Annotated in this window: 60 protein-coding genes (1 of these 60 cut by a window edge); 32 read left to right on the top strand and 28 right to left on the bottom strand. The window is 64.5% G+C overall.

Features of this window, described 5'->3' with window-relative positions; translation table 11 throughout:
- The 4 genes from KO516_RS17400 to KO516_RS17385 form a co-directional block, all read right to left on the bottom strand.
- Positions 1-1,785: the 5' portion of a heavy metal translocating P-type ATPase gene (locus KO516_RS17400; RefSeq protein ID WP_216005060.1), read on the bottom strand. Its footprint begins 396 nt before the window's first position; only the first 1,785 of its 2,181 coding nucleotides appear in the window; the start codon lies at positions 1,783-1,785; its stop codon lies off the left edge, out of view.
- A 6-nt stretch (positions 1,786-1,791) separates the two neighbouring features.
- Positions 1,792-2,250, bottom strand: a complete 459-nt coding sequence (locus tag KO516_RS17395; protein ID WP_216005059.1) for a FixH family protein — start codon at positions 2,248-2,250, stop codon at positions 1,792-1,794.
- Positions 2,250-3,683 (bottom strand): cytochrome c oxidase accessory protein CcoG, encoded by a 1,434-nt coding sequence (gene ccoG, locus KO516_RS17390; protein WP_216005058.1) that lies wholly within the window; start codon positions 3,681-3,683, stop codon positions 2,250-2,252. The genes KO516_RS17395 and ccoG overlap by 1 nt, the downstream gene beginning before the upstream one ends.
- An 83-nt stretch (positions 3,684-3,766) precedes the next feature.
- Complete coding sequence (locus tag KO516_RS17385) at positions 3,767-4,651, bottom strand: LysR family transcriptional regulator (protein ID WP_216005057.1); 885 nt, start codon at positions 4,649-4,651, stop codon at positions 3,767-3,769.
- A gap of 98 nt (positions 4,652-4,749) precedes the next feature.
- Here KO516_RS17385 and KO516_RS24590 point away from each other — a divergent pair, with 98 nt between their 5' ends.
- Positions 4,750-4,884 (top strand): hypothetical protein, encoded by a 135-nt coding sequence (locus KO516_RS24590; RefSeq protein ID WP_256444187.1) that lies wholly within the window; start codon positions 4,750-4,752, stop codon positions 4,882-4,884.
- A gap of 227 nt (positions 4,885-5,111) precedes the next feature.
- Here KO516_RS24590 and ccoP read toward each other — a convergent pair whose 3' ends face one another.
- From ccoP to ccoN, 4 genes are read right to left on the bottom strand one after another with little or no spacing between them, the layout of a single operon-like run.
- Positions 5,112-5,999: a cytochrome-c oxidase, cbb3-type subunit III gene (gene ccoP / locus KO516_RS17380; protein ID WP_216005056.1), complete on the bottom strand. Its 888-nt coding sequence runs from the start codon at positions 5,997-5,999 to the stop codon at positions 5,112-5,114.
- Positions 5,996-6,199 (bottom strand): cbb3-type cytochrome c oxidase subunit 3, encoded by a 204-nt coding sequence (locus KO516_RS17375; RefSeq protein WP_216005055.1) that lies wholly within the window; start codon positions 6,197-6,199, stop codon positions 5,996-5,998. The genes ccoP and KO516_RS17375 overlap by 4 nt, the downstream gene beginning before the upstream one ends.
- Positions 6,200-6,207: 8 nt before the next feature.
- A complete protein-coding gene (ccoO, locus tag KO516_RS17370; protein ID WP_216005054.1) occupies positions 6,208-6,936 on the bottom strand; it encodes a cytochrome-c oxidase, cbb3-type subunit II in 729 nt (242 codons plus the stop codon).
- 14 nt (positions 6,937-6,950) lie between these two features.
- Positions 6,951-8,564 (bottom strand): cytochrome-c oxidase, cbb3-type subunit I, encoded by a 1,614-nt coding sequence (ccoN, locus tag KO516_RS17365; protein WP_216005053.1) that lies wholly within the window; start codon positions 8,562-8,564, stop codon positions 6,951-6,953.
- 197 nt (positions 8,565-8,761) lie between these two features.
- On the opposite strand from ccoN, the gene KO516_RS17360 reads away from it, so the two are divergent.
- Positions 8,762-9,601, top strand: coding sequence for a universal stress protein (locus KO516_RS17360; protein WP_216005052.1), 840 nt, complete (start codon positions 8,762-8,764; stop codon positions 9,599-9,601).
- Between the two features lie 52 nt (positions 9,602-9,653).
- On the opposite strand, the gene KO516_RS17355 is transcribed toward KO516_RS17360, so the two are convergent.
- Together KO516_RS17355 and fnrL are read right to left on the bottom strand one after the other, a co-directional pair.
- Positions 9,654-10,091, bottom strand: coding sequence for a MarR family winged helix-turn-helix transcriptional regulator (locus tag KO516_RS17355; RefSeq protein WP_216005051.1), 438 nt, complete (start codon positions 10,089-10,091; stop codon positions 9,654-9,656).
- 82 nt (positions 10,092-10,173) lie between these two features.
- Positions 10,174-10,920: a transcriptional regulator FnrL gene (fnrL, locus tag KO516_RS17350; RefSeq protein WP_216005050.1), complete on the bottom strand. Its 747-nt coding sequence runs from the start codon at positions 10,918-10,920 to the stop codon at positions 10,174-10,176.
- A gap of 97 nt (positions 10,921-11,017) precedes the next feature.
- Between fnrL and hemN the strand changes: the two genes are divergently transcribed.
- Positions 11,018-12,373 (top strand): oxygen-independent coproporphyrinogen III oxidase, encoded by a 1,356-nt coding sequence (hemN, locus tag KO516_RS17345; RefSeq protein WP_216005049.1) that lies wholly within the window; start codon positions 11,018-11,020, stop codon positions 12,371-12,373.
- Between the two features lie 28 nt (positions 12,374-12,401).
- On the opposite strand, the gene KO516_RS17340 is transcribed toward hemN, so the two are convergent.
- The 5 genes from KO516_RS17340 to KO516_RS17320 all read right to left on the bottom strand — a co-directional run bounded on the left by KO516_RS17340 (position 12,402) and on the right by KO516_RS17320 (position 18,886).
- A complete protein-coding gene (locus tag KO516_RS17340) occupies positions 12,402-13,991 on the bottom strand; it encodes an ABC transporter ATP-binding protein (protein ID WP_216005048.1) in 1,590 nt (529 codons plus the stop codon).
- Positions 13,988-15,169 (bottom strand): ABC transporter permease, encoded by a 1,182-nt coding sequence (locus KO516_RS17335; RefSeq protein ID WP_252737677.1) that lies wholly within the window; start codon positions 15,167-15,169, stop codon positions 13,988-13,990. The genes KO516_RS17340 and KO516_RS17335 overlap by 4 nt, the downstream gene beginning before the upstream one ends.
- Position 15,170: 1 nt before the next feature.
- Positions 15,171-16,256 (bottom strand): microcin C ABC transporter permease YejB, encoded by a 1,086-nt coding sequence (locus tag KO516_RS17330; RefSeq protein WP_216005047.1) that lies wholly within the window; start codon positions 16,254-16,256, stop codon positions 15,171-15,173.
- Between the two features lie 6 nt (positions 16,257-16,262).
- Positions 16,263-18,155: an extracellular solute-binding protein gene (locus KO516_RS17325; RefSeq protein ID WP_216005046.1), complete on the bottom strand. Its 1,893-nt coding sequence runs from the start codon at positions 18,153-18,155 to the stop codon at positions 16,263-16,265.
- A gap of 218 nt (positions 18,156-18,373) precedes the next feature.
- Positions 18,374-18,886: a cytochrome c family protein gene (locus KO516_RS17320; RefSeq protein ID WP_216005045.1), complete on the bottom strand. Its 513-nt coding sequence runs from the start codon at positions 18,884-18,886 to the stop codon at positions 18,374-18,376.
- Positions 18,887-19,019: 133 nt separating this feature from the next.
- Between KO516_RS17320 and KO516_RS17315 the strand changes: the two genes are divergently transcribed.
- Entirely contained in the window at positions 19,020-19,853 is an 834-nt protein-coding gene (locus tag KO516_RS17315; protein WP_216005044.1) for a prephenate dehydratase, read from the top strand.
- Positions 19,854-19,870: 17 nt separating this feature from the next.
- Complete coding sequence (locus KO516_RS17310) at positions 19,871-20,350, top strand: hypothetical protein (protein WP_216005043.1); 480 nt, start codon at positions 19,871-19,873, stop codon at positions 20,348-20,350.
- A gap of 75 nt (positions 20,351-20,425) precedes the next feature.
- On the opposite strand, the gene KO516_RS17305 is transcribed toward KO516_RS17310, so the two are convergent.
- The 3 genes from KO516_RS17305 to KO516_RS17295 are packed head-to-tail and all read right to left on the bottom strand — an operon-like array spanning position 20,426 to position 23,296.
- Positions 20,426-21,232, bottom strand: coding sequence for a TadE/TadG family type IV pilus assembly protein (locus KO516_RS17305; protein ID WP_216005042.1), 807 nt, complete (start codon positions 21,230-21,232; stop codon positions 20,426-20,428).
- A gap of 10 nt (positions 21,233-21,242) precedes the next feature.
- Entirely contained in the window at positions 21,243-21,827 is a 585-nt protein-coding gene (locus KO516_RS17300; RefSeq protein ID WP_216005041.1) for a TadE/TadG family type IV pilus assembly protein, read from the bottom strand.
- Positions 21,824-23,296, bottom strand: coding sequence for a TadE/TadG family type IV pilus assembly protein (locus tag KO516_RS17295; protein ID WP_216005040.1), 1,473 nt, complete (start codon positions 23,294-23,296; stop codon positions 21,824-21,826). Before KO516_RS17295 ends, KO516_RS17300 begins: the two co-directional genes overlap by 4 nt.
- 354 nt (positions 23,297-23,650) lie before the next feature.
- Here KO516_RS17295 and KO516_RS17290 point away from each other — a divergent pair, with 354 nt between their 5' ends.
- The 9 genes from KO516_RS17290 (at position 23,651) to ribD (ending at position 32,802) form a co-directional block, all read left to right on the top strand.
- Positions 23,651-25,087, top strand: a complete 1,437-nt coding sequence (locus KO516_RS17290) for a Glu/Leu/Phe/Val dehydrogenase (RefSeq protein ID WP_216005039.1) — start codon at positions 23,651-23,653, stop codon at positions 25,085-25,087.
- Between the two features lie 293 nt (positions 25,088-25,380).
- Positions 25,381-25,707 carry a hypothetical protein gene (locus KO516_RS17285; protein ID WP_216005038.1) on the top strand — a complete coding sequence of 109 codons (327 nt, stop codon included), beginning with the start codon at positions 25,381-25,383 and terminating at the stop codon, positions 25,705-25,707.
- Between the two features lie 78 nt (positions 25,708-25,785).
- Positions 25,786-27,768, top strand: a complete 1,983-nt coding sequence (dnaG, locus tag KO516_RS17280) for a DNA primase (protein ID WP_216005037.1) — start codon at positions 25,786-25,788, stop codon at positions 27,766-27,768.
- Between the two features lie 148 nt (positions 27,769-27,916).
- Positions 27,917-29,911, top strand: coding sequence for an RNA polymerase sigma factor RpoD (rpoD, locus tag KO516_RS17275; protein ID WP_216005036.1), 1,995 nt, complete (start codon positions 27,917-27,919; stop codon positions 29,909-29,911).
- Positions 29,912-29,914: 3 nt separating this feature from the next.
- A complete protein-coding gene (locus tag KO516_RS17270) occupies positions 29,915-30,193 on the top strand; it encodes an HlyU family transcriptional regulator (RefSeq protein ID WP_216005035.1) in 279 nt (92 codons plus the stop codon).
- 219 nt (positions 30,194-30,412) lie between these two features.
- Complete coding sequence (locus KO516_RS17265; RefSeq protein WP_216005034.1) at positions 30,413-30,670, top strand: hypothetical protein; 258 nt, start codon at positions 30,413-30,415, stop codon at positions 30,668-30,670.
- 44 nt (positions 30,671-30,714) lie between these two features.
- Positions 30,715-31,122 carry a secondary thiamine-phosphate synthase enzyme YjbQ gene (locus KO516_RS17260; protein WP_216005033.1) on the top strand — a complete coding sequence of 136 codons (408 nt, stop codon included), beginning with the start codon at positions 30,715-30,717 and terminating at the stop codon, positions 31,120-31,122.
- 124 nt (positions 31,123-31,246) lie between these two features.
- Positions 31,247-31,714: a transcriptional regulator NrdR gene (nrdR, locus tag KO516_RS17255; protein WP_216005032.1), complete on the top strand. Its 468-nt coding sequence runs from the start codon at positions 31,247-31,249 to the stop codon at positions 31,712-31,714.
- Between the two features lie 17 nt (positions 31,715-31,731).
- On the top strand, positions 31,732-32,802 hold the full coding sequence (ribD, locus tag KO516_RS17250) for a bifunctional diaminohydroxyphosphoribosylaminopyrimidine deaminase/5-amino-6-(5-phosphoribosylamino)uracil reductase RibD (RefSeq protein ID WP_216005031.1): 1,071 nt from the start codon (positions 31,732-31,734) through the stop codon (positions 32,800-32,802).
- 21 nt (positions 32,803-32,823) lie between these two features.
- Here the strand turns inward: ribD and KO516_RS17245 are convergent, their stop codons facing one another.
- Positions 32,824-33,051, bottom strand: a complete 228-nt coding sequence (locus tag KO516_RS17245) for a DUF1150 family protein (protein ID WP_216005030.1) — start codon at positions 33,049-33,051, stop codon at positions 32,824-32,826.
- A gap of 3 nt (positions 33,052-33,054) precedes the next feature.
- Positions 33,055-33,465: an Hsp20 family protein gene (locus KO516_RS17240; protein WP_216005029.1), complete on the bottom strand. Its 411-nt coding sequence runs from the start codon at positions 33,463-33,465 to the stop codon at positions 33,055-33,057.
- Positions 33,466-33,634: 169 nt separating this feature from the next.
- Between KO516_RS17240 and KO516_RS17235 the strand changes: the two genes are divergently transcribed.
- Complete coding sequence (locus KO516_RS17235) at positions 33,635-33,859, top strand: YdcH family protein (protein ID WP_009502421.1); 225 nt, start codon at positions 33,635-33,637, stop codon at positions 33,857-33,859.
- Here KO516_RS17235 and KO516_RS17230 read toward each other — a convergent pair.
- The 4 genes from KO516_RS17230 to KO516_RS17215 form a co-directional block, all read right to left on the bottom strand.
- On the bottom strand, positions 33,856-34,782 hold the full coding sequence (locus tag KO516_RS17230; RefSeq protein ID WP_216005028.1) for an L-lactate dehydrogenase: 927 nt from the start codon (positions 34,780-34,782) through the stop codon (positions 33,856-33,858). The two genes, KO516_RS17235 and KO516_RS17230, sit on opposite strands and share 4 nt — an antisense overlap.
- Positions 34,783-34,954: 172 nt before the next feature.
- Positions 34,955-35,479, bottom strand: a complete 525-nt coding sequence (locus KO516_RS17225) for a tetratricopeptide repeat protein (RefSeq protein ID WP_216005027.1) — start codon at positions 35,477-35,479, stop codon at positions 34,955-34,957.
- Positions 35,480-35,527: 48 nt separating this feature from the next.
- Complete coding sequence (locus KO516_RS17220) at positions 35,528-36,490, bottom strand: YVTN family beta-propeller repeat protein (protein WP_216005026.1); 963 nt, start codon at positions 36,488-36,490, stop codon at positions 35,528-35,530.
- Between the two features lie 8 nt (positions 36,491-36,498).
- Positions 36,499-37,662, bottom strand: coding sequence for an ABC transporter substrate-binding protein (locus tag KO516_RS17215; protein WP_216005025.1), 1,164 nt, complete (start codon positions 37,660-37,662; stop codon positions 36,499-36,501).
- 158 nt (positions 37,663-37,820) lie between these two features.
- Here KO516_RS17215 and pedF point away from each other — a divergent pair, with 158 nt between their 5' ends.
- Positions 37,821-38,495, top strand: coding sequence for a cytochrome c-550 PedF (gene pedF, locus KO516_RS17210; RefSeq protein ID WP_371742099.1), 675 nt, complete (start codon positions 37,821-37,823; stop codon positions 38,493-38,495).
- Positions 38,495-39,385, top strand: a complete 891-nt coding sequence (locus KO516_RS17205; RefSeq protein WP_216005024.1) for an ABC transporter substrate-binding protein — start codon at positions 38,495-38,497, stop codon at positions 39,383-39,385. The genes pedF and KO516_RS17205 overlap by 1 nt, the downstream gene beginning before the upstream one ends.
- A 3-nt stretch (positions 39,386-39,388) precedes the next feature.
- On the opposite strand, the gene KO516_RS17200 is transcribed toward KO516_RS17205, so the two are convergent.
- The 3 genes from KO516_RS17200 to adh all read right to left on the bottom strand — a co-directional run bounded on the left by KO516_RS17200 (position 39,389) and on the right by adh (position 44,105).
- Entirely contained in the window at positions 39,389-40,258 is an 870-nt protein-coding gene (locus tag KO516_RS17200) for an FAD:protein FMN transferase (RefSeq protein WP_216005023.1), read from the bottom strand.
- Positions 40,255-42,336, bottom strand: a complete 2,082-nt coding sequence (locus KO516_RS17195; RefSeq protein ID WP_216005022.1) for a 4Fe-4S binding protein — start codon at positions 42,334-42,336, stop codon at positions 40,255-40,257. Before KO516_RS17195 ends, KO516_RS17200 begins: the two co-directional genes overlap by 4 nt.
- A 248-nt stretch (positions 42,337-42,584) precedes the next feature.
- Entirely contained in the window at positions 42,585-44,105 is a 1,521-nt protein-coding gene (gene adh / locus KO516_RS17190) for an aldehyde dehydrogenase (protein ID WP_216005021.1), read from the bottom strand.
- Positions 44,106-44,304: 199 nt separating this feature from the next.
- On the opposite strand from adh, the gene KO516_RS17185 reads away from it, so the two are divergent.
- From KO516_RS17185 to ureG, 15 genes are all read left to right on the top strand, one after another.
- Positions 44,305-45,294 (top strand): hypothetical protein, encoded by a 990-nt coding sequence (locus KO516_RS17185; RefSeq protein WP_216005020.1) that lies wholly within the window; start codon positions 44,305-44,307, stop codon positions 45,292-45,294.
- Between the two features lie 67 nt (positions 45,295-45,361).
- Positions 45,362-46,117 (top strand): sulfite exporter TauE/SafE family protein, encoded by a 756-nt coding sequence (locus KO516_RS17180; RefSeq protein ID WP_216005019.1) that lies wholly within the window; start codon positions 45,362-45,364, stop codon positions 46,115-46,117.
- Positions 46,118-46,171: 54 nt separating this feature from the next.
- Complete coding sequence (locus KO516_RS17175; RefSeq protein ID WP_216005018.1) at positions 46,172-46,960, top strand: 2-dehydro-3-deoxygalactonokinase; 789 nt, start codon at positions 46,172-46,174, stop codon at positions 46,958-46,960.
- Positions 46,957-47,793 carry an urease accessory protein UreD gene (locus KO516_RS17170; RefSeq protein ID WP_371742098.1) on the top strand — a complete coding sequence of 279 codons (837 nt, stop codon included), beginning with the start codon at positions 46,957-46,959 and terminating at the stop codon, positions 47,791-47,793. Before KO516_RS17175 ends, KO516_RS17170 begins: the two co-directional genes overlap by 4 nt.
- Positions 47,794-47,796: 3 nt before the next feature.
- Entirely contained in the window at positions 47,797-48,099 is a 303-nt protein-coding gene (locus tag KO516_RS17165) for an urease subunit gamma (protein WP_216005017.1), read from the top strand.
- Between the two features lie 20 nt (positions 48,100-48,119).
- A complete protein-coding gene (locus tag KO516_RS17160) occupies positions 48,120-48,293 on the top strand; it encodes a hypothetical protein (protein WP_216005016.1) in 174 nt (57 codons plus the stop codon).
- Positions 48,290-48,595 carry an urease subunit beta gene (locus KO516_RS17155; protein ID WP_216005015.1) on the top strand — a complete coding sequence of 102 codons (306 nt, stop codon included), beginning with the start codon at positions 48,290-48,292 and terminating at the stop codon, positions 48,593-48,595. The genes KO516_RS17160 and KO516_RS17155 overlap by 4 nt, the downstream gene beginning before the upstream one ends.
- Positions 48,592-48,903, top strand: coding sequence for an antifreeze protein (locus tag KO516_RS17150; protein ID WP_252737676.1), 312 nt, complete (start codon positions 48,592-48,594; stop codon positions 48,901-48,903). Before KO516_RS17155 ends, KO516_RS17150 begins: the two co-directional genes overlap by 4 nt.
- 43 nt (positions 48,904-48,946) lie before the next feature.
- Complete coding sequence (locus tag KO516_RS17145; RefSeq protein WP_216005014.1) at positions 48,947-49,261, top strand: hypothetical protein; 315 nt, start codon at positions 48,947-48,949, stop codon at positions 49,259-49,261.
- A 9-nt stretch (positions 49,262-49,270) separates the two neighbouring features.
- Positions 49,271-49,666 (top strand): carboxymuconolactone decarboxylase family protein, encoded by a 396-nt coding sequence (locus KO516_RS17140; protein ID WP_216005013.1) that lies wholly within the window; start codon positions 49,271-49,273, stop codon positions 49,664-49,666.
- A gap of 65 nt (positions 49,667-49,731) precedes the next feature.
- On the top strand, positions 49,732-51,480 hold the full coding sequence (gene ureC, locus KO516_RS17135; protein ID WP_216005012.1) for an urease subunit alpha: 1,749 nt from the start codon (positions 49,732-49,734) through the stop codon (positions 51,478-51,480).
- 241 nt (positions 51,481-51,721) lie between these two features.
- The gene (locus KO516_RS17130; RefSeq protein WP_216005011.1) at positions 51,722-51,940 is read left to right on the top strand and encodes a DUF1127 domain-containing protein; all 219 of its coding nucleotides are present in this window, start codon (positions 51,722-51,724) and stop codon (positions 51,938-51,940) included.
- A 147-nt stretch (positions 51,941-52,087) separates the two neighbouring features.
- Positions 52,088-52,594 carry an urease accessory protein UreE gene (gene ureE / locus KO516_RS17125; protein ID WP_216005010.1) on the top strand — a complete coding sequence of 169 codons (507 nt, stop codon included), beginning with the start codon at positions 52,088-52,090 and terminating at the stop codon, positions 52,592-52,594.
- Positions 52,581-53,213 carry an urease accessory protein UreF gene (locus KO516_RS17120; RefSeq protein ID WP_216005009.1) on the top strand — a complete coding sequence of 211 codons (633 nt, stop codon included), beginning with the start codon at positions 52,581-52,583 and terminating at the stop codon, positions 53,211-53,213. The genes ureE and KO516_RS17120 overlap by 14 nt, the downstream gene beginning before the upstream one ends.
- Positions 53,214-53,223: 10 nt before the next feature.
- Entirely contained in the window at positions 53,224-53,856 is a 633-nt protein-coding gene (gene ureG, locus KO516_RS17115) for an urease accessory protein UreG (RefSeq protein ID WP_216005008.1), read from the top strand.
- A gap of 3 nt (positions 53,857-53,859) precedes the next feature.
- On the opposite strand, the gene thyX is transcribed toward ureG, so the two are convergent.
- A complete protein-coding gene (gene thyX / locus KO516_RS17110) occupies positions 53,860-54,774 on the bottom strand; it encodes an FAD-dependent thymidylate synthase (RefSeq protein ID WP_216005007.1) in 915 nt (304 codons plus the stop codon).
- Positions 54,775-54,898 lie beyond the last annotated feature (124 nt).

Genomic DNA, 54,898 nt, shown 5'->3' with positions numbered 1-54,898 from the left:
CGGGATGGCAAGGCGCAGGGCCATCGCTTCGACCGCCGCCGCCGTGTCGCCCGACAACAGGATCACCTGCTTGCCGCTGGCGATCAGCTCGCGGATTGCCGTTTCGGCCCCGTCGCGCAGCGTGTCGGCAAAGGTGAACAGCTGCGCCGGCCCGTCGCCAACCCGCAGCCATGCCGAAGTCAGCGCCGATTGCCCCCCACCAACCCAGGACGAGCGGCCCAGCCGTACCCTCTGCCCCTGCCACATGCCTTGCGTGCCATGGCCCGGCACTTCGCACAGATCACTCAGTGCTGCGGGCGTGACGCCCTGCGCTCGCAGCGCGGCATTCAACGACAGCGACAAGGGGTGCGAGGACCCTTCGGCCAGCGCCAGCGCGATCTGCAGATCGCGCGCAGAGAAATCGCCCAGATTGGTCGCCTCGGGTGTTCCCGTAGTCAGCGTGCCGGTCTTGTCAAAGATCACCGTATCGACCTCGGCCAGCCGTTCCAGCGCGGTGCCGTCCTTGATCAGCAGGCCCTGCCTGAACAGCCGCCCCGACGCGGCCGTGGTCACCGCAGGCACCGCGAGACCCAGCGCGCAGGGGCAGGTGATGATGAGAACCGCCGCCGCGATGTTCAGCGCCACGCGGAAGTCCTGCGCCCAGAGCAACCAGCCGACAAAGGCCAGCGCGGACAGGATATGCACCCCCGGCGCATAGAGCTTTGCCGCCTTGTCGGCGAGCGGCGTGTAATTGGCCCGCCCCGATTCCGCCACCGCGACCAGATCCGCCATGCGGTGCAGCGAGGTTTCCCGCCCGACCGCTGTAGCACACACCACCAGCGGGCCGGTCAGATTGACCTCGCCGGCGCTGACCTGCGTGCCGGGCGCGGCAAACACCGGCAGCGTCTCGCCGGTCAGCAGGGATCGGTCCAGTTCGGACTGGCCTTCGGTGATCTCTCCGTCCACCGGCATCCGTCCGCCGGGGCGCACCCGCAGCAGATCGCCCACCGCCAGATCGGCGACGGAAACCTGTTCTTCGCCATCCGCCGTCAGCCGCCACGCGCGCGGCACCTCGAGCGCGGCCAGCTCTTCGGCGGCAGAGCGGGCGATCGAGCGGGTGCGATGGTCAAGGTAACGCCCGGTCAGCAGAAAGAAGGTCAGCGCGATCGCCGCGTCGAAATAGGCGTGTTCGCCCGACAGCGAGGTTTCCCAGAGCGATGTCACCACCGCCAGCAGGATCGCCAGCGAGATCGGCACGTCCATGTTCAGCCGCCCGGCCTTCAGCGCGCCCCAGGCGCTGCGAAAGAATACCTGCCCGGAAAAGGCGATGGTCGGCAGCGTGATCGCCGCCGAAATCCAGTGGAACATGTCGCGCGTCGGCCCGTCCGCACCGGACCAGACCGAGACCGACAGCAGCATGACATTCATCATGGCAAAGCCCGCCACCGCCAACCGCATCAGCAAATCGCGCCCGGCCTTGTCGGTCTGCGTGGCGAACAGGGCACTGGCATCCAGTTCATGCGCCTCATAGCCCGCGGCGGTGACCACCGGGATCAGCTCTTCGGCGCTCAGCCCGGCGTCGGCGTCGATGGCAACGCGTTTCAGGGTCAGGTTGACGCGGGCAGAGCGCACACCGGGATGCGCCGTCAGCGCCTCTTCGACGCCGCGCATGCAGTTGGCGCAATGGATGGTGGGCAGTGACAGCACCACGCGGGCCTTTGTTGCAACCTCGGCCAGCGTGGTGGCGGCAGGGGCGGCAGAGCAGGCAGGGCAGGCCGAGACCGGCGGGCGCATGGCGGTGGTCATGGCAGCTTACCGGACGCGCAGCGACAGGCGTTGCTGGAACTGGGTGCCGTCGAAGGCCTCGGCGCTCAGCCAGACGTTCCAGTAACCGGGGGCCAGCGGGTCGCTGGCGCTATAGGCGCGCCCGTCAAAGGTGAACTCGGGTGTGCGGTCATCCTTGGCGCTGGTGGTGCGCCCGACCTTGGCGTTCAGCGTTTTTGGCTGCACCGGGTAGCCCTTGGCATCGGTGATGGCGAGCACGATCTGCCCATCTGCCGCAGTTGCCTCGACCGTCCAGCCAAGCGCCTCTTGTGCGGAGCGGCGGGCGTCGAAGGTCTGGCTGGCAACGTAGGAGTTGGCGACCTCGAGGCCGGGGAAGGTGGCGACGGCGTTCCACGCCAGCGCAAGGTTCACCCCGATGATCACGCCAAAGGCCCCGACGAAGATCGCCAGAACATGCCAGCCGTTCAGTCTGAAGTCGCGTGCCATCAGTTGTCCCGTCCGTTGAAGACCGTTTCCTTGGTCGCCATGTCACCTGTGGTGGTGTCTTCGAGCCGCAACACGAATTCTGTACGCTCGTTCTGCGCCTCGGGCGTGCCGCGGGCGGCGGTCACATAGACGCGTTGAAGATACGTCTCGTTGGCGCGCACGTCCACGGTGGTGTCATCCTCGCCCTCAAGCGTGATTGTCAGCGCCGGAGCATCATCGATCGACAGCGCAAACAGGCGATCCTCGCCGTGCTTGTTGCGCAGGCGCACATCGTAGGTGTTGCGGATCGATCCGTCGGACAGCATCACGAAGGTCGGGTTGCGCACCGGGGCCACGGTCATCTCGACCGGTGGGCGCAGCACAAGCGCGACCACAAGCCCGACGCCCACCAGCGTCCAGAGCGCAGTGTACAAAAGGACGCGCGGGCGAAACACATGGGTCCACACCGGGCGCGGCGCGTTGCCGGCGCGCTCGCGGGTTTCATCCGACAGCGCGAGATAATCGATCAGCCCGCGCGGCTTGCCGATCTTTGCCATCACGTCGTCGCAGGCATCGATGCACAGCGCGCAGGTGATGCAGGCCATCTGCTGCCCGTCGCGAATGTCGATTCCGGTCGGGCAAACGTTGACGCAGGCGCGGCAGTCGATGCAATCGCCAAGGGTCTCGGCGCCCTCCGCCTTGCGATGCTTGCCGCGCGGCTCGCCGCGCCAGTCACGATAGCCGACGGTCAGGGTGTCTTCGTCCATCATCGCGGCCTGAATGCGCGGCCATGGGCAGGCGTAGATGCAGATCTGTTCGCGGGCAAAGCCGCCAAAGGCAAAGGTGGTGGCGGTCAGCACCAAGATGGTCGTCCACGCAACAGGATGGGCCTGCAGCGTCAGCAGATCCCGCAGCAGCGTCGGCGCATCGGTGAAATAGAACACCCAGGCCCCGCCTGTCGCCATGGCGATCAGAAACCACGCCACCCATTTGGTCACCCGCAGCCGGGCCTTGCGCAGATCCCATTGCTTTTGCCGATGCAGGCGCAGGCGGGCGTTGCGGTCGCCCTCGATCCAGCGTTCCACGAGGATGAACAGGTCGGTCCAGACCGTCTGCGGGCAGGCATAGCCGCACCACACCCGCCCGAGCGCCGAGGTGAACAGGAACAGCCCCAGCCCGGCCATCACCAGCAGCCCGGCGACGAAATAGAATTCATGCGGCCAGATTTCGATCCAGAAGAAGAAAAAGCGCCGGTTCGCCATGTCCAGCAGCACCGCCTGATCGGGCAGCGCCGGGCCGCGGTCCCAGCGGATCCACGGGGTGATGTAATAGATCCCCAGCATCACCGCCAGCAGCGCCCATTTCAGGTTGCGGAACGGGCCGCTGACCCGGCGCGGAAAGATCGGCTCGCGCGATTCATAAAGGGAGGGGGCAGAAGGAGGGGTATCGGCCACGGGGATTCGCCTTCGCGTCGGTTGCCTGTTTGCGGGCGGTTCTGGACCGGACGCGCGCGGCAGGCTTTGACATGCATCAATTACTATATCGGCGATGAAGCTTTTGCCGCCTCCCGGCGCAGCCACGATACGAAGTGTCGCAGGGGCGGGCGCGGGATGCCGGGGCGGGTGACCATCCAATAGCCCTTTTGCCGCGCGTCCTGAAACAGCAGGCGCAGACGCCCGGCCACGAGATCCTGTTCGACGAAGAGCCGTGCGGTGATGGCGATGCCCTGACCTTGCCGGGCGGCCTCGATCATCAGGTTGCCGGGCAGGCCGGTCATGCCATGGGCGGTGTCCGGGGTCACGCCGTATTCTGCCAGCCAGTCGGTCGCCTCGGAGGTGCCTAGTTCCTGAAGCCATGGATAGGCGCGCAGCTCGGCCGGATCGGTGATCGGGCGCGGCACCAGCGCCGGGGCGGCCACCACCACGATGGGCGACAGGAACAGGCGTTCGGCCTCCAGCCCCGGCCAGTTGCCATCACCATAGCGGATCGCCACGTCCAGCCCGCCGGGCTGGAGGCTGCGCAGCTGCGACGATGGGTCGATGGCAAGGCTGAGCGAGGGGTGGCGTTCCCGAAATCCCGGCAGGCGCGGCATCAGCCATGTTGCGGCAAACCCCGGCGTGGCCGAGATTTCCAGCGCCCGCCCGGCATCGCGCCCGGTCATCTCGGCCAGCGTGCGGGCGATGCCGCCAAACCCGTCGAGCAGTGCTTCGGCTAGGCGCTCTCCGTCAGGGGTCAGCGTCATGCGGCGGCCATGCCGGTCGAGCAGCGCAAAGCCAAGATGAGTTTCGAGATTGCGGATCTGCTGGCTGATCGCGGCGTGACTGACATTGAGCGCATTGCCGGCCTGTTCGACCGAGCGGTGCTCGGCATAGGCGGCAAAGGCGCGCAGCGCGGAAAGCGGCGGGATCGCGGTCCAGTCCATGTCAGCTCAGCTTACATCATGTCAGGCTTCCTGACTGGCCTGAATCGGCGGTTCAGTCAATATGAATGGCATGGATGTGCCAGACAGGAGAAAAGACGATGCTTGGAATTTTCGCCAGAACTTTCATGACCGCCAGCCGCACCGAGCCGCAGGCAGATCGTTGGCGCCCGGCGCCGCGCGCCGAGGTCGAAGCCCGGCTGGAGCGTTTTCGCAAGGATGAGAGGCTGCGGTAACCGCCGGTGGTAGGGCTCGATTTGTGTAAAAAGATGTGCCAAGGGCCAGAGTTTTGCGCAATCTGCCTTGATTGATGCGCGACCACCGCCATACTCAGAAAACACCTCATGTGACCGGTGTGCGAGCCGGGCACGAAAAACGCCGGTGCCCCTGAAAACGCGCGAACAGGAGGGGGCGCCGGCGTTTGCCTTCAGACCCGAAGGCCTGAAGGTGTCTTTTTGGGGGGTTACTCGGCCGCTTCGCCGCCCCCCAGTCCGTGGACATAGGTTGTCACGGCGCGGATTTCGGCTTCGGACAACTGGGCGCCGCCCATCGGGGGCATGACGCCGAAGCGGGCGTTCACCACGGTTTCGTGGATGGCGTCGTAATCGCCGCCATAGAGCCAGATCGCATCGGTCAGGTTGGGCGCGCCCTGAAAGCGGTCGCCCGCGCCGTCTTCGCCGTGGCAGGACGCGCAGTTGATGTCGAACACCTCGGCGCCAGCGGCCACCAGATCGGGCGCGGGCGGGGTTTCGCCTGACAGCGTCATGACGAAATTTGCCACCTGCGCGATTTCTTCTTTCGGCAGCAGATCGTCGCGGCCAAAGGCGGGCATTTCTGAATAGCGCGCATCGAGGTCCTGTTCGTTGCGGATGCCGTGGGTGACGGTGTAGTGGATGTCTTCCATCGTGCCGCCCCAGAGCCAATCATCATCGAGCAGGTTGGGGTAGCCGACGTTCCCCGCCGCGCCCGAGCCATGGCACTGCGCGCACCATGTGCGGAACACCGCCGCGCCGGCGTTCTGGGCATAGGTGTTCAGCTCGGGGTCTGCCGCGATATCCTCGAGATCGACAGAGGCCAGCTGGGCGTTGATCGGTGCCAGTTCATTGGCGTGATCGACGATGGCCTGCTCCACGTCGCCGCGCGTCGACCAGCCAAGGATGCCCGCGGTGGCCGATTTCACGCCGGGCCATGCCGGGTACATGATGCTGTACCCGATGCCCCAGACGATGCTGGCGTAGAAGATCATCAGCCACCACTTGGGAAGCGGCTTGTTGTATTCCTCGATGCCGTCCCACGAGTGGCCGGTGGTTTCGTAGTCGTGGTCCTGGTCGTTTTTCTTGTGGTCACTCATTTGTCGTGTCCCTCGGTCTCGTCCGCCGGCGGCGCCGGTTTGTCCTCGTTGCGGAACACCACCGTGGCCGCGTCCTGATGCGCCTTGCGGCTGCCGGGGCGCAGGGCCCAGACGATCACGCCGACAAAAAAGACGAACATCGCCAGCAGGCCCCAGCTGTCCGCAAAATGGCGCAGGGCGTTATAGGTTTCGTGTCCCATATTGCCCCCTAGCGGCTTGCGTCCGGCTCGAAGGTCGAGAAATCGACCAGCGTGCCGAGCATCTGAAGATAGGCGATCAGCGCGTCGAGCTCCGAGATCCCCGGCTGGCTGTCGAAGTTGCGCACGTTGGTTGCCTCGCCGTAGCGCTCGAGCAGGCCGTCGTAGTCACGGTCGGGGTTGGATTGGGCAAGGAAATCCTGATACCCGGCCTCGATCATCTCGTCGGTGTAGGGCACGCCGACAAAGCGATGGGTGCTCATCAGATCCTGAATGTGCTCGCCGTCGATCAGCGTCGCCTCGAGGAAACCGTATTTCGGCATCACCGATTCCGGCACCACCGATTGCGGGTCACGCAGGTGATCGACATGCCAGTTGTCGGAATAGCGCCCCCCGACGCGGGCCAGATCCGGCCCGGTACGCTTGGACCCCCATTGGAACGGATGGTCATACTGCGATTCCGCCGCGAGGCTGTAATGGCCGTAGCGTTCGACCTCATCGCGCATCGGGCGGATCATCTGGCTGTGGCAGACGTAGCAGCCCTCGCGGATGTAGATGTCGCGCCCAGCCAGTTCCAGCGGCGTGTAGGGGCGCATGCCTTCGACATCCTCGATGGTGTTTTCGAGGTAGAACAGCGGCACGATCTGCACCAGCCCGCCAATGGTCACCACAAGGAAGGCAAAGATCGCCAGCAGCGTGACGTTCTTTTCAAGCACGCCGTGTTTTTCGAGAATTCCCATGATCCTGGCTCTCCTTATTCGGCCGGATTCGCATGAGCCGCGGCGGCGGTGGCTTCGACAGCCGGTGCCTTTTTCACGGTCATCCAGAGGTTGTAGCACATGATCACCCCACCAGCGACGTAGAGCAGGCCACCAATGGAACGCACCACATACATCGGGAATTTGGCGGACACGGTGTCGGCAAAGCTGTTGACGAGGAAGCCGTTGGCGTCGACTTCGCGCCACATCAGGCCTTCCATGATGCCGGTCACCCACATCGAAGCGGCGTACAGAACGATGCCGATGGTGGCGAGCCAGAAGTGCCAGCTGACGAGGCTGAGGCTATAGAGCCGCTCGCGGTTCCACAGGCGCGGCGTCAGGAAATACAGCGCGCCAAAGGTGATCATGCCGTTCCAGCCAAGCGCGCCAGAATGCACGTGGCCGATGGTCCAGTCGGTGTAATGGCTCAGCGAGTTGACGGCGCGGATCGACATCATCGGGCCCTCAAAGGTCGACATGCCGTAAAAGCCGATCGAGATCACCAGCATCCGCATGATCGGATCGGTGCGCAGCTTGTCCCATGCGCCGCTCAGCGTCATCAGGCCGTTGATCATCCCGCCCCAGGACGGCATCCACAGCACGATCGAGAACACCATGCCAAGGGTCGAGGCCCAGTCGGGCAGGGCGGTGTAATGCAAATGGTGCGGACCGGCCCAGATGTAGATGAAGATCAGCGCCCAGAAGTGCACGATCGACAGCTTGTAGCTGAACACCGGGCGCTCGGCCTGCTTGGGCACGAAGTAATACATCATGCCAAGGAAACCGGCGGTCAGGAAGAAGCCCACGGCGTTGTGGCCGTACCACCATTGCGTCATGGCATCCTGCACGCCGCTGAACACCTGCACCGATTTGCTGCCCCAGATCGACACCGGGATCGACAGGTTGTTGAACACGTGCAGCATGGCGACGGTGATGATGAAGGACAGGTAGAACCAGTTGGCCACGTAGATATGCGGCTCGCGGCGCTTGACGATGGTGCCGACAAAGACCGCAAGGTAGCACAGCCAGACCACGGTCAGCCACAGATCGATGTACCATTCCGGCTCGGCGTATTCCTTGGACTGGGTGCCGCCGAGGATATAGCCGGTGGCCGCCAGTACGATGAACAGGTTGTAGCCCCAGAACACGAACCACGCGAGATTGCCGCCCCAGAGCCGCGCGGCGCTGGTGCGCTGGACAACGTAAAAGGACGTACAGATCAGCGCGTTGCCCCCAAAGGCGAAGATCACCGCCGAGGTGTGCAGCGGGCGCAACCGTCCAAAGTTCAGGTAGCCGTTGGCCCAGTCGAAATTCAGCGCCGGAAAGGCAAGCTGGCTGGCGATGAACGTTCCGGCAAGAAAGCCGACAACGCCCCAGAAGGCGGTGGCGATCACACCGGCGCGGATGACGTCATCCATGTAAGAGGTCTGCAGCACCGCGGCTGGCACCGGTTCGTCGGTGCTGCGCAAGGTCCACAGGAACATCCCCGCCGCCACCAGAAAAATCAGGATGGCGTGCACCTGATAAGCCAGATCGCGTGCGTAGTTGGAGGCGATCAGCGCGAAAACCGCGATCACCCCCAGCACGATCAGCTTGAAGTAATTGATCATTTTTCGTCCCTTCGTCTCTCTCGCACGATTCGGCGCCGCACGAGCGGTTTTAGGCTTACCGCTTAATGGGCATTCCCCCGTCACGTATCTTTGATCTGTATCAAGGCATTTCTGCCCAAGCATTGCGCATGGTCAAAGTGCGTCCCATTTTTCGGACGTAACATCCGCTGACAGACATATGCCGAGGAGAGCATCGCATGGGCTACAAAACCATCCTGACGGTCGTCACGGACGAGGCACTTGCCCAATCGACCATTGAACACGCCGCCGCCATCGCCAAGGATTGCGATGCGCATCTGGACGTCCTTTGCTTTGGCGTCGATCGGACGCAGACCGGGTATTACTATGCCGGTGCCAACGCGATGATCCTGCAAGAAAGCATCAGCCGTGCCACCGCCGACGCCGAGGCGCTGGCGGCAAGCTGCCGGAAGATCCTTACCGGGTACGATTGCCGCTGGGCCGTCGAAGAAAGCGTTGCGCAGCTGGCTGACATCGGTCGCCATGTGGCAGGCCGGGCGCGGTTTTCCGATCTCGTGGTGCTGCCCAAGCCCTATGGCAAGGATCATGGCGTCGAGCTGGAGCCAGTCACCGAGGGCGCGCTGTTCGAAGGCCAGACCCCGGTGTTGATCGTGCCCGAAGGCACGGCCCCGACCGCGACGCCAAAATGCGTGGTGATCGGCTGGAACGAAAGCAGCGAGGCATTGCGCTCTGTCCGCGCGGCGCTGCCAATGCTCAGCTCGGCAGAGAAGGTACATGTCTTGGTCATCGACCCGCCGCAGCATGGGCCGAACCGGTCCGATCCGGGCGGCGCGCTGTCGCAGTTTCTTGCCCGGCACGGCGTGAAAGCCGAGATCGACGTGCTGTCAAAGACCATGCCGCGGGTATCGGATTTGCTGACACGCCACGTGCAGGACGTGAACGCCGATATGGTGGTGATGGGGGCCTATGGGCACTCGCGCTTCCGCGAGGCGATCCTTGGTGGGGCGACGCGGAACATGCTGGAACAGGCCCAAGTGCCGGTGTTCCTGGCACACTGACCCGAAGGAGAGCGGATCAGTGCAGGGCGGTGCCTTCGGGCGCCGCCCTTATTTATCGGACCGTGTCCAGCAGCGCCTTCAGCGTCGCGGGATCCGCGCCGAGATCGTCGTCCAGCGCATCATGTTCGGCGCGCCACGCCGGCAGCGCAGACTTGAGCAGCTCGCGCCCCTCGGTGGACAAGGTCAGCTGGCGGTTGCGCCGGTCCGCCGGGTCGGGGGCGCTGGCCACCAGCCCGCGCCGTTCCAGCACCTTGAGCGCAGCGGTCAGCGTGGTGCGATCCATCGCAAGGAATGGCGACAGGTCCGAGATCCGCGGCGGCTCTGGCCGGTTCAGCGACATCAGGATCGAAAACTGGCCGTTGGTCAGCCCGAATGGCTTGAGCGCCGCATCAAAGCGCCGCGCCAGCACCCGCGCGGCACGCTGCGCCGACAGGCACAGGCATCGTTCGCGCACTTCAAGAGTTGCTGTCAGGGGGAGGTCGGGATCCATATTGCGCCTGCGTTGATATCAACGCAGCATCGCCGCGCAAACACCCGGATGCAACTGACACATATGCTTAATCACGAAGGTATCAGGCGAAAACGCCGCCATCGGCGTCGTCGCCCGCTTCTTCCAGCAGACGCGTCATGTCGGGCACGGTGACGTGGCGCTTGCCTTCCAGCGCGATCACCCCGTCCTTTCGCAGCGCAGAGATCTGCCGCGACACGGTTTCCAGCGTCAGGCCAAGGTAATCGGCCATCGCCTCGCGGGTGAGCGGCAGGTCGAACACGACATCGCCAGTGGCGCTGCGCAGGTTGATCGACGCATCGCGGCGGGCGATGATCGACAGCAACGAGGCGATCTTTTCCCGCGCGGTCTTGCGGCCCAGCACCAGCATCCATTCGCGGGCGGCGTCAAGCTCGTCCAGCGTCATTTCCAGCAGGCGCTGCGCGATGTGGGGCGTGCGGTTCATCAGGTCTTCGAACGGCGTCTTGCGGAAACAGCACATCACCAGATCGGTGGTGGCGGTCACGTCATAGGCCGCCGCGTTGCGGCCCGGCCGCCCGACGAAATCCGACGGCAGCAACAGGCCGACCATCTGTGTGCGCCCGTCTTCCATAGTCTGCGTCAGCGTGGCGATGCCCGACACCACCGAGCCGACGAAATCCATCCGATCGCCTGACCAGATCACCGTCTGGCCCGCCTCGAACCTGCGATAGTACTTGATCTCGTCCAGGCGTGCGAGCTCGTCCGTTTCGCAACGGGCACAGACCGCCCTGTGGCGAATTGGGCATTCGTTACAATCCTGAGAAAATGCAGGGCTGCGGTCGTTGAGCATGGTGTTCACAGTCCTGTTGACGATCAGGCCCCATGGCAGCAGGGGCTCTTGATCTGGGTCAAAGTATGGGCTTGCGCGCACTTCTAAGTGTAGGCGCATGATCACGCGAACACAACTCTCCCACCTGGGGCTTTTCGACGCGAAAGTGCCCCGGTACACCAGCTATCCGACGGCGCCGCATTTCTCGAATTCGGTGTCTGCGCAGGATTTTACCTCGTGGATCGAGGCGATCCCGGCCAACGGTACAGTGTCGCTGTATCTGCACGTGCCGTTCTGTCGCAGGCTCTGCTGGTTCTGCGCCTGCCGCACCCAAGGCACCACGACCCTGTCGCCGGTGGCGGGGTATGTCGAAACGCTGATGGACGAACTGGAACTGCTCAAGGCGCATCTGCCGCGCGGGGTAAAGCTGTCGCGTCTGCATTGGGGCGGCGGCACGCCGACGCTGCTGACGCCGGACATGATGCGCGCGCTGCTCGACAAGGTCCGGGAGGTGGCGGATTTCGCCGAGAATGCCGAATTCTCGGTCGAGATCGATCCCAACGAGATCGACGGCGCGCGGCTCGATGTGCTGGCGGCGGGCGGGATGAACCGGGCCTCGATCGGGGTGCAGGATTTCAACGCGCAGATCCAAGAGACCATCGGCCGCCCGCAAAGTTTCGAGATCACCCGCAACGCGGTCGAGATGATCCGCGCGCGCGGTGTGGCGAGCCTGAATGCCGACATCCTCTTTGGCCTGCCGCATCAGACCCGCGAGCGCATCACCGAAACCGTGCAGAAGCTGCTGAGCTTCGCGCCAGACCGGGTGGCGCTATATGGCTATGCGCATGTGCCGTGGATGGCCAAGCGCCAGCAGATGATCCCGTCTGACGCGCTGCCCAGCCCGGAAGACCGGCTTGCGCTGTTCGAGACCGCGCGCCGGCTGTTCGCCTGGGATGGGTATGCGGAAATCGGCATCGACCATTTCGCCGCGCCCGACGACGGGCTGGCCATCGCGCAGAAGACCGGCAAGCTGCGGCGCAATTTCCAAGGCTATACCGATGATACCTCCGAGGTGTTGATCGGGCTTGGGGCGTCTTCGATTTCGCGTTTCCCGCAAGGCTATGCGCAGAACGTCTCGTCGACCTCGGCCTATCAGGGCGCAGTGCGCGACGGTGGTTTTGCCACGGCCAGAGGCCATGCCTTTCGCGGCGACGACCGGCTGCGCGCCCGCATGATCGAAATGCTGATGTGTGACTTCCACACGCGCAACGACGAGCTGGTGCGCTCTTACGGCGCCGAGCGCGAAGCGCTTGCTGCAATCTATGCAAAGGTGAATGACGCGTTCGACGGGCTGCTCAGGGTGAGCAGCGAGGGGCTGTTCATCCCCCAAGACGCCCGCCCGCTGACCCGCCTCGTCGCGCGCGCCTTCGACAGCTACGATACGGCCAAGGCAAAGCACAGTTCGGCGATCTGAGCGCCGTCGAAATCAGCCGCGCGCGGGGCTACCCCGCCAGATCAAAGGCCGCCGCGAACAGCTTGCGGGTATAGGCCGTCTGCGGATTGGAAAAGATCGCTGCCGCCTCGCCGGTTTCGACCACGTCGCCCTGTTTCATCACGATGATCTTGTGCGACATCGCCTGCACCACCTTCAGGTCGTGCGAGATGAACAGGTAGGCCAGATCATACTTGCGCTGCAATTCGCGCAGCAGCTCAACGATCTGCACCTGCACCGTCATGTCCAGCGCCGAGGTCGGCTCGTCCAGCACCACCAGCCGGGGCCGCAGTACCATGGCCCGCGCGATGGCGATGCGCTGGCGCTGCCCGCCCGAGAATTCATGCGGGTAGCGGTGCTTTGTCGCCGGATCGAGCCCAACCTCGCGCATCACCTCTTCGACCGCCTGCGCCGCCGGTTTGCCATCGGGCGAGCCATGCACGCCCAGCCCCTCGGCGATGATCTGCTCGCAGGTCATGCGCGGCGAGAGCGAGCCGAACGGGTCCTGAAACACGATCTGCATTTCGCTGCGCAGGCGGCGCAATTCGCGGGTCGACCAGCCGCGCACGTCGCGGCCGCGATAAGTGATGCCGCCCTCTGATGCGATCAGCCGCATCACCGCCAGCGCCAGCGTGGTCTTGCCCGAGCCAGATTCACCGACGATGCCGACGGTTTCACCGGCGCGCACGGCAAAGCTGGCCTCGTTCACCGCCTTGACATGGCCAACCGTCTTTTTCAGAAAGCCGCGCTGGATCGGGAACCAGATCTTCAACTTGTCGGTGCGCGCCACCTCTTCGGCATCGGGCGCAACCGGGTTCGGCTGGCCGCTGCTTTCGGCGGAAATCAACATCTGCGTATAGGGGTGCTGCGGGTTGGCGAAGAGCTCGCCCGTTGGGCCCTGCTCGACGATCTCGCCCTGTTTCATCACGCAAACCCGGTCGGCGATCTTGCGCACGATGTTCAGGTCATGGGTGATGAACAGCATCGACAGCCCCATCGAGCGCTTCAGCTCAGCCAGCAACTCTAAGATCTGCGCCTGAATGGTCACGTCCAGCGCCGTTGTCGGCTCGTCAGCGATCAGCAGATCCGGCCCATTGGCCAGCGCCATGGCGATCATCACCCGCTGACGCTGCCCGCCCGAAAGCTGGTGCGGATAGGCCGACAGCCGGCTTTCCGGCTCGCGGATGCCGACCTTGGTCAGCAGCTCCAGAATGCGTGCCCGCGCCGCATCGCCCACCAGCCCCTGATGCAGCGCAAGGCTTTCGCCGAGCTGCTTTTCCAGCGTGTGCAGCGGGTTGAGCGAGGTCATCGGTTCCTGAAAGATGAAGCTGATGTCATTGCCGCGCACCGCGCGCAGCTTGGCTGGCGAGGCACCGATCATCTCGGCCCCCTTGTACTGCACCGAGCCTTCGACCTGCGCGGAATCCCCCAGCAGCGACACCGTCGACAGCGCCGTCACCGATTTGCCAGAGCCGCTTTCGCCGACCAGCGCCACCGTCTCGCCTTTGGCGAGCGAAAACGACACGCCCTTGACCGCTTGCGAGGTCTTGCCATCCTGCCGGAAGCTCACCTTCAGGTCGCGCACATCGAGCAGGGTCATGAAAAGGTCTTCCTTGGGTCGAACGCATCGCGCACGCCTTCAAAGATGAAGACCAGCAGCGAGAGCATCAGCGCGAACACGGTAAAGGCGGTAAAGGCAAGCCACGGCGCTTGCAGGTTCTGTTTCGCCTGAAGCGTCAGCTCGCCCAGCGACGGCGCCGAAGACGGCAGCCCGAAGCCAAGGAAATCCAGCCCCGCCAGCGTGGAAATCGTGCCGGTGACGATGAACGGCAGCATGGTCAGGGTGGCGACCATGGCGTTGGGCAGCATATGGCGGAACATGATGACGGTGTTGCTGACCCCCAGCGCCTTGGCCGCGCGCACGTATTCAAGGTTGCGCGCGCGCAGGAATTCGGCGCGCACCACGCCCACCAGCGCCGTCCAGCCAAAGGCGATGGTCAGGAATACCAGAAGCCAGAAACTGCGGCCCAGAATGGCGAAGAGGATGATGATGATGTAGAGCGACGGGGTCGATGACCAGATCTCGATCACCCGCTGAAAGATCAGGTCGAGCCAGCCGCCGAAATAGCCCTGAAGCGCCCCGGCGATGATGCCGATCAGCGAGGCGCAGACCGTCACGATCAAAGTAAACAGGATCGACAGGCGAAACCCGTACAGCACCCGCGCCGCGACATCGCGCTTGGTGTCATCGGTGCCCAGCCAGTTCTGCGCGTTCGGGGGCAGGGGGGCGGCGCCCGGGCGATCCACCGGGGTGTTGAAGCTGTAGGGGATCACCGGCCAGAGCATCCAGCCGGGCTGGGCATCAATGCCAAGATCCTCGCCCGCGTCGACCTTTGCGATCAGCCCGTCGGGGTCATCGAAACAGGCCTCGAGCCCGCCGGTGCGGATCAGGCATTTGACTTCGGGGTCCTGATAGGCGGCCTCGGTGCGGAAATCGCCGCCAAAGTCGGTCTCGGCGTAAAAGCTGAAGATCGGCATCCGGTACTCGCCGCGATAGTTCACGAGGATCGGCTTGTCGTTGGCGATGAACTCGGCGAACAGCGACAGGGTGAACAGGATGGTGAAGATCACCAGCGACCAGAACGCCCGCCCGTTGCGGCGGAAATTGCGCCAGCGCCGCGCGTTCAGCGGCGACAGGGCAAAGCGCGCCCGGCTCTGCGGGATCGGGCCTGCGCCCGGTTCGGGGTTGGGGCGCAGCGGAGAGGATTCGTAGCTCATCTCAGCCCTCGCGCTTTTCGAAGTCGATGCGCGGATCGACGAGGACATACATCAGGTCCGACAGGATGCCGACCACAAGGCCAATGAGGCCGAATATGAACAGCGTGCCGAAGATCACCGGGTAATCGCGCGCCACCGCGGCCTCAAAGCCCAGCCGGCCAAGCCCGTCGAGCGAAAAGATCGTCTCGATGATCAGGCTGCCGGAAAAGAACACCCCGATGAACACCGCCGGAAAGCCTGCGATGACGATCAGCATGGCGTTGCGGAAGACATGGCCGTACAGCACCCGGCGTTCGGTCAGCCCCTTGGCGCGGGCGGTCATCACGTAGTGTTTCTTGATCTCGTCGAGAAAGCTGTTCTTGGTCAGCAGCGTCAGCGTGGCAAAGGCCGAGATGGTCGAGGCCAGCACCGGCAGCGTGATGTGCCAGAAGTAATCGGCGATCCTGGCGGGCCAGCTCAGCGCCTCCCAGTTGTCGGAGGTCAGGCCGCGAATGGGGAAAATCTGCCAGTAAGAGCCGCCCGCGAACAGCACCAGCAGCAGGATGGCGAACAGGAAGCCGGGGATCGCATAGGCGACGATGATCGCGCCGGATGTCCATGTATCAAAAGCGGTGCCATCCTTGACCGCCTTGCGGATGCCCAGCGGGATCGAGATGATATAGGCGATCAGCGTCGACCACAGGCCCAGCGAGATCGACACCGGCATCTTTTCCATCACCAGATCGATCACCGAGATCGAGCGGAAGTAACTCTCGCCGAAATCGAAACGCATGTAATTCCACAGCATGGTCAGGAAACGTTCGATTGGGGGCTTGTCGAAGCCGAATTCCTTTTCCAGATCGGCGATGAAATCGGCAGGCAAGCCGCGGGCCCCGGCGTATTGATCCGCGCCGCCACCGCCACCGGCCGCCACCTCGCCGCCGCCGCCCGAGAAGCCCTCGAACACGTCGCCGCCGCCCTGAACCTGCGCAATGATCTGCTCGATCGGCCCGCCGGGCACGAATTGAACCAGCGTGAAGTTGATGATCATGATCCCCAGAAGAGTCGGGATGATCAGCAGCAGTCGTCTGAGAATATAGGCGCCCATAGGGGGTTACAGCTTTCCTGCAGCGCGCAGCGCGTCGGCCTTGGCCGTATCCCACCACCAGATCGACATCTCGCCCAGCCCTTGCGGGGGCGGCGTGTCGGAGGGGCGGTCATAAACATCCAGATAGGCGATGTTGTGCACGCCCTTGTACCATTGCGGCACCCAGATGTGCAGCGCCCGCAGCACCCGGTCTAGCGCATGCACCGCCACGGTCATGTCTTCGCGGCTTTCGGCATCGGCGATGATGCGGATCAGCCGGTCGACCGCCTCGTTCTTGAGCCCCGCGGTGTTCATCGAGCCGGGCACATCGGCGGTTTCCGAGCCAAAGACCGAGCGCAGCTCGTCGCCGGGGGTCTGGCTCATGGCAAAGCGCTGGGTGACGATATCGAAGTTGAAGTTCTTTTCGCGCTCCTGCGCTTCGGCGGAATCGACGCGGTTGGCTGTCGCTTCGATCCCCAGCCGCCCGAGGTTGTCGATCATCGGGTTGATGATGCGGTCGAACGAGGGGCTGTCGTTGAGCACCTCGAGGGTCAGCCGCTGGCCGTCCTTGTAACGGAAGCCGTCATCGCCGACGATCCAGCCCGCATCTTCAAGCAGCTTGCCGGCCGCGCGCAGGCTGCGGCGGTCGGCAAGGTCTTCGGCGCTGGACACCGGGGGCACATAGGCCGGTTCGCTGAACACGGTTTCGGGGATGTACTCGCGCAGCGGTTCAAGCAATTCCAGTTCCTCGGGCGAGGGCATCCCCGTCGCCTGAAGCGTCTGCGAGTTTTCCCAGAAGCTGTCGGTGCGCTCGTAAAGCCCGTAGAACAGGCTTTCATTGGACCATTCGAAATTGAACGCCATGCCGATTGCCTCGCGCACGCGCGGATCGGCAAACTTGTCGCGGCGCAGGTTGAAAAAGAACCCCTGCGTGCCCGCCGGGCGACCATCGGGCAGGGTGTCGACCTTGATCGTGCCGTCCTGCGTGGCAGGGAAATCATAGCCGGTGGCCCAGAGCTTCGACAGGAATTCCTCGCGGTAGGTATAGGCGCCGCCCTTGAACGCCTCGAAGGCGGTGGTGTAATCGGCGAAATATTCGACGCGCAGCACGTCGAAATTGTTCTGCCCGACATTCACCGGCAGATCCTTGCCCCAGTAATCGTCGCGCCGCTTGTAGGCGACCGAGCGCCCCGGGTCGACCGACAGCAATTCGTACTGGCCCGATCCCATCGGCGGCTCGAGGCTGCTTTCGGCAAAGTCGCGATCCGCGTACCAGTCTTTCGAGAATACCGGCAGCCCGCCCGCCGTCATCAGCAATTCGCGCAGCGGCCCGTCGGGGTTGAAGGTGAATTTCACCGTATGGGCGTCCAGCGCCTCGGCGCCGAGGATGTCCTTGAACTGCACCCTGAAGCTGGGCAGGCCCTTGTCGACCAGCGTCTCGAAGCTGAACACCACGTCCTGCGCGGTGACAGGCGAGCCGTCGCGGAATCTGGCCTCGGGGCGCATGTGAAAGATGATCCACTCGCGGCTTTCGGGGTATTCCACGCTGCTTGCCAGCAGGCCGTACATGCTGTCGGGTTCGTCCAGTGTGCCGGTCAGCAGGCTGTCGTAGAACACCGAAGACAGCGCCGCAGCGTTACCCTTGAGGATGAACGGCGTCAGGCTGTCGAAGGTGCCGAAGGCCCATGTCGACATCTCGCCGCCCTTGGGGGCGTCCGGGTTGACGTAATCGAAATGCGCGAAGCCTTCGGGGTATTTCAGCTCGCCAAAGGACGACACGCCATGGGCGTGAATGACGGTGTCATCCTGTGCCAGCGCCGGGGTGGCAAGGGCCAGAGCAAGCGCAAGGCCAAACTTGGGGATCGAAGATCCAAAGAAACGGGCGGGTCGGGTGGCTGCGGCGCGCGTCGTCCGGATCATGAGATCTCCCTGTCTGTGGCTGTTGTGGCGAGTCCGTTCGGCGGCAGTCTGCCGCCTGTGCAAGCTACGAGAGCCACAGGGCCATGTTCAAGCGATCATTGCTAGAGTTTGCGTGATCGCCCCGCGATGTGCCGGGCGATCTTGCAGCTGGGCGGTCCGGTATCGCAAGGGCCGAGACGATCCGCGGCCCCCTGTCCCCTGCCTTGTGCCGGTGTCGATCAGCCGTCGAGACCGTCGAGATAGGCGATCAGGTTCACCCGGTCTTCGGGCTTTCTCAGCCCGGCAAAGCTCATGGTGGTGCCCGGAGCAGCCGCCTTGGGGCTTTCGAGGAAGTTGAACAGGTTCTCGGGCGTCCATGTGTCGCCAACCTGCAGCAGCGCGCCGGAATAGTTGAAGCCGTCGACCGCGTTGACCGGGCGGCTCACCACGCCGTCAAGATGCGGGCCGGTGGCATTGCTGCCGTCAACCTTGTGGCAGGCGCGGCACTTGCCGAACACTTTCTCGCCCGCGCCGGCATCGGCGCTGGCCATGAGGGTGGCGAAATCGACCGGGGCTTCCTCTTCGGCGCCGCCGCCCTCGCTGCCGGTGTCGATCACATAGGCCGCCGCGTGTTCTTCGCCATGGCCACCCATGCTGTACAGGGATTCACCAACCCAGCTGCCCAGCAGGTAGACCAGAAGCGCGCCACATGCGCCGCCAACGGCCTTGGTCATCGTCATCGTGTCGAACATGATCGCGTATCCCTAAGTTCTCCTCGCGGTTTTCTACGGGTTCCCATGGTTTCTGGCAAGGTATATGAGGCGCGACCAAATGTGCACCAACCGCATTGCGTGTGCAAAACATCACTGACCGGATGAGTATGACATGAGCAACCGTATCGCTTTTCAGGGAGAGCTTGGCGCCTATTCGCATGAAGCCTGTGCAAATGCCCGCCCCGATATGGAGCCGCTGCCCTGCGCGACCTTCGAGGATGTCATCGCGGCGGTGCGCTCGGGCGAGGCCGCGCTGGCGATGCTGCCGGTCGAAAACACCACCTATGGGCGGGTCGCCGACATCCACCGCCTGCTGCCCGAAAGCGGCCTGCGCATTGTTGGCGAGGCCTTTGTGCGGGTGCATATCTCGTTGATGGCGCTGCCGGGCGTGACGCTGCAAGAGCTGAAAAATGTGCGCGCCCATGTGGTGCTGCTGCCACAGGCGGCCAGCTTTCTGACCAAATACGGCATTCGCGGCGAAGCCTATGCCGACAGCGCCGGGGCGGCGGCAGAGCTTGCGCGCAGCGGTGATCGCACGATGGGTGTGCTGGCGTCGGATCTGGCGGCCGAGACCTACGGGCTGGAGATCCTTGCGCGGCATATCGAGGACCACGCCCACAACACCACCCGTTTCGTGATCATGTCGCCCGATGCAGACCTGTCCCGGCGCGGCAGCCATGGCATGATGACCACCTTCATTTTTCAGGTGCGCAACATCCCGGCGGCGCTGTACAAGGGGCTGGGCGGCTTTGCCACCAATGGCGTCAACATGACCAAGCTGGAAAGCTACATGGTCGGCGGCTCGTTCGAGGCATCGCAGTTTTATGCCGATATCGAGGGCCATCCGGAGGATCCGGCCGTGGCCCGCGCGCTTGAGGAACTGGACTATTTCACCGAGCGGCTTGAAATCCTCGGGGTCTACCCGCGCGATCCGCGCCGGGACTGAACGCCAAGGGGGGCAGAATGAGCGAAGAGATCATTGCGACCGTAAGCACATCCGGCGCCCGGCGGGTGACGGGGGTGGGCACGCTGGGGCTGCTTGGAGGGTTGCTGGTCTGGATGGCGGCAAGCCAGCCCGCCGCAGGCCTGGCCTGGCAGCTGTCGCTGGCGCTGATGGGGGCGGCGGCGCTGTGGATGGCGGTCCGGATGTGGCGTGATACCGCCCGCAATCTGGTGCTGACCGACGTCGAGCTGCGCGACAGCACCGGCGCGGTGCTGGCCCGCGTCGATGACATCCAGAAGGTCGATCGCTCGATGTTCGCGATGAAGCCGTCGAACGGCTTTGTCATCCGGCTCAAGACGCCCGGTTCGCGGGCGTGGCACCCCGGCCTGTGGTGGCGGTTTGGACGCCGCGTCGCGGTGGGCGGGGTCACGGCGGGGCGCGATTCAAAGCCGCTTGCCGATGCGCTTGCCATTCTGGTCGCCCGCCAGTCGGGCAGCTGATCCGCGACGCCGGGCACCCAGAAGCGCCGTCGTCGGCCCCGAAGGGCCGGCGCACGCTGCCATGACACTGCGGTTCTAGCCGCGGTGATCGCGGTCGGGATAACTCGAGGTGGCTTCGTTGTTGTCGGTGCCATCGATGTTGCCCTCTGCCGAGGTGCTGCTGTCGACCAGAGCATCGATGTAGAGCCCTTCGTCGAGCCCTTCCCACGACACCTGGTTGGTATAGCGCGGGCGGGTGAAGCTGTAGGTGGTCAGCTCCATATCTCCGAGGCCTGGCGCGCTGTTGCGCAGGCCCACGATGCGCAGCGCCGGGGTCCAGTATTCGCTGGTTTCAACAAGGATCACCTCGTCGCCGGACTGCATCTCGGGGATTCGCGCCGCATAGTTGCTGCTCAGATTGCTGTTGCTCATCGGAACCATGCCGCCGCGGGCCTCGGACCACTTCACCGCCAGCGCGTTGCTGCCATCAGCGTAAAGCACATTCTTGACCACGGTGATGCGCATCGAGATGTCATAGGCGCTGATGGTCTCTGTTTGGACGGATTCAATGCCATCGATGTCGGTGACTGTGGTGCTGATGGTTCTGCTCACCGGCTCGGTGCCGGTGTGCGTCAGCAGCGCCAGCATCTTGTAGGTGTTGTCGATATAGGCGTCGTTCAGCTCGTCGGTTTCGCGCGAGAGCATGTCGCCGATGGCGAAGTTTGCCTTCTGGCCCACCGCCTGCTGGCGGAAGACGTCGAAATAGATCCAGCATGCGGCGAACAGCGTGAACAGGGTCGGCAGGATGATCGCCACCTCGACGGTGGTGTAGCCTTCGCTATCCTTGGCGAAGCGACGCAGCCCGTGGCGCAGAGATGTGGAAATTGCGGTAACATTTAACATCACACTGCCCTCAGGTCGGTTCGTAAACGAAGATGCCGGTCGACACCACGGCGGTGTAGCCCAGCTCGTCCGAGACGCCGGCCCCGGCGAGGAAAGATCCCGGCGTGGCGGTCTTGTACTTGTAGCAGGCGCGCAGGATCATGGTCTGGTGCGCGACGCCGTTCTGAAAGTTGCGCGCCGGGGTCAGGCGGTCTGTCAGCGGAATGTCTTCGCCGATTTCGTTGCTTACGGTGAACAGCTTGATGGTGTCGGCGCACGATGGCTTGTCGTCTGGCGCCACGTAGTCGCGCATGTCGACCCCCAGCATTTCGAGGTTCAGCAGTTCGTTGCAGTTGGTCAGGACCGACGAGCGCGCGCAGATTTCCGTCTTGAGCGCGTCGTGGGTCCAGACCGTGCTGGTGTCGAGCTTGACCTCGCGGATGGCCTGATCAAGCGCCCGCTCGAGCGAGACCTGACGCAGCGTGTAGGCGCCAAGATCGACGGTCGAGACGGCGATGCCCAGCATCAGCGGGGTCCAGAGGATTACGGGGACAACCCCGGTGCCGTCTTCGCTGACGCAGAAGCGGCGCAGTTTTTTCAGGACGGCATGTGTCATTGGATAAGCTTCAGCTGATTGATGGATCCGGCGATGGACTTGAAGGTGGCGGCGATCTGGGTGCGGTCGACCGCGTAGTAATGCGACTGCGACGAGGCGCAGGCTTTCATCACGTCACCACCATGTTCGGTGGTCTCGAAGCCAATGGTCCAGATCACGATGCCTTGGGCCTTGGCCGCGGTGCAAATGCTGCTCAGCAGCGAATCGCCGGTGGTGGCGTCGTATTTCTGGGTGTAAAATCCAGAGCGGCTTGAATATTTCACGTAACGGTTGAGGTAGTACCAGAGGTTGTACTTGCTCCAGTGCACGTATTCGCTGTCGGAATTATAGGCCCAGTCCTGAATGCGGAACGACCGGTCGTGCTGCCCGTCGGTCATCAGCACGATGGCCTTGGCGGTCTCGCCGTCATCATAGGCGGCCGGGCGGCCCTCGAACACCGTATCGACCGTGCTGTCCGCGATCATCCCCGAGACTATGGGGCGCGTCGACGGGTCAAGCAGCGCGGTGCCCCATTTCATCCCGAGAAAGATCGAGGTGCCAGCGCGCGGCTGAAGGCTGTAGATCTGCGTTTTCAGCGCGGTGGCATCGTTGCTCCATGGCTGGATGCGCTCGTACTCGTAGCGCGGGCAGATGGTATCGGTGAGCGAGTTGTTCGAGCCGTCATAGTTCCATTGGTAATGCTGCATCTGCTCGAACTGGGTGCTGAGGCTCAGCCCGGTCTCGGTGAAGACCGAGTTCGGGAATTCGAGGCAGTGCGAATAGCCGTGCATCCAGTCGACGTTCATGTAGCTCAGGATCTCGGGGCCGGCGTTGACCTGTTCCGAATAAGGCACAAGATTGACCGACGTGTAATCCTGGGTGCCATCCGCCAGCACTGTGTCGATGAACAGCGCAGCCGCATCCTGCATCGAGGACATCTTGTCGCCGTCATCCATCGAGCCAGAGACGTCGAGCACAAGCGAGATTTCGACCTTGTTGAACTTTTCGACGGCGGTCGACAGGCCATATGCCTGAAGCGTCTTGGTCCGCTCGATGAATTCCTGCAAGGCTTTGATCGGCAGCGCGACCTGCGACAGGTTCGACGGCATGGTCTTGTAGCCCTCGCCGGTCACCGTCTTCGAGGTCAGCGTGCTTTGCGCATCGACGCGGATCAGCGCTTCGCCGACCCCCATCTTGGCCATGTAATCCTCGACCACCCCGGTTGCGTCGAGCGTGTTGTCGAGGTCGGCCGCCGCCAGCACGGCACGGTCGAGCGTGTTCTGAATCTTGTTGCGGTTCAGTTCGGCATACATGATGTCGATGCTGAAGCCGCCGAAGATCAGCATCAGGGTGACGAGGAACAGCGCCATAAGCGTCATGTTGCCATCATCGCGGGTTGCGAAGTTGCGAAGGCCGCTGCTCAGGGCCGAGATGGCAGTCTCGGTGCGCGGCGCCTGGGCGTTCTCCCATGAAGAACGAATCTGAGTCATCCCGGTTCCTTCCTTCCGGGCGCAGGCCCCGGAAATGCCCCCACATGGCACTTTTTAGAATGGCCAGACTATGCCCTTGTTTCATGGCAGGAATAGGGCGAAGTTTATGGGAAGTATTTGATATTAATGGTATTTGTGGAAACAGATCTGGGCGCTTGCGCAGGTCTGTTTCGGCGGGTCGGACAATCGGCGGGAAACTGGTTTCCCAAACCCTGCAAAGAAGGTGCAAGTTTGTTGAAAAAGAGAATCGTTCACGGCTTCTGAGATTGGAAACCATTCTCTGCGAAGCTGTTCCTGGCAGAATCGGGGCAGAGCAGGCCCTCTTTGCATTCGCCAAAACGGGAGGAGACCGACATGTGCGCAGCACCGGCAAATGAGCCGACATTCCGTCAGAGCGTCGATCTGATGTTCAACCGCGCCGCGGCGCTGATGGATCTGCCCCCGGGGCTCGAACAGAAGATCCGCGTGTGCAACGCCACCTATACGGTGCGCTTCGGGGTGCGGCTGCGCGGGCAGCTCCAGACCTTTACCGGCTACCGTGCGGTGCATTCCGAACATATGGAGCCGGTCAAGGGCGGCATCCGCTACGCCGCCTCCGTCGATCAGGACGAGGTCGAGGCGCTGGCGGCGCTGATGACCTACAAATGCGCGCTGGTCGAGACGCCGTTCGGCGGATCGAAGGGCGGGCTTTGCATCGATCCGCGCGACTATGACGAGCATGAGCTGGAGCTGATCACCCGGCGCTTTGCCTATGAGCTGATCAAGCGCGATCTGATCCACCCGAGCCAGAACGTGCCCGCGCCCGACATGGGCACGGGCGAGCGGGAAATGGCGTGGATCGCCGATCAATATGCCCGGATGAACACCACCGACATCAATTCCCGCGCCTGCGTGACCGGCAAGCCGATCAATGCCGGCGGCATTCAGGGCCGCACGGAGGCGACCGGGCGCGGCGTGCAATACGCCCTGCGCGAATTCTTCCGCCACCCCGAGGACGTGGCGGCGGCGGGTCTGTCGGGCAAGCTCGATGGCAAGCGCATCGTGGTGCAGGGGCTGGGCAATGTCGGCTATCACGCGGCCAAGTTCCTGTCGGAGGAAGACGGCGCGCTGATCGTCGGCATCGTCGAACGCGACGGCGCGCTGTATGATCCAGACGGGCTTCACGTCGAACAGGTGCGCGACTGGCTGGTGCGCCACGGCGGGCTGACCGGCTATCACGAGCCGAACACCGTGGCCTCTGGCGCCTCGGTGCTCGAGGCTGACTGCGACATCCTGATCCCGGCGGCGTTGGAAGGGGTGATCAACCTGTCCAATGTGCACCGGATAAAGGCGCCGCTGATCCTCGAGGCGGCCAATGGCCCGATCACCGCCGGGGCCGACGATATCCTGCGCGCCCGCGGCACGGTCATCATCCCCGACCTGTTCGCCAATGCGGGCGGGGTGACGGTGTCGTATTTCGAATGGGTCAAGAACCTCAGCCATATCCGCTTTGGCAGGATGCAGCGCCGTCAGGAAGAAGCGCGCCACCAGCTTGTCGTCGACGAACTGGAACGGCTCGATGCGGCGATGGGGGATAGGTGGTCGCTGTCGCCTACGTTCAAGGACAAGTACCTGCGCGGCGCCGACGAGCTGGAACTTGTGCGCTCGGGGCTCGATGACACGATGCGCACCGCCTATCAGTCTATGCGCGAGGTCTGGCATGGGCGCGACGATGTCTCTGATCTGCGCACCGCCGCCTTTATCACCGCCATCGACCGGGTGGCGAAAAGCTACCGCGCCAAGGGGCTTTGAGGCATCTCTGCGCAACCCAGCCCGGTGAACACGCGGTTTGACGGGCTGGGTGGCAGTCGCATGACCTGCCTTGCGCGATGTCCGGCGGATCGTGGCCGGGGCGGTGACGCCCTTGCGGATCGGGGCGCGTCCGGCGCAGGCTGAGCAAAGCGTCTTGGCGACGCGCTGGTGCTTTCGGCCCCGGATGCCGATGCCGCAGGTTTGACGCTGTACCGACGCAAGAGCATCGGCCTCGTCGTGACAGGCGGGGCCGCTTGCTGTATGCGGCGCGGTGTTTTTTTGAGGGGATGGTGATGCGCGCATTATGGATTGTTGGTGCCCTGCTGCTGGCAGGGCCTGCTCTGGGCGAAACAGGGCGGGGCGAAACGGGCCATGGCAAAACAGGGCAGGGCGAAATGGTGCAGAACGAAAGCACCTGCGACCTCACCGCGCGGCTGGTTGCCGAAACGGTGGCTGCCCGCGCCGACGGGCAAAGCAGGGCCAAGGCCCGCGCGCCGCTGCGCGAGCGCCTCGGACGCGAGGCGGGCGACATGCTGGTCGAATGGGTGTGGTCGCTGCCAAAGGACCAGTTGACCCCGGCGGTGGGCGCGGCGTGGAAAACCCAATGTGAGGCGCAATAGCGCGGGCGGGCCGGTGATGCGTGGCTTGCCACAACGCGGTGTCTGGACTCGGGGCGCGGCTGGGTGGATATTCGCCCCATGAGTCTTCCCCCCGGTTTCCTTGACGAGTTGCGCAACCGTACGAGCCTGTCTCAGGTCGTGGGGCGCAAGGTCATGTGGGATACGCGCAAATCCAATCAGGCCAAGGGCGACATGTGGGCGCCATGCCCGTTCCATCAGGAAAAATCCGCCTCATTCCATGTCGATGACCGCAAGGGCTATTACTACTGCTTTGGCTGTCAGGCGAAGGGCGACGCGATTTCCTTCATCCGCGAATCCGAGAACGTCGAATTCATGGAAGCGATCGAGATCCTTGCCCGCGAGGCTGGCATGCCGATGCCCGCGCGCGATCCGCAGGCGGCGAAGAAGGCCTCGCGCCACGAAGAGCTGGCCGAGATCATGGAGCAGGCGGTGCGCTGGTTCCGGATGCAGCTGAACGGCGGGGCGGCGGCGCAGGCGCGCAGCTATCTTGACCGGCGCGGCCTGTCGGCAGAGGTGCGGGACCGTTTCGAGATCGGCTTCGCCCCCGAGGGCTGGCAGAACCTGCGCGACCATCTGCGCGGGCAGGGGGTTTCGGACGAGCTGATGCTTGCGGTCGGGCTGACGCGCGCCTCGGACAAGGGGCGCGATCCCTATGATGTGTTCCGCAATCGCATCATGTTCCCGATCCGCGACGGTCGGGGCCGCGCCATCGCCTTTGGCGGGCGCGCGATGGATCCGAACGACAACGCCAAATACCTCAACTCGCCCGAGACCGAGCTGTTCGACAAGGGGCGCAACCTCTACAACCTGCGCGCCGCGCGCGAAGCAGCGGGCAAGGGGCAGCGGCTGGTGGTGGCCGAGGGCTACATGGACGTGATCGCGCTGTCCGAAGCGGGCTTTGGTGCCGCCGTCGCGCCTTTGGGCACGGCGGTGACCGAAAGCCAGCTTCAGATGATCTGGCGCGTGTCGGGGGAACCTGTCATGGCGCTGGATGGCGACAAGGCGGGGCTGCGGGCGGCCTACCGGGTGATCGACCTTGCGCTGCCGGTGCTCGAGGCGGGCAAATCGCTGCGCTTTGCCCTGATGCCCGAAGGCAAGGACCCGGACGATCTTCTGCGCGCCGAAGGCGCGGGTGCCGTGACCAAGGTGCTGGATGCGGCGCTGCCCATGGTGCAGCTGCTCTGGCGTCGCGAGACCGAAGGCAAGGTGTTCGACAGCCCCGAGCGCAAGGCGACGCTGGATGCCCGGCTGCGCGACGTGCTGCGGGCCATTCAGGATCAGGGCCTGCGTCGCCATTACGGCGACGAGATCAAGGAGCTGCGCTATCAGCTGTTCCGCCCGCAACGCCAGCAGCGCGGCTTTCAGGGCGGGCAGGGGTATCAAGGCGGCGCGCGCGGCAAGGGCAAGTGGCGCAAATGGGACGCGCCGCTGCCCTCGACCTCCAGCGCGCGGGCCTCGCTTCTGGCCTCTGCCGGAGAGCACGCCGAGGCCGAGCTGCGCGAGGCGGTGATTCTCGCCGTGCTGCTGACCACGCCCGAGCTGATCCCCGAATTCGAGCATCAGCTTGACTCGCTCGACTGCGCCGACCCCGATCGCGCCGCCCTGCGTGACGTGCTGATGCGCTGCCGCGAGACTGAACCGGGCGCGCTGCGCGACGCCTGCGAGCAGGCAATCGGGCCGATGGCTCTTGAAACCTTGCTCTCGGCACGCCATGTGGCAATCGTTCCCTGCCTGCGTACGCCCGGTGACATCTCGCTCGCCCGCCTGACGGTGGCGGAGGAGCTGGGCAAGATCGACGCGCAGAAAGGGCTGGCCGCCGAGATAGACGAGGCGGAAGAGGATCTACGGGATCTCGCGGACGAGGCGCTGACATGGCGGCTCGGCCAGGCCGCAAAGGCCCGCAACGAGGCTGTCCTGCGCAAGGACGAGGCCCAGACCGACTTTGAGATCGCCCCCAACGGGATGCGAATCGACAGGGAGGAAAAGAAGCGGGCCGAGGCCATCTGGGACCAGATTCGCTTTTCAAAAGGGCCGAACTAGATGTTCGGTCAGAAATTATGGAGGAAATCGCGCTAGGATCTCTGGCCGAATCAGTCGATTCCAATCATGATTCGGGGAATCGAATCAATCTTATCGCGTGAACGCCGGCCCGACGGGGCCGCCTCCCTCGGATGGAGCACTTCTTCTAATGGCAGCCAAAGACAACGACGACGCCAAGCCGGACACCTCTGACGATGCGCACAGCCTCGACATGAGCCAGGCCGCGGTCAAGAAGATGATCGCAGAGGCGCGCGAGCGTGGCTACATCACCTACGATCAGCTGAACCAGGTTCTTCCGCCCGATCAGGTCTCTTCCGACCAGATCGAAGACGTGATGTCGATGCTCTCGGAAATGGGCATTCAGGTCACCGAGGAAGACGAGGAAGCCGACGAAGACGGCAACAGCCCGAACAAGGGCTCGACCGAACTTGTCGACGCCTCGCGCGGCAAGGACGTGGCGCTGTCGTCCGGCGCGACTGAAAAGCTTGACCGGACCGATGATCCGGTGCGCATGTACTTGCGCGAGATGGGCAGCGTCGAGCTGCTATCGCGCGAAGGTGAAATCGCCATCGCCAAGCGCATCGAGGCCGGTCGCAACACGATGATCCTCGGGCTGTGCGAAAGCCCGCTGACCTTTCAGGCGATCACCATCTGGCGCGAGGAACTTCTGTCCGAAGACATCCTGCTGCGCGATGTGATCGACCTTGAAACCACCTTCGGCAACCAGCTTGACGAAGAGGGCGGTCTTGAAGAGCCGGTGATCGATACCTCGGGCGCCACGGTGGAAAAGCCCAAGCGCGACGAGCCCGAGCTGGACGCCGACGGCAACCCGATCCGCACCGACGACGACGAGGACGAGGACGAGCAGGCGAACATGTCGCTTGCGGCGATGGAAGCCGCGCTCAAGCCGCGCGTGCTGGAAACGCTGGATCGCATCGCGCAGGATTACGAGAACCTTGCTGCCATGCAGGACGCGCGCATCAGCGCGACCCTGAACGAGGATGGCACCTTCGACGCCGATGACGAGGTCATCTACCAGAAGCTGCGCGGCGAGATCGTCGAGCTGGTGAACGGGCTGCACCTGCACAACAACCGCATCGAAGCGCTGATCGACCAGCTTTACGGCATCAACAAGCGCATCATGTCGATCGACTCGGCGATGGTGAAGCTGGCCGATCAGGCTCGCATCAACCGCCGCGAATTCGTCGATGAGTACCGTGGCCGCGAGCTTGATCCCAACTGGATGGAGCGGATGAACGAAAAGCCGGGTCGCGCCTGGCAGATGTTCATCGAGCGGTTCTCGGACAAGGTCGAAGCGCTGCGCTCCGATATGGCGCAGGTCGGCCAGTATGTCGGCCTTGATATCAGCGAATTCCGCCGCATCGTGAATCAGGTGCAGAAGGGCGAGAAAGAGGCGCGTCAGGCCAAGAAGGAAATGGTCGAGGCGAACCTGCGTCTGGTGATCTCGATCGCCAAGAAATACACCAACCGCGGTCTGCAGTTCCTCGACCTCATTCAGGAAGGCAACATCGGCCTGATGAAGGCGGTGGACAAGTTCGAATACCGCCGTGGCTACAAGTTCTCGACCTATGCAACGTGGTGGATCCGGCAGGCGATCACCCGGTCCATCGCGGATCAGGCGCGCACCATCCGTATCCCGGTCCACATGATCGAGACGATCAACAAGCTGGTCCGCACTGGCCGCCAGATGCTGCACGAGATCGGCCGCGAGCCGACCCCGGAAGAGCTGGCGGAAAAGCTGCAGATGCCGCTCGAGAAGGTCCGCAAGGTGATGAAGATCGCCAAGGAGCCGATCTCGCTCGAGACACCGATCGGCGACGAGGAAGACAGCCAGCTTGGCGATTTCATCGAAGACAAGAACGCGATCCTGCCGCTGGATTCCGCCATTCAGGAAAACCTGAAGGAAACCACGACACGGGTTCTGTCGTCGCTGACGCCGCGCGAAGAGCGGGTTCTGCGGATGCGCTTTGGCATCGGCATGAACACCGATCACACGCTTGAAGAGGTTGGCCAGCAGTTCAGCGTGACCCGCGAACGCATTCGTCAGATCGAAGCCAAGGCCCTGCGCAAGCTCAAGCATCCGTCGCGCTCGCGCAAGCTGCGCAGCTTTTTGGACCAGTAAGCCATGTCGTTTTTCAAGAAACTGTTCGGCGGGGGCAATTCTGCCCCCGAACCGCAGGCAGAGGCGGTCGCGTACAAGGACTTTCGCATCACCCCCGCGCCGCTCAAAGAAGGCGATGGCTTTCGCATTGCCGCGCTGATCGAAGCCGAGGTCGAGGGCGAGACGAAGTCTCACCAGCTTGTCCGCGCTGACGTGATCCGCGACCGGGAAGAGGCCATCGCGGCTTCGGTGCGCAAGGCGCAGCAGATGATCGACGAGCAGGGCTTGCGCCTGTTCGGCTGACGGTTGTTGGGGCCCGCGCGGGCCCCACGTCTTGGCGTTCATGGCCTTGCCACATCTTATGCAGAGACACCGACACTGCCTTGCCTTTGAGCAGGGCCTGATGACTTTGGGCAAAAAGCTGGGGATAAGGCGGCTCAATCCCTGAGGCTCGTGTCTGAATAGAGGGAACATTAACGGTTTCAGGGTGTTGATCAGGCAAGAGTAACAAGGAAGCCCGCCATGATGTTCCGCCTTGCCACCCTTAGCGTTGCCGCCGCGATGATCGCTGTCACCGGTTTTGCCGCCACCGATGCGATGATCACCGAGCCCTCCGAGATCATCCGGATCGAGGTTGCGCCGGATCGGCTTGCCGATTGCGAACGCGCGCTGCGCGAGGTCGGTGCGATGCCGGGTGTGGCGGACGATGGCAGTCCGCTCCTGTTCGAAGGCAGCGCCGGGTTGCCAAGCGTGGTTTGCGCCATCTCGATCGACGCCTGAGCCACCCTATGCCCTGCCTACGGGGCCATACCGCGGGACCGCCCATGCAGACCATCTTTACCATTCCGACGCGGGGGCAGGGGCTTTACGAATTCACCCGCGATGTCGCCAATTGGGTCGAGGGCACCGGGCTGCTGACGTTGTTCATCAGGCACAGTTCGGCCTCGCTGCTCATTCAGGAAAACGCCGATCCCGAGGTGCGCAGCGATCTGCGCGCCTTTTTCCATCGACTGGTGCCGCCGACCACCGACCCGTCCATGCGCTATCTCACCCACACTTACGAGGGCCCCGATGATATGCCTGCGCATATCAAGGCGGCGCTTCTGCCGGTGTCGCTGTCGATCCCGGTGAGCGATGGGGCCCTCATGCTGGGAAGATGGCAGGGGATCTACCTGTTCGAACATCGCGACGCAGCGCATCGGCGCGACGTGGTGGCGCATCTTTCACCCTGATCTAAGGCCTGCATGTTGTTGCGACATTTACGGGCTACCCAAGGTCTGGCGGCTCGCCTATAGTCTCTGTGGATAAGTGGGGCAAACCCCACACCAGAGGCGGGATAGGATAGGGGGACAGACCATGCGCTGCCCGTTTTGCGGACATATCGACACCCAAGTGAAGGATTCGCGCCCGGCGGAAGAGCATGTCTCGATCCGCCGTCGCCGGTTCTGCCCGGCCTGCGGTGGCCGCTTCACTACCTATGAACGCGTGCAGCTGCGCGATCTGGTGGTGATCAAGTCGAACGGGCGCCGCGAGGATTTCGACCGCACCAAGATGGAACGCTCGATCCGCATCGCCCTGCAAAAACGCCCGATCGAGCCAGAGCGCGTCGAGCAGATGATCAGCGGCATCGTGCGACGGCTGGAAAGCCTTGGCGATACCGATATCGCCTCGAAGCAGATTGGCGAGATCGTCATGGAAACCTTGGCCCGGATTGACACCGTGGCCTATGTGCGCTTTGCCAGCGTCTACAAGAATTTTCAGGCGGCGGATGATTTCGATAAATTCGTCAGCGAGTTGCGGCCGGTCGGCCCCATCGACAAGTGATCTCTGATCACGACCACATGGCGCACGCCCTGCGGCTTGGGCGCAGGCGGATGGGGCAATGCTGGCCCAACCCGGCGGTCGGCTGTGTCATCGTGAAGGATGGTCGCATCGTGGGGCGGGGCGTGACCGCGCCCGGCGGTCGCCCCCATGCCGAACCGCAGGCGCTGGCGCAGGCTGGCGATGCGGCGCGCGGCGCCACCGCCTATGTCACGCTGGAGCCCTGCGCCCATCATGGCAAGACGCCGCCCTGCTGCGAAGCGCTGGTGAACGCTGGCATCGCGCGCGTGGTCGCGCCGATGACCGACAGCGATGCACGGGTGTCGGGGCGGGGGTTCGACTATCTGCGCAGGCACGGGGTCGAGGTTGTCACCGGTGTGCTTGGCGAGCAGGCAGCGCGCGATCACGCGGGGTTTTTCCTGCGGGTCGCAGAGGGCCGCCCGCTGGTCACGCTGAAACTGGCCAACAGCTTTGACGGGCGCATCGCCACCGCCACCGGCGAAAGCCAATGGATCACCGGGCCAGAGGCGCGGCGCTATGTGCATGGGCTGCGGGCGCGCCACGATGCGGTGATGGTCGGCGCGGGCACGGCGCGGGCGGATGACCCGGCGCTGACGGTGCGCGAGTTTGGCGCGACGCGCCAGCCGGTGCGGGTGATCGCCTCACGGCTGATCGACGTGCCGCTGATGAGCAAGCTCGCCAGCAGCGCCCGCGAGGTTCCTGTCTGGGTGGCACATGGCTCCGACGCCGCGTCGCTGACGCGCAAGGCGTGGGAGAGCTGCGGCGCGAAGTTGCTGCAATGCGACATCCGCGCCGGGCGCATCGATCCGGCCTCGCTGCTGGCGAAACTGGGGGCCGAGGGGCTGACGCGGGTGTTTTGCGAGGGTGGCGGCCAGCTGGCGGCCTCGCTGCTGGCGGCGGATCTGGTTGACGAGCTGGTCGGGTTTACCGCCGGCATCGCGCTGGGGGCCGAAGGGCGGCCCGGAATCGGCGCCATGGGCGTCGACCATCTGGCCGAAGCGCCCCGGTTCGTGCTGGAAGAGGTCCGCGCCATCGGCGGCGATGTGCTGCATCGCTGGCGGCGCGGATAGGGCGGGGCCGAAGCCCCGCGGTCAGTGCACCGTCACCGGCGCAAAATCATTTTGCCGTGCCAGTTGAAACGCCAGATTGCGATCCTTGACCAGCGCCAGCCGCTCGCCAAGCGCATTGTGCACGGCGTAAAGCGTCTTGAGCCCGCCTAGCTGGTCCTGCACCTCGGCGGGCAGATCCTCGGCGTCGACAGGGCGCACGTAGACGATGCGGTCGGCATCGTGCTGAGTGAAATCGTATTTCGTGTCCATGAGTTACCCCTTTCTGATCTGGATCGTCTGCACCACGGTCTCGGGTCTCGAGATGGTCAGATCGACGTGAAGGAGACCATTCTCGATGATGGCCTCGCCAATCTCGACCCCGTCGGCCAGCACAAAGCTGCGCTGGAACTGCCGTGCGGCAATGCCGCGATGCAGAAAAATTCGCTCGGCCGAATCGTCGCGCTGGCGTCCGCGGATGACCAGTTGGCGGTCTTCGACGGTGATGCTCAGATCGCTTTCGGAAAACCCGGCCACGGCCAGCGTGATGCGATAGGCGCTTTCGGATGTCTGTTCGATGTTGAAGGGCGGATAGCCCTCGCTGGTCTTGGCGGTGCGTTCAAGCAGACGCTCGAGCTGCTCGAAACCAAGCATATGGGGATACGATCCCAGGGTCAGTTTGCTCATGACACGTCCTTTGCGGAAAAGCGACCGTCGGTCGGGCCCCGCGCTTGCGGCAACCCTCGTGGGAATAATATGGGAAAGGCGCGAAGGCGGCGCAAGCCCCTTGCAATGGCTTTGCCAAGCCGCGACAGTTTGTTAATCTAAATACCTGCATTGCAAGGAGATCGCCCGAATGGATGCGCCGCAAGACATCTCGATGAAAACCGAGGAGGTGCTGCGGATCGAGCTGGAGGTTTTCAAGCGAGAACACCGCGATCTGGACGATGCCATCAACGCGCTGCACGAACGGGGGGTCGCCGACCAGCTGACCCTGCAGCGCCTCAAGAAGAAGAAACTGTTCCTGAAGGACAAGATCGCCCTGATCGAAGATCGCCTGACGCCTGACATCATTGCCTAAAGCTGCGATGCCGTCTCCTTGAGCATTTCGGCTGAGCGGCGCAGCGCCTCGGACTCGGCGCTGGACAGTTCGGGGCGCAGCGTGGCGATGACCCCTTCGCGCCCGACGACGCGCGGCAGGCTGAGCGCGACGTTTTCGACCCCCTCGACCTCGGGCGTGGCAATCGATACCGATAGCACCGAGCGCTGATCGCCGCCCACCGCCTGCACGATGCGGGCCAGCCCGGCGCCGATTCCGTACCATGTGGCGCCCTTGCCTTCGATGATGCGATAGGCGGCGCGGCGCACGGCGTCGTCGATCTGATCGCGCACATCCTGGGTGATCGGCGCCCCGACCTGCGCGGCAAAGCGTTCGACCGGCTGCGAACCTGCCCGCGCCGAGGCCCAGGCCAGAACCTCGGAATCACCATGTTCGCCAAGCACATAGGCATGCACCGATTGCGGCGCGATGCCGAGGTGCTGCCCAATCAGGCTGCGGTAGCGCGCGGTGTCGAGGATGGTGCCAGATCCGATCACCCGCGCCGCCGGAAGGCCGGAAATGCGCAGCGCCACGTCAGTCATGATGTCGACCGGGTTCGACGCCACCAGCAGGATCGCATCCGGCGCGGCCTTGCGCACGCCGGAGATCACCTGCGCAAAGACATCGGCGTTGCGGGACAACAGGCTGAGGCGCGACTCGCCCGGCTTTTGCGCGACCCCGGCAGCGAGAATGACCATTTCGGCCCCCTCGAGCGCCTCGTACCCGCCGGCGAGCACCCGGCAGGGATGCGCGAAGGGCACCGCGTGCGAGATATCTTCGGCCTGGGCGCGGGCAAAGGCAAGCGACTGATCTACCAGCACGATTTCGCTCGCTCCGCCGCGCAGCGCGAGCGCATAGCCCGCGGCCGATCCGACCATGCCGACCCCGACGATTCCTACCTTCATGACGCGTTTCCTCATGGCTGTTCGGGTTCAAACTGGCATGCATGTCGCGTGATGAACAGTGCGTCACTCTGGCAGGGATCACGTGGGCCCTGAACAGCGCCGGGCGGGGCGCTGTTTAAGAGCGTTCCGATGCGTTCGGACGCAAATTTGTAATGGCAATCAACGGCTTGGGTCAGAACAGCGGGGCGTAGCGCCAGTTGTCGGCATCCGGCGTCACCTCGTCGAGGTTATAATCCGCGCCCTGAAGCCGCTGAGCGATCTCCAGCCCGGCGTGTGCCGCCCGGTCGATCATGTCCCGCCCGCGCGCTTCGTCCTGCCGGGTGCCGAAGCCTCGCATCAGGTCGAGCCCGTGGTTGAACTGGCCCACCGGATCGCCCGCCTCGGCGGCCTGCCTGTCCCAGTCGGCGGCCGCTTCGGGATTGAACGCGCCGCCAAAGCCGTTCTGCTCCATGTAGCTCATCCATGTCATCGCGCGGGTATAGCCCGCCGCGGCGCAGGCTTCGAAGATCGCGCGGGCGGTGTCATGATCGCCGGATTTGGTCATCATGTAGCCCGCGGCGCAGGTCATCATGTCGGTCTGCCCGCGCTCTGCCTTGTCGCGCACCGACCGCCATGTCAGCTCTTCGGGGTTGGTGGTGCCGTATTGATCCGCCAGAGCGGGGCTTGCCAGCAAGGCAAGCATCCAAAGGTGTCGCATGTCTTCCTCCCTTTGCGGGGCATCAGCGCTCGAAGGGCCTGCCTTCGATCAGCCCTCGGTTGGCCGGAAGGCCGCGCCCCATGGGTAGCGGCCCACCTTGATCGTTTTCACCGCCTTGCGCGTGGCCACGTCGACCACCGTCACATCGCCCGAGATGCCATTGGTGGTGAACAGCTGCGCGTGATCGCGATCAAAGGCCATGTGCCAGACGCGCCGCCCCACAAGGATATACTGTTCGACCTCGTAGGTCTCGGCGTTCACCACCGCGAGGTGGTTCGACGGCCCGAGCGCGACAAAGGCGGTCTTGCCGTCCGGCGTCAGCTCGAACCCGACGGGCTGGATCAGATCGTCATGCACGCCCTTGATGGCGAAATGCAGTTTCGCCTTTTCCGACTGGTCGGATGTGTCGAACACCGTCACCGTGCCGCCGATCTCGGCAGACACCCAAAGCTCGGCGCCGTCTTTGACGAATTCTGCGTGACGGGGGCGCGAATCGACCAGCGTGTTGGCAAAGATCGTCTCGGTGCCGGTGTCGATCCAATGCGCCATGTTGGTGGTTTCCGAGGTGGTGATCACCGTCTTGCCATCGGGGCTGACCGCCATGCCTTCGGGTTCGATGCCAACGTCGATCTGTGCGATGACGCGGCGGGTCTGTGTATCGACCACGGTGGTGATCGCATCATCCTCGTTGGCGATGTACAGCCGCCGGTTGTCGGGGTGCAGCACGAATTGTTCGGGGTCTTCGCCCGAGGGCAGATCGTGCAGGATCTCGCCCGACACCGGGTCCATCACCTGCACCGCGTCGCTGTCGGAGGCGCAGATATAGACCACGGAATGATCGGCGGAAAAGGTGATGCCGCGCGGGCGCTCGCCGGTGGCAATGGTGCGTGTAACCTCCAGCGTGGCGGTGTCGATCACGCTGATGGTGTTGTCCTTTTCATTGGTCACCCAGATTTCATCCGCAAGGGCGGGGGTGGCCAGCAGCAAGGCAAGGGCGGTGGTGCGAAACATGGGATGCCTCATTGAAACGCGGTGCAGGCGGAATCCGGGGCGTCGAGCCCCAGCGTGTCGAGCTCGTTGCCCTGATGCAGGAAGCCTTCGAGCGGGGCAGAGGCGACTACGGCGCGTGCGGTGACCAGCGGGATCGGTTGGCGCAGCTGGCCGTTCCAGTCGCGATAGCTCAGCGGGCGGCCCTTGAAGCCGGCCAGTTCGAACGCGTCCGACAGGATATAGGCGCGCAGCGTGGTCAGATCGTCCGATCCGGTGCGGGTCACCGCCTCGCCCAGCGTGCGCAGGGCGGCCCAAGCGCCATAATCGGCGCTGCGCATGTCGCGCTGGGCGCTGTCCTCGAAACGCGATTGCAGCTGCGCCGCGCCCCATTGTTCCATCACCGGCGCCCAGGCTTCGGGCACCAGCTCTTCGGATCCGGCGACGGGGCGCGGATCCCATGTGTTATAGGCGATGTAGCGCCCGAAATCATGCGTCTCGTCAGCGATCAGCAGCACATCGTGATCGCCCAGTTCCTGCGTGAACAGCGGCACTTCGGACGAGGCGCTGCGGCGCATGTCGGCGTCAAAGCGCCACGGCTTTTCGCCCACCAGATCCAGCTGGAATTTCTGCGCCGAGGCTTTCAGCGCATCGGCAAAGGCGATGTCCTCGGGGAGCGGGCCAGAGATCAGTGCAACATCGCTCCAGCGTCGCGACACGAGGAACTGCGCCAGCGCATCGGCGCGCATGGCGTTTGACGGCGCGCTGTGCAGCAGGTTGGCGCGGCAATCCATGCTGCGCAGCCGCGTGTCGGGGGCGGTGGCGTTGAACAACAGCGCGCCCTGCGCCTCGGGAAGATCGGCGATCTGCAACAGGGTCCCGGCGGGGGCGTCGATCACCAGCAGCTTTGTTGACGCCAGCGCGGCCCGTGCCGCGGCCAGCGCATCGCCGCCCGGTGGGACGCGGGTTTCCTCCATCTGCCATGTCTGCCCCATGAAGCGCCCGGTGGTGGCGTTGTCGCTCAGCCCCAGCCGCGCGCCCGCAAGGCCAAGATCCGCCGGGTCGGGATCGAGATTCGACAGCACCGGCGGCGCGATGCGATCGACGCCAAGATAGCCGATCCGCAGCGTGGTTTCCGACGCGGCAGCCGCGCTTAACGCCAGCGAACACAGGGCGGCAAGACCCAAGATGCGCATGAACTGTCCTCCTTGCCGACACGCTACTCTGCGCCGGGGCGTCATGCCGTAGGACCATGGTCGCAGATCGGGGGGCTTCGCGACCAAGGTGCAATATTGCCGCTGCGGGGGGCTTGCTAGGCATCGACGAAGAGACGCATCCGGAGGAGGTTCCCAGCATGTCAACGATGACCCGTGCCGCGCTTGCCAGCGCTGCTGCTTTGTTCAGCGCAAGCCTTGCGCTGGCCCATGGCGATGTCGCCCCGCAGCCGGTCAACACCGATGCGCTGCCCGATATCGGCGAAGACTGGCTGACCGAAAACCCCTACCGCGATGCCGGTGAAGAGGTGTGGCAGGCGGCGGTGAGCATCGGTGCGTCGGGCTACAACCAGAACTGTGCGCGTTGCCACGGGCTCGAGGTGATCTCCGGCGGGCTGGCCCCCGATCTGCGTTTTCTCGAGGCAGAGGAGTATGGCGATGAGTGGTTCATGGAGCGGTTCCGCGAAGGCTATACGCAAAATGGCATCACCAAGATGCCCGCCTTTGGCGAGTTGCTGGGGCAGAAAGCCGCCTGGGCGATCCGCACCTATGTCGAAACCCGCCCCGACGACGCCATGATCGACGAGCGGCAGGACGAGCTGAAGGCGATCCGTGATCACCTTGCCTCGGGCGATGTGGACGTCGACGCCACCGTGGCGCGGTTGACCGAGATCGCCGGCGAGATCGAGACCCTGTCGGGCGCGCCTGTCGCCGACAGCATCGCCTTTCGCGCGGCGGGCCAGCTTCAGGCGTATCCCGATGATCTGACCCATGCGGCCGAAACGCTGACCATCGGGCTGTCGGCGGCGCATTGATGAAACGCCGCCTGTTGCTTGCCGCGCTGGCCGGGCTTGCCGTTGCAGGCCCGGCTTTCGCGCGTTGTGAAGACTGGGTTCCGCAGGCCAAGCCGCAGAACGCCAGCCGCGATATCGTGGGCAAGGATCTCGACGAGATCATCGAGCGTGGCTACATCGACATCGCCGCTTACGAAGACTTTGCGCCTTGGTCCTTTCAGCAGGGCGGCAAGCCTGCCGGGGTCGATATCGACATCGGTCGGCTGATCGCCAAGGGGCTGGGGGTCGAGGCGCGGTTCCATCTGGTGCCCGCCGCCGAAAATCTCGACGGCGATCTGCGCAACACCATCTGGCAGGGGCCGGTGGTGGGCGGGGCGGTGTCAAACCTGATGATGCATGTGCCCTATGACAGCGAATACGCCTGCCGCGTCGATCAGGTGGTGTTCACCGGGCAATACGCCGCCGAGCGGGTGGCCATCGCCTATCGCAAGGACGCCTACCCCGAAGACCCCCCGGTTCCGGCCTATTTTCGCTTTGACACGGTTGCGGTCGAAAACGATTCCATCGCCGATTTCTACCTCACCTCCTTTGCGGGCGGGCAACTGGCGCAGGGGGTGCGGCGCTATCCGTCCTATGGTGCGGCGATGCAGGCGCTGAGCGCGGGCGAGACCATGGCCGCAATGGGCCCGCTGGCGCAGCTGGAATACGGGCTGGGCGCGGGCGCCGCGATCCACCAGCCGCCACTGGCGGGCTTTGCCGTCAGCCACTGGACGGTGGGGGTGGCGGTTCACACGCGCTACCGGGCGCTGGGCTATGCGGTCGACGATGCCATCCGCGCCGGGCTGGACGACGGCAGCATCGCGGCGATCTTTGCCCGATACGGGCTGACGCATCTGGCGCCGGAACGCTAGGGGTCAGGCGGGCAGGCGGCGCAGGTTGCCGCCCGCATCCACCAGCGTGACCCGGGCCGGAATGTGGCGGATCGCAGCGCGGATCGCCGCTTCGTCCATCAGGCAAAACCCGGTCGACAGCGCATCGGCCAGCGCAGCGCTGGGGCATTCCACCGAGACCGTCGACCAGAGGGCCGCGCCGCCCTGCGGGCTGAGAATATGCGCCTGAGCCCCCAGCATCAGCGCCGACGGGCTGGAACTGGCCACCGCGCCGCCGGTCAGCGTGCGCGAGCCCAGCAGACCCTGACCGGGGTCCGCCAGACCCAGCCGCCACGGCCCGCCAAGCGCCCGGAATTCCCCGATATTGACCAATGCGCGCCCGAACCCCCGGGTTTCCAGCAGATCGGCCACCGCGTCGGTGGCATAGCCCTGCGCGATGCCGTTGAAGGTCAGCGCCTGACCCTTGCCCAGCACCACCTGTGGCGCGCGCTGGACCTTTTCCCAGCCGATCAACTGGCGCGCGTCGCCGGTATCTTGGCCCCGCGCCAGCGCCTGCCAGAGCGGCTGAACCGTGGGGTCGAACTGCCCTTGGGTCGCCCGATGCACCCGATCCGCCAGCGCCATCAGCGCGGCGAAATCCTGCGAGGGCACCAGTCTGCCCGCGCGGTTGAGCCGCGACACTTCGGAGTCGGGGTCATACAGGCTGAACGCCGCCTCGATCTCGCGCAGGCGGGCGATGGCGCGGGGCAGGGCCTCGGTGGCGCCGGGGCCGTGCAGGGTGATCTGCGCCTCGGCCCCCAGCGCGAGGCCGCTCCAGCGGGCGGGCGCAGCGCTTGCCCCCATGCTCAGCGCGGCGGCGGAAATGCTCAGGAAGCGGCGACGGGACAGCATCATTCGGCAGGCTCCAGCGGCGCAACGGGCCGGCCCTTGCGGGCGGTGAGCACGAGGGGCACGCATTGTTTGGGGTCGGCGTAGATCTGAACGCAGTCAAGGCACTGGAAGCATTCGGAATAGGCGATCTTGCCGGACTTCTCGATCGCCCCGTAGCGGCAGCGCACGCGGCACAATTGGCAGGGCGCGCCGCACCCTTTGCGCCGCGCGATCCAGTCGCGCCTGCGCAGCAGCCCGCCGATGGCCATGAGCGCGCCCAGCGGGCAGAGGTAGCGGCAAAACCCCTTGAACAGCACCATCGACAGCGCCAGCAGCCCCGCCGCCCAGAGCACATAGGGCCATGCGCGCTGGAAATAGGTGGTGATCGCGGTCTTGAACGGCTCGATCTCGGCCACGGTGTCGATCTTGCCGGGCGCAAGGAACACCGTCGCCACCATGCCCGCCAGCACCACGTATTTGAGCCCTTTCAACCGGCGATCCCAGCGCGGCGTTGGCTCGATCTGCGGCAGGCGCAGCCGCCGCCCGAGATGCGCCGCGAATTCCTGCAACGCGCCGAACGGGCAGAGCCAGCCGCAAAAGAACCCGCGCCCCCACAGCACGAACCCGGCTCCCGCCGCGATCCACACCAGCAACGAGAACGGATCATAGAGCAGGAAGGCAAAGCTGCCGCCCTCAAGCGCCGTGCGCAGCACGCCCAAAGGCGTCACGATCGACAATTGCCCCTGACCCCAGAACCCGACGAAGCCGGTCATCACCGTCAGCAGCCCCAGCCGCAGCGGCGTCAGCGCCGGGCGCCGCGCGATATGCTTTTGCAGCGGGCCGACGGCAATCAGCAGCACGACAAGGAAGCCGCACAGCAGCAGCAGATCGGTCTGCCGGCCTCGGATCGCCTCGCGCCACGGCGGCAGGGTCTGCACCACCTGCGGCTTGAGAAAGAACCGTTCGGGCGTCTGCGCAGAGACAAGGATTTCCTGCCGTCCGATTGCGGGCTGGAACATGCCATGGGCGCGCACCGCCTCGACCTTCAGCGTCCATTCGCGCGATGGGTCAAAGCCCAGCCGCCGGTCGGTGCGCAGGATCATCGCGGTGCCATCCTGCAGGGCGTCCGGCAGCCCGGCCGCCAGTTCGACCAGCAGATCGGCGTCGCGCAGCGCGATCGGCAGCCCGTCCTGTTCGGCGGCCAGCCGGTCGGGGGCGGTGTTGCGCACGAAATCCTCCGACACCAGCCCGTGCCGCCCGCTTTCGATCAGCAGCAGGGGCTCCTCGTCGGGCGAGATATCAAGGAACCGCTGCAATTCGCCCAGCGTATCGGGCGAGAGCACCGCGCGCGCGATGCTGGGCGGGCCGATGTCGATCACCCAGAGGTCAAGATAGGGCGCATCGGGGGCCTCGCCCGCCGCCGGGTCGTCATCGGCCCAGATCGTGCCGGCGAACAGCGCGTCGACCGCAGCGTTGCTGGTGAGGTGATGGGTGGCGATGCCTTGGTCCACCAGCGCGTCCCAGTCCAGCGGCTCGTCGTAATCAGGGTCGGGCCGGGCGGGCGGGCCCGAAGACACCCCCGCCAGCTTTTCGCGCGCCACCTCGCGGGCGGCGGCCATGATGCTTTCATGCGCGATGCGCACGCTGGCCGTCGCCTTGGTCACCCCGTCCAGATAGACAAGGCCAGAGCCGTCGGCGGCGCTGCCATAGGCACTGCCAACCACCATGGTTTCGGAAATCGAACGCCCGGCGTATTGTTCGAGAAAGCCACGAAACGGCGCCTCGCCCAGCCCCGAGACAAAGATCGGCTCGTTATGGGCGATCAGCTTGACGTCGCGGATTGCCCCTTCGAGATCAAGCATGACGAAGACGTTGATCGGCGCGCCGGAAAAGCCCGGCAGCGGGGCCATCAGCGCGGTTTCAAACGCATAGCCCGCAAGGCCTCCGCCGGAGTTGAGCAGCTCCCACACGCCCTTGTCATTGACGGGTTCGCCCAGCCCGTAGGGGGCATAGACAAAGCGTTCCATCGCGGCGCGATCCATCGGATCGGCGCGGGCGGACAGGGCGGCAAGGCCAAGCAGAAGGGCAAGAAGCAGGCGCATGGCGCATTGGTATCCAAGACCGCGCGGTCTGCCGATTCGACCAAAGTCGCGGGGATATCCGGCCCGCCTCTGTGCGAGGTGGATGCGGCCTGAGCGGCTGTTGCAGACAGGCGTAGGGAAAGGGCGCGGTGGCCTCGTGGGGGAAGGCACACAAGCCACCGCGCTGGATCGCCGCGCCAACCAGCGCAGCGATCTTGCGTGTCCGGGGCACGGCGCTTGCGCAAACCCGCCCCGGACAGGAGGAGCCTTTAGAAGAAGCCCAGCTTGTTGGGGTTGTAGCTCATCAGGATGTTCTTGGTCTGCTGGTAGTGGTCGAGCATCATCTTGTGGTTCTCGCGCCCGACGCCCGATTGCTTGTAGCCGCCAAAGGCCGCGTGGGCCGGGTAGGCGTGGTAATTGTTGACCCAGACGCGCCCCGCCTGAATGTTGCGGCCAAAGCGGTAGCAGCGGTTGGCATCGCGGGTCCAGACACCGGCGCCAAGCCCGTACATGGTGTCATTGGCGATGGCGAGCGCCTCGGCCTCGTCCTTGAAGGTGGTCACCGACACCACCGGGCCAAAGATCTCTTCCTGAAAGACCCGCATCTTGTTGTGCCCCTTGAGGATCGTCGGCTGGATGTAAAAGCCGTTCGACAGATCGCCGTCGAAACGCGCCGCATCGCCCCCCGTAAGCACTTCGGCGCCTTCTTCGCGCCCGATGGTGAGGTAGGACAGGATCTTGTCCTGCTGTTCCGCCGAGGCCTGCGCGCCGACCATGGTGTCGATGTCGCGCGGATCGCCTTGCTTGATGGCCTGCACCCGTTCGATGCAGCGCGAGATGAACTCGTCGTAGATGTCTTCCTGAATCAGCGCGCGGCTGGGGCAGGTACAGACTTCGCCTTGATTGAAGGCGAACAGCACAAAGCCTTCGACGGCCTTGTCGAGAAAGGCGTCATCTTCGGCCATCACGTCGCTGAAGAAGATGTTGGGGGATTTGCCGCCCAGTTCCAGCGTGACGGGGATCAGGTTTTCGGTCGCGGCCTGCATGATCTTGCGGCCCGTTTCCGTGGAGCCGGTAAAGGCGATCTTGGCGATGCGCGGGCTGCGGGCCAGCGGCGCGCCGACATCTGCGCCCATGCCGTTGACGATGTTCAGCACACCGGCGGGCAGCAAATCGGCGATCAGTTCGGCCAGAACCATGATCGCGGCGGGGGTCTGTTCGGCAGGCTTGAGCACCACGCAGTTACCAGCCGCCAGCGCGGGCGCCAGTTTCCACGCCGCCATCAGGATCGAGAAATTCCACGGGATGATCTGGCCGACCACGCCGAGCGGTTCATGGAAATGATAGGCCACGGTGTCGTGGTCGATTTCCGACATGTTGCCTTCCTGCCCACGCAGAACGCCCGCGAAGTAGCGGAAGTGGTCGATGGCCAGCGGAATGTCGGCGGCCATGGTCTCGCGGATCGGCTTGCCATTGTCCCAGGTTTCGGCCTGCGCGAGGATTTCAAGGTTGGCTTCCAGCCGGTCGGCCAGCTTCAGCAGGATGTTGCTGCGCTCGGAGGCCGAGGTCTTGCCCCAGGCTTCGCGCGCTGCATGGGCGGCGTCCAGCGCCTTTTCCACATCCGCCGCGCCAGAGCGGGCGACCTCGCAGACGACGCCGCCGGTGATCGGGGTGATGTTGTTGAAGTACTGGCCGCCCACGGGCGCGACCCAGTCGCCGCCGATGAAGTTGTCGTAGCGGGCCTTGAAGGGCGAAGCGTACTTGCCTTCGGTTTCACTCATGACGTTCATTGCGTGTCCTCCTGAAGAATGCCGGGTCCTCCACCCGGCTCTGCGCTGAGCATGGGCTGCCGTCGGGGGCCGTGTCATCGGCGCGCCCGCCGCGCCGGGGGCGAAGTGTCTCATCCCTGAGACAGGTCTTTACGAATGTTCAATCTGTGCGGGACTAGACTGCCCCACCGGCGTGTCACACCGGGGAAGGCGAGGGCGCATGAGACGGATAGATGAAAAGCTGGCGAAGATCGCCGCGGGAAACTATGGCCCGCGCGATTTCATCATCACCTTCGCCAAGGATGCCGATCTGCTGCGCGGCTGTTCCGCCAGCGGGCTGGATGCGATGGGGCAAGGCCGGTCGCTGTCGTCCTATCGATCGGATGTCAGGCGGGTGATCGAATCGGATCTGGCCGACATTGTCCTCACCTCGCTGTCGACCGCCGAGGCGCTGGCCGACGATGGCGCCTACCTGCGTTCGAACGCGACGCCGGCGGTGCGGCTGAACGATCCGACCGAAAGCTGGCGCGTGCGTGGTGGGGCTTATGTCACCGCGCAGGGGCTGCCGTTTCGCTCGTCGCGTCTTGATGCCGTCAAGCCGGTGGCCAGCCTCGGGCTATACGGGATGACCTTTTACAACGATCCGGCGCGCGATCACGCGACGCTGGCCGCCTATACGGAATTTCGCGATATCGCGGGGCGGGTCGGCATCCGGCATTTCCTTCAGGTGAGCGACCCCTGCGTCGCCGTGGAAACCGGCGAAGCCAAGCCCGAGGGCTATCGCAACGACATGCTGGCACGGATGCTGGCGGGCATCGCGCGGCGCGAACGGCCGATGTTTGTGGAAACCGAATATCACGGCCCCGCCGCGATGGAGGAACTGGCGTCTTGGGATCCCTCGCGGCTCGTGGTCGGCATCACCAGTTGCACCGAAGGCACGACCCGCGACTGTCTCGAACGGCTGGTGCAGGCGGAAAAGCATGGTGCGCGGCTGTGCGGGCTCAGCCGCAGCAGCGCTGATTGCGACGATCCGGTGCTGATGCTGACCGCGATGCGACGGGTGGTGCACGATGGCGCAAGCTCGTTCGAAGCGGTGCGCATCTATCATGACGAGCTGACGGCGGCGGGGGTGACGCCGCGCCGCGCGCTTCAGGATGATGTCGAACTGACCAACCCGCTGCTCAAGGCGCACGCCGCGAAAGCCGCCTGACCGCTTTGCCCTTTCCCCTTCTGCGCCCCCGTGCCAGACCCGTCGCGGCACGGGCAGGGGATGGCGCTTGGAACAAACGGCAGGATTCTGGATCGCGGCGGCGGCGGCCACTTTCTTTATCGGCATGTCCAAGGGCGGCATTCCGATGGTTGCCATGCTTGGCGTGCCGATCCTGTCGATCTTCATCCCACCGGGCATGGCAGCGGGACTGCTGCTGCCGATGTACATTCTTGCCGATGCCTATGCGATCTGGCTGTTTCGCGGGCAATATTCGCTGCGCAACATCCGCATTCTGGTGCCCGCCGGCGCGATCGGCGTGTTGATCGCCTTTGTGCTGGTCAGCCGCGTGCCGGTCGAGGCGACCAAGCTGGTTGTTGCGCTGATCGGTCTTGGCTATCTCGCCGATGCATTGCGCAAACGTTTGAAACGCGATTATCGCGCGCGCGATGCTGACGTTCTGCGCGGTCTTTTCTGGGGCGCGCTTTCGGGCTTCACCAGCTATATCAGCCACGCCGGAGGTCCGCCCTATCAGGCCTATATGCTGCCTCAGAAGCTGCCGAAAATGACCTTTGCCGGCACGACGGCCATCGTCTTTGCCTGCATCAACTGGATGAAGGCGCCGACCTATGTGCTGGCGGGTCAACTGACGTGGGATAGTCTGAAACAGGTGGCGGTGCTGGCGCCGGTGGCGCTGCTTGGGGCATGGGCGGGCTTTCGCTTCACCCGCCTGCTGCCCGAACGGTTGTTCTTTACGCTAATCTATTCGGCGCTGGGGCTGTTGTGCCTGAAGCTGCTGTTCGAGGTGGGCGCGGCGTGGCTCTAGGCCCTTGCCGGGGCCGTAGCGGATCGCTACCTCGAAGGGCGGAAAGGAACCCCGATGACCCAAGCTGACTGGATCGCTGTCGAAATTACCCCCGACAGGATGCTGACATGGCAAATGCGCGGCCCCGATGTGCTGGCCCGCCACGATGCCGCGCCAGAGCCTGTGTCGGAACTGGGGGCAGAGCTGCCGGATCTGCCGGTGCTGCTGTCTGGTGCTCGCGGCCATGAGGCGCAAGTGCCCTGCGCGATCCCCGCTCCGCTGCGTTCCGGGCGGTTTCATCTGCTGCCCGGCGTGCGGCAGGCGCAGCCGTTTGACGACATGGGCTTCGAGGCGACGCGGATCGCGGGTTTCCTCGCGCTCAACCCCGGGTTCGACGGGGCGCTTTGCCTGCCCGGCGCGGTGACCCGCTGGGTGCAGATCAGCGCGGGCGAAATCGTGAGTTTTCGCAGCTTTCTGACCGGAACGATGCTGCGCCTGCTTCAGGCCCCCGAGGCGCTGGGCGTGTTGGACGACGCGCTTGATCCGGAAACGCTGCGCGCGGCGGTGGATCGCGCCATGGGTCGCCCGGCGGCGCTGACCGGCGATCTTGCGGGGCTGCGGGCGCGCCTCATGGCGGGGCAGGGCGGCGCGGCCCGCTCCGAAGCGCTGGGCTGGCTGATCGGGGTCGAGCTGTCGGCGGCAAAGCCGTGGTGGCTGGGGCAGAACGTGGCGTTGATCGGGGACAGCGCGGCGCATCGCATCGCGCTCGAGGCGCAGGGCCTGCCGGTGCTGGTGGCAGATGGCGCGCGTATGGCGCTTGAGGGGCTCAAACGCGCCTATGCCGGGCTTGAGGCCGCGACGTGACGCAGCAAAGCCCGACCGATCTGGCTGACATCGGCGCAAGGCCGCAGCGCGCGCGCGGCAAGGCGCGCCTGTCGGCGAAGCTGCGCAATGGCCGCAGCACCATCGACGATCTGCATATGTCGGGCAGCGCCAAGCTGCTGTTCCCGCGCGGGAAAGATGAGTTGCAGGCGGTCTATCTCAACAGTTCGGGCGGGGTGACGGGGGGCGATGCCTTTGATGTCGCCGCCCATGCGCAGGCAGGCGCGCATCTGGTGATGACCACGCAGGCGGCCGAGCGCATCTACCGGGCGGTGCCGGGGCAGGTGGGGCGCGTTGCCACACAGCTTACGGTTGATGCTGGCGCGCGGCTTGACTGGTTGCCGCAGGAAACGATCCTGTTCGAAGGCGCGGCGCTGAACCGACGGCTGAGCATCGACATGGCCGAAGATGCCCGTCTTGTCGCCTGCGAGTCGTTCATCTTTGGCCGCCGCGCCATGGGAGAGGTGCTGCACGACATCCACCTGCGCGACCGGATCGACCTGCGCATCGGCGGCAGGCTGGTTTTCGCCGACCGTCTGCGGCTGGATGGCGATGCGGCGCAGATCCTGTCGCAGCCGGCGACAGCCAATGGTGCGGGGGCGATGGCAACGGTGCTCCGCGCCGCCCCCGGAGCCTCGGGCTGCGTCGAGCGCCTGCGTGAAATGCTGCCGCAGACGGCGGGCGTGTCCGCCCTGACGCCGGATCTTGTTGCAATTCGTATGGTTTCCGTTGACGGCTTCGCTTTGCGAGGCCACCTTGCCTCTGTCCTGCGCTATCTGTGCGGCGCTGAACTCCCACGACCCTGGATGATCTGACCAATGCAATTGACCCCCCGCGAAAAGGACAAGCTGCTTGTCGCAATAGCTGCCGAAGTGGCAAGAAAACGACTCGGACGCGGCGTCAGGCTGAACTATCCCGAGGCTATCGCGTTGATCACCGACGCTGTGGTGGAAGGCGCGCGCGACGGCCGTTCGGTGGCCGATATGATGGAGGCGGGGGCACGGGTGATCACCGCCGAGCAATGCATGGAGGGTGTTCCCGAGATGATCCACGAGGTGCAGGTCGAAGCGACCTTCCCCGATGGCACCAAGCTCGTCACCGTTCACAACCCGATCCGCTGATCTCGCCAAGGAATCCTGGAATGAAATACGCCTTGCCTCTCGTGCTTTTTGCAGCGCCTGCCCTTGCCCATACGGGCGAGGGTGCCCATCTGCATCCTCATGACGGCGCATCATGGCTGGTGACCGTGGCGGTGCTTGGCATCGCCGCCTTGGCGGGCCACATGGTGCTGAAGCGGGTGAGGTCGCGCAAGTGATCCCCGGAGAGCTGTTTCCCGCCGAGGGTGATCTGGAGCTGAACGCCGGGCGCGAGGCCATCGTGCTGATGGTGGCCAATACCGGTGATCGGCCCGTACAGGTCGGCTCGCATTACCACTTCGCCGAAACCAACCCGGCGCTCGATTTCGACAGGGAGGCCGCGCGCGGCACCCGGCTTGACATCGCGGCCGGGACTGCGGTGCGGTTCGAGCCCGGACAACGGCGCGAGGTCGCGCTTATCCCCCTTGCGGGTGCCCGCAAGGTTTATGGATTCAATCAGAAAGTCATGGGTTCACTATGAATATGTTCAACGACGTGCTTGCCTGGCAGCGCAGCATGGTCAAGCTCGGCTCGCTTGTGGCCGAATCCCAGCAGGTCATCGCCTATCGTGTGCTCGGCATGGCAGGAATGTGGTCGGTCGAACCGTCCGAAAATGCGCGGATGGTCAATGAAAAGGGTCCGGCTTTCCTGCAAAGCTGGTGGAGCGCCAGCCGCGCCGCAATGAACGGTGACGCGCCGGAACGGGTGCTGGATGCATGGACGGTCCCGCTCGAGCGCAAGGCGCGCTCGAACCGCAAGCGGCTTGCCCGTCGCGGGCCAAACCTCTGACGATGCGACGCTGACACAGGGCACGCTCAAGGAGGGCAGGCCGATGTTTCCGATCACACCGATGGACTGGACGAAGGTTGCCTTGCGCGGAAGCACGCAGGTTATGGCGCTGCAGCTGAGGCTGGCACGCGCCATGGTCGGCATGGCGCTCGACCAGCAACGCAAGGCGATCGGCCTTGCGCGGGTGCCGCTGCCCGGAGCGACGGGCAACATCTGCGCCCCGCTTCGCCGCCCCGGCCATCCGCGTGCGCGCCCGTCCGCGGGGCTGCGCTCGGTGCCGTCCTGCGGCAATGCCGGGCAAACGCCGCCCCGGCCAACGACGCTCGCGCCGGTGCGCGATGCCGAAGCGCAGGACTGAGGATCGCCCATGGTCACCCGCCCGCTGCTGAGTGACGATCAGCTAAGCCCGCTTGCAGCCGAGGTCTTCGCCGACATCCGCGCCACCCGCGGCACTGATTTCATCAATAATTTCTGGCGCGCGCTGGCCCATGATCCCGAAACGCTGCGGGCGACATGGCACCGGCTGAAGGTCTTGATGGCGCCCGGCGCGCTTGATCCGCTGACCAAGGAAATGATCTATATCGCGGTGTCCGCCGCCAATTCCTGCGCCTATTGCTGCCATTCCCATACGGCTTCGGCAAAGGCCAAGGGCATGAGCGACGCCATGCTGAATGAATTGCTCGCCGTGATCGGCATGGCGAGCCAGACCAACGCCATCGCCAATGCGCTTCAGGTGCCGGTGGATGAGGTTTTCAAGGAATAGGGCCGGCAGGCCAGCCAAAAAACGGGCGCGGGTCACGCGCCGACACGACAGACGAGGACACACCCATGCCCGCACGGATTTCCCGCTCCGATTATGCCGCGATGTTCGGCCCCACCACCGGGGACAAGCTTCGCCTTGCCGACACCGACCTGATCATCGAGGTCGAGCGTGACCTGACCGCCGAAGCGGTCGGGCAGGCGGGCGGTGGCAATGCGCCGGTCTACGGCGAAGAGGTGAAATTCGGCGGCGGCAAGGTGATCCGCGACGGCATGGGCCAGTCGCAGGCGACCCGCGCCGAGGGGGCTGTCGATACCGTCATCACCAACGCGCTGATCGTCGATCATACCGGCATCTACAAGGCAGACGTCGGCCTGCGCGGCGGGCGCATCCACAAGATCGGCAAGGCGGGCAACCCCGACACCCAGCCGGGCGTCAACATCATCGTCGGCCCCGGAACCGAGGTCATCGCGGGCGAGGGACGCATCCTCACCGCCGGTGGCATGGACAGCCATATCCACTACATTTGCCCGCAACAGATCGAAGACGCGCTGCATTCCGGCCTGACGACCATGCTCGGCGGTGGCACCGGCCCGGCCCATGGCACGCTTGCCACCACCTGTACCCCCGGCCCGTGGCACCTTGGGCGGATGATGCAGGCCGCCGATGCCTTCCCGATGAACCTCGCCTTCGCGGGCAAGGGCAACGCCTCGCTGGCGGCCCCGCTTGAAGAACAGATCAAGGCGGGTGCCTGCTGCCTCAAGCTGCACGAAGACTGGGGCACCACCCCTGCCACCATCGACAACTGCCTGAGCGTTGCCGATGCGTGGGACGTACAGGTAATGATCCACACCGACACGCTCAATGAATCGGGCTTCGTGGAAAACACCGTTGCGGCGATGAAGGGCCGCACCATCCACGCCTTCCACACCGAAGGCGCGGGCGGCGGCCACGCCCCCGACATCATCAAGATCTGCGGCGAGGAATTCGTGCTGCCCAGCTCGACCAACCCGACGCGGCCCTATACCGCCAACACGCTCGAAGAACATCTCGACATGCTGATGGTCTGCCACCATCTCGACAAGTCGATCCCCGAAGACGTGGCCTTCGCCGAATCCCGCATCCGCAAGGAAACCATCGCCGCCGAAGACATCCTGCACGACATGGGGGCCTTCAGCATCATCGCTTCCGACAGCCAGGCCATGGGCCGCGTCGGCGAGGTGATCATCCGCACCTGGCAAACCGCGGACAAGATGAAGAAACAGCGCGGCAAGCTCAGCGACGAAACCGGCGACAACGACAACTTCCGCGTCCGGCGCTACATCGCAAAATACACCATCAACCCGGCCATCGCCCATGGCATCGCAACCGAAATCGGCTCCATCGAAGAAGGCAAGCGCGCCGACCTCGTGCTCTGGTCCCCGGCCTTCTTCGGGGTGAAACCCGAAATGGTGCTGATGGGCGGCAGCATCGTCTGCGCGCAGATGGGCGATCCCAATGCCTCGATCCCGACGCCGCAGCCAGTCTACAGCCGCCCGATGTGGGGCGCTTATGGTCGCTCGGTCGAACATTCGGCGGTGATTTTCGTCTCCGAAGCGGCGCAATCCGAAGGCATCCGCAACACGCTCGGCCTCGCCAAACAGACCGTGGCGGTCAAGAACACCCGCGGCATCGGCAAATCCCACCTCAAGCTCAACACGGCCACGCCGCAGATCGAGGTGAACCCCGAAACCTACGAGGTCCGCGCCAATGGCGAGCTGCTGACCTGCGAGCCCGCCACCACACTTCCCATGGCGCAACGCTATTTCCTGTACTGACCGCAGGATCGGGGCGCGGCCCCGCCCTTCATCTTGCCCGGTAAACTCCGGGGGGCCCGAAGGGCGGGGGCAGCGCCCCCTCGGCGCCATGAAGGCGCGTAAAATTTAGTTCAATATTAAACCATCAGCCATGCGCTGTGCGAAACCCGACTTTGCAGTTGCAGCATTTGTAAACTTGGGCAGCATCATTTACCTATTGAGCCAAGGGAGGGGACCTGACGACCAACAGAAAGGTTTCCCAATGGCATTTCTCACTGCGAGCCACGCACAACACACCGCACCGTTCCTGAGCCGCTTCTTTGCCGCGCTTGGCAACGCCATCGTCGCAATCGGCGAAGCAAACCCGCGCCTGCGCCGCGTCGAAGCGCTCCAGCGCCTGTCCGACGAGCAGCTTGCCGCCAAGGGCCTGCGCCGCGAAGACATCGTGCGCCACGTATTCCGCGACGTCTACTACCTGTGATCCCGGGCCTCGGCCCCGGTTCACCCTGGCGAGGTACCGCGCAAGCTCAAGGCATTCGGGGTCACGTGACCGGTAAACCCGGCGCGTGGCCTTGTCTTTTCCGGGCAACTGAAGTGATCTGGCGTTCGCATCACGAAAGAGACCGCCATGCCGCTTCCCACCTCACATGACATCCTGCGCAAGGCCGAAGGCACCGCTGTCGACAGTGTCGTGCTCAGTTACGACGACCGTTTCTTGCGCCGCAAGGTGCTGACCACCGAGGGTGGCACCGGCTTTCTGGTCGATCTCGCCCATACCGAAAGCCTCGATGAAGGCGATGCCTTCGTGCTGACAGATGGGCGTTGCATCGCGGTAGTCGCGGCGGTCGAACCGCTGCTCGAAGTCACCGGCGCGGCGCTGCACCGCATTGCTTGGCACATTGGCAACCGCCACACCCCGTGCCAGATTGATCCCGACCGCCTGCTGATCCAGCGCGATCACGTCATCGCCGACATGCTGTCGCGCATTGGCGCGACTGTCCGCGAAGTCGACGAACCCTTCACCCCCGAAGGCGGCGCCTACGGTCATGGGCGCACCCACGGTCACGACCATTCCCATCAGCACGGGCCCGAAACCCACAGTCATTCCCACACGCACGACCATGAGCACGGATGATCTGACGCTGCACCAGCTGTTCTCGCCCGCGTTTCCAACCGGCGCCTTTGCCTGGTCGCACGGGCTGGAAACCGCGATACAGGATGGCAGCGTGACAGATTCGGCAACGCTGCGCGCATGGCTGGAAACCGCGCTGCGCCATGGTTCCGGCTGGTCCGACGCGGTGCTGATGGCCTGCGCCGCGCGGGGCGAAGACCCCGTTTTCCTGACAGAGCTGGGCCTCGCCCTCAGCCCCTCGACCGAGCGTCGCGCCGAGACAGACCAGCAGGGCAGGGCCTTTTCCTCCACGGTCTGCGCGGTCTGGGGCGTTGCCATCCCGCCCGCGCCCTACCCGGTGGCGGCGGGGCTGGCGGTGCGCGCACTCGGCCTGCCGCTGGTCGAGGCGCTGCGCCTGTATCTACAGGCTTTCGCCGCCAACCTCACCAGCGCCGGGGTGCGGCTGATCCCGCTGGGCCAGACCGATGGTCAGCGCATCACCCTTGCGCTTGCGCCGCTCTGCGCCGAGCTTGCCGACAGGGCGCAAAGCGCGACGAGCGACGACATCGGCGGGTTTGCCCCGCTGATCGACATTGCCAGCCAGCGCCATGACATGCTTTATTCCCGGACCTTTCGATCATGAGGAACCCCTGATGAGCTCTCCCAACGGACCTTTGCGCGTCGGCCTTGGCGGGCCGGTCGGCGCCGGCAAGACCACGCTGACCGCCGCGCTGGCGCGTGCGCTGCGCGAGCGGCTGTCGATGGCCGTCGTCACCAACGACATTTACACCCGCGAGGATGCCGAAGAGCTGATGCGCCAGCAGGTGCTGCCGCTGGATCGCATCAAGGGGGTCGAGACCGGCGGTTGCCCGCACACCGCGATTCGCGAGGATGCCTCGATCAACCTTGCCGCCATCGCCGAGCTGACGACAACGCACCCCGATCTGGATCTGGTGCTGATCGAAAGCGGCGGCGACAACCTGTCTGCGACCTTTTCACCAGAGCTGGCAGACGTGACGATCTATGTGATCGACGTCGCCGCGGGCGAGGAAATCCCCCGCAAGGGCGGCCCGGCGATCACCAAATCGGATATCCTCGTCATCAACAAGACCGATCTTGCGCCCCATGTGGGCGCCTCGCTCGAGGTGATGCAGCGCGACGCGGCGCGGATGCGCGCGGGCAAACCCTTTGTGTTTGCACAGGTCAAGCATAGCAAGGGCGTGGACGAGATCGTCGAGCTTCTAACGCAGATCGGCGGCCTGGCGCTGGCCGAGGCCGCCGAGTAACTGTCAGGCGCTGCCGTCGAGCAGCGCCTGGAATTCGCGCCATTCGCCCTTGGACATGCCAGAGCTTTCCTGCGTCACGTCCTCGCCCTTCAGCATGCGGCGGATGCAGTCCATGCCCTTGCCCGACACCTGCGCGCCGCCCATGCGGTAATCTTCGAACGCGGCATAGGCGGCGGGCACCCAATCGCGCACGACGTTGCAGATCGCGTCGGCATAGACGCGGATTTCGTATTGCGCATGGGCATCGGCGCGCAGGCGCAGGAAATGCAGCAGGTTGTGCAGATCCACCTTCCAGTACCATTGGGTATAGATGTTGGCCGGCAGGTTCATCCGCGCCAGTTCGCGCGCCAGCCCCTGCTGGCCCTCGGTCGAGATCATCTGCGCGTAATGGTCGTAGGCGCGGCTGGCATCGTCGCGCAGATAGCGCAGCACGCGGTCGGCTTCCTCGCCCGACAGCGCCTCGCCCCGGCCCTGATTGTTGATCGCCGATTGCGCTGCCAGATGTTCCGGCGCCGGCACATAGAATTCCCGGTCGAGGATCGAGTAGCGCGCCGAATATTCGTTCACATTGGCGGTGCGGTGGCGGATCCACTGCCGCGCCACGAAGATCGGCAATTTGACATGCAGCTTGATCTCGCACATCTCGAAGGGGGTCGAATGCCAGTGCCGCATCAGATAGCGGATCAGCCCTTCGTCATTGCTCACCGACTTGGTGCCGCGCCCATAGCTGACTCGCGCCGCCTGACAGATCGCGGCATCGTCGCCCATGTAATCCACCACCCGGACAAAGCCGTGATCGAGCACCGGGTAGGCGGTGTAGAGATGCTTTTCCATCCCCGGTGCCGTGGCGCGCAGTGTGCCTTGCGGGGCGGCGCGCAGCGTGTCGATTTCTGACTGCTGATCGGGGCTGAGCGGCATTGGGGGTCCTCATAAAGCTGTGTGTTGCGGGCGGGTGTACACAGATTTGCAGCTGCGTTGAAGGTTATTGAGGCCTTTTGCGCGGGCAAACTGCACGTGGCCGCCGCCAGTATGAGGGCAATGT

This window comes from Citreicella sp. C3M06 (genome assembly GCF_018860705.1).
Taxonomy (GTDB): domain Bacteria; phylum Pseudomonadota; class Alphaproteobacteria; order Rhodobacterales; family Rhodobacteraceae; genus Salipiger.
This window is presented reverse-complemented; position numbering and strand designations above follow the sequence as displayed.

Coding starts and splice junctions, on each gene's coding strand:
- KO516_RS17300 (WP_216005041.1), bottom strand. CDS start 21,827: ATGACACATGCCGTCCTGAAAAAACTGCGCCGCTTCTGCGTCAGCGAA.
- KO516_RS17270 (WP_216005035.1), top strand. CDS start 29,915: ATGTCGTTTTTCAAGAAACTGTTCGGCGGGGGCAATTCTGCCCCCGAA.
- pedF (WP_371742099.1), top strand. CDS start 37,821: ATGTCAACGATGACCCGTGCCGCGCTTGCCAGCGCTGCTGCTTTGTTC.
- KO516_RS17220 (WP_216005026.1), bottom strand. CDS start 36,490: ATGTTTCGCACCACCGCCCTTGCCTTGCTGCTGGCCACCCCCGCCCTT.
- KO516_RS17225 (WP_216005027.1), bottom strand. CDS start 35,479: ATGCGACACCTTTGGATGCTTGCCTTGCTGGCAAGCCCCGCTCTGGCG.
- KO516_RS17140 (WP_216005013.1), top strand. CDS start 49,271: ATGGTCACCCGCCCGCTGCTGAGTGACGATCAGCTAAGCCCGCTTGCA.
- KO516_RS17165 (WP_216005017.1), top strand. CDS start 47,797: ATGCAATTGACCCCCCGCGAAAAGGACAAGCTGCTTGTCGCAATAGCT.
- KO516_RS17320 (WP_216005045.1), bottom strand. CDS start 18,886: ATGTTCGACACGATGACGATGACCAAGGCCGTTGGCGGCGCATGTGGC.
- KO516_RS17340 (WP_216005048.1), bottom strand. CDS start 13,991: ATGACCCTGCTCGATGTGCGCGACCTGAAGGTGAGCTTCCGGCAGGAT.
- KO516_RS17290 (WP_216005039.1), top strand. CDS start 23,651: ATGTGCGCAGCACCGGCAAATGAGCCGACATTCCGTCAGAGCGTCGAT.
- ureE (WP_216005010.1), top strand. CDS start 52,088: ATGCCGCTTCCCACCTCACATGACATCCTGCGCAAGGCCGAAGGCACC.
- KO516_RS17385 (WP_216005057.1), bottom strand. CDS start 4,651: ATGGACTGGACCGCGATCCCGCCGCTTTCCGCGCTGCGCGCCTTTGCC.
- KO516_RS17265 (WP_216005034.1), top strand. CDS start 30,413: ATGATGTTCCGCCTTGCCACCCTTAGCGTTGCCGCCGCGATGATCGCT.
- KO516_RS17150 (WP_252737676.1), top strand. CDS start 48,592: ATGAATATGTTCAACGACGTGCTTGCCTGGCAGCGCAGCATGGTCAAG.
- KO516_RS17325 (WP_216005046.1), bottom strand. CDS start 18,155: ATGATCCGGACGACGCGCGCCGCAGCCACCCGACCCGCCCGTTTCTTT.
- KO516_RS17195 (WP_216005022.1), bottom strand. CDS start 42,336: ATGCGCCTGCTTCTTGCCCTTCTGCTTGGCCTTGCCGCCCTGTCCGCC.
- KO516_RS17360 (WP_216005052.1), top strand. CDS start 8,762: ATGGGCTACAAAACCATCCTGACGGTCGTCACGGACGAGGCACTTGCC.
- rpoD (WP_216005036.1), top strand. CDS start 27,917: ATGGCAGCCAAAGACAACGACGACGCCAAGCCGGACACCTCTGACGAT.
- KO516_RS17185 (WP_216005020.1), top strand. CDS start 44,305: ATGAGACGGATAGATGAAAAGCTGGCGAAGATCGCCGCGGGAAACTAT.
- KO516_RS17395 (WP_216005059.1), bottom strand. CDS start 2,250: ATGGCACGCGACTTCAGACTGAACGGCTGGCATGTTCTGGCGATCTTC.
- ccoP (WP_216005056.1), bottom strand. CDS start 5,999: ATGAGTGACCACAAGAAAAACGACCAGGACCACGACTACGAAACCACC.
- thyX (WP_216005007.1), bottom strand. CDS start 54,774: ATGCCGCTCAGCCCCGATCAGCAGTCAGAAATCGACACGCTGCGCGCC.
- ureC (WP_216005012.1), top strand. CDS start 49,732: ATGCCCGCACGGATTTCCCGCTCCGATTATGCCGCGATGTTCGGCCCC.
- KO516_RS17305 (WP_216005042.1), bottom strand. CDS start 21,232: ATGTTAAATGTTACCGCAATTTCCACATCTCTGCGCCACGGGCTGCGT.
- hemN (WP_216005049.1), top strand. CDS start 11,018: ATGATCACGCGAACACAACTCTCCCACCTGGGGCTTTTCGACGCGAAA.
- KO516_RS17355 (WP_216005051.1), bottom strand. CDS start 10,091: ATGGATCCCGACCTCCCCCTGACAGCAACTCTTGAAGTGCGCGAACGA.
- KO516_RS17160 (WP_216005016.1), top strand. CDS start 48,120: ATGAAATACGCCTTGCCTCTCGTGCTTTTTGCAGCGCCTGCCCTTGCC.
- KO516_RS17310 (WP_216005043.1), top strand. CDS start 19,871: ATGAGCGAAGAGATCATTGCGACCGTAAGCACATCCGGCGCCCGGCGG.
- dnaG (WP_216005037.1), top strand. CDS start 25,786: ATGAGTCTTCCCCCCGGTTTCCTTGACGAGTTGCGCAACCGTACGAGC.
- KO516_RS17200 (WP_216005023.1), bottom strand. CDS start 40,258: ATGATGCTGTCCCGTCGCCGCTTCCTGAGCATTTCCGCCGCCGCGCTG.
- KO516_RS17230 (WP_216005028.1), bottom strand. CDS start 34,782: ATGAAGGTAGGAATCGTCGGGGTCGGCATGGTCGGATCGGCCGCGGGC.
- KO516_RS17315 (WP_216005044.1), top strand. CDS start 19,020: ATGAGCAACCGTATCGCTTTTCAGGGAGAGCTTGGCGCCTATTCGCAT.
- KO516_RS17285 (WP_216005038.1), top strand. CDS start 25,381: ATGCGCGCATTATGGATTGTTGGTGCCCTGCTGCTGGCAGGGCCTGCT.
- adh (WP_216005021.1), bottom strand. CDS start 44,105: ATGAACGTCATGAGTGAAACCGAAGGCAAGTACGCTTCGCCCTTCAAG.
- KO516_RS17335 (WP_252737677.1), bottom strand. CDS start 15,169: ATGAGCTACGAATCCTCTCCGCTGCGCCCCAACCCCGAACCGGGCGCA.
- KO516_RS24590 (WP_256444187.1), top strand. CDS start 4,750: ATGCTTGGAATTTTCGCCAGAACTTTCATGACCGCCAGCCGCACCGAG.
- KO516_RS17235 (WP_009502421.1), top strand. CDS start 33,635: ATGGATGCGCCGCAAGACATCTCGATGAAAACCGAGGAGGTGCTGCGG.
- ccoO (WP_216005054.1), bottom strand. CDS start 6,936: ATGGGAATTCTCGAAAAACACGGCGTGCTTGAAAAGAACGTCACGCTG.
- KO516_RS17215 (WP_216005025.1), bottom strand. CDS start 37,662: ATGCGCATCTTGGGTCTTGCCGCCCTGTGTTCGCTGGCGTTAAGCGCG.
- KO516_RS17130 (WP_216005011.1), top strand. CDS start 51,722: ATGGCATTTCTCACTGCGAGCCACGCACAACACACCGCACCGTTCCTG.
- KO516_RS17260 (WP_216005033.1), top strand. CDS start 30,715: ATGCAGACCATCTTTACCATTCCGACGCGGGGGCAGGGGCTTTACGAA.
- fnrL (WP_216005050.1), bottom strand. CDS start 10,920: ATGCTCAACGACCGCAGCCCTGCATTTTCTCAGGATTGTAACGAATGC.
- ribD (WP_216005031.1), top strand. CDS start 31,732: ATGGCGCACGCCCTGCGGCTTGGGCGCAGGCGGATGGGGCAATGCTGG.
- KO516_RS17330 (WP_216005047.1), bottom strand. CDS start 16,256: ATGGGCGCCTATATTCTCAGACGACTGCTGCTGATCATCCCGACTCTT.
- KO516_RS17145 (WP_216005014.1), top strand. CDS start 48,947: ATGTTTCCGATCACACCGATGGACTGGACGAAGGTTGCCTTGCGCGGA.
- KO516_RS17120 (WP_216005009.1), top strand. CDS start 52,581: ATGAGCACGGATGATCTGACGCTGCACCAGCTGTTCTCGCCCGCGTTT.
- KO516_RS17375 (WP_216005055.1), bottom strand. CDS start 6,199: ATGGGACACGAAACCTATAACGCCCTGCGCCATTTTGCGGACAGCTGG.
- KO516_RS17240 (WP_216005029.1), bottom strand. CDS start 33,465: ATGAGCAAACTGACCCTGGGATCGTATCCCCATATGCTTGGTTTCGAG.
- KO516_RS17205 (WP_216005024.1), top strand. CDS start 38,495: ATGAAACGCCGCCTGTTGCTTGCCGCGCTGGCCGGGCTTGCCGTTGCA.
- ureG (WP_216005008.1), top strand. CDS start 53,224: ATGAGCTCTCCCAACGGACCTTTGCGCGTCGGCCTTGGCGGGCCGGTC.
- KO516_RS17295 (WP_216005040.1), bottom strand. CDS start 23,296: ATGACTCAGATTCGTTCTTCATGGGAGAACGCCCAGGCGCCGCGCACC.
- ccoN (WP_216005053.1), bottom strand. CDS start 8,564: ATGATCAATTACTTCAAGCTGATCGTGCTGGGGGTGATCGCGGTTTTC.
- nrdR (WP_216005032.1), top strand. CDS start 31,247: ATGCGCTGCCCGTTTTGCGGACATATCGACACCCAAGTGAAGGATTCG.
- KO516_RS17175 (WP_216005018.1), top strand. CDS start 46,172: ATGACCCAAGCTGACTGGATCGCTGTCGAAATTACCCCCGACAGGATG.
- KO516_RS17245 (WP_216005030.1), bottom strand. CDS start 33,051: ATGGACACGAAATACGATTTCACTCAGCACGATGCCGACCGCATCGTC.